The organism is Micromonospora sp. NPDC093277 (assembly GCF_044765245.1).
In the GTDB taxonomy this organism is placed as follows: Bacteria; Actinomycetota; Actinomycetes; order Mycobacteriales; family Micromonosporaceae; genus Micromonospora.
Map to the genome: position 1 here is coordinate 168,568 of NZ_JBIWJO010000006.1, position 57,316 is coordinate 225,883.

Below are 57,316 nucleotides of genomic sequence, written 5' to 3' on the forward strand. Positions count from 1 at the left end.
CGGCGGCGGCCCGCATCACCCGAACCGCCTGCTTGCGCTGGTAGCCACCGTTCGCGTCGACGTACAACTCGGCGTCGTCGCCGATGACGCGCCGGGCGGCGGCCATCCGGGCCAGGTCGCGCGGCACCTCGGTCCCCCAGGACTCCCCTATCTTGATCTTCACCCGGGGAATGCCCTGGTCGTGCACCCAGCCGGCGAGCTGGCGGTGCTGCTGCTCGTCGTCGTACGTGGTGAAGCCGCCGCTGCCGTAGACCGGCACCTCCCGGCGGGCGGTGCCCAGCAGCCGGGCCAGCGGCAGGTCGTGCCGGCGGGCCTTGAGGTCCCAGACCGCGCAGTCGGCGGCCGACAGCGCCAGCCCGGCCACCCCGGGTCGCCCGGCGTTGCGCAGCTCGCGCTGCATGACCGTCCAGACGGCCGGCACGTCGTCCGGGTCCAGCTCGGTGACCACCGGAGCGAGCAGCTCCGTCACCACCGGCGCCACGGCCGCCGGTCCGTAGGTCCAGCCGAGGCCGGCGTGCCCGTCGGCCTCGGCCCGGACCAGCGTCAGGGTGGTGCCGGACCAGGCGAGGGTGCCGTCGCCCTCCGGGGCGTCGGTGGGCACCCGGTACGCCGCCGCGGTCAGCCGCACCCGGTCACCGTCCCCGCCGGGCGGCCCGGACGGCGAGCGCGGCCACCGGGGCCAGCGCGGCCAGGCCCGCCAACCCGGTGGCGGCCCACCGGGTGGCCCGCGCCGGCGGCGCGGGCCGGCGGGTCCAGCTGTGCTCGGGCCGCGGCGGCACCGACCCGCCGTGCAGCCCGGCACGGAGCAGCTCGGCCAGGTGGATCGCCGTCCGGCCGTCCGCCGCGCTCTGCTCGACCTGGGTACGGCAGCTGAAGCCGTCGGCGAGGATGACGTCGGTGTCGGCGGCGTCCCGCACGGCCGGCAGCAGCACCCGCTCGGCGCACGCCTCGGAGACCTCGTAGTGCCCCTGCTCGAAGCCGAAGTTGCCGGCCAGGCCGCAGCAGCCGGAGTCGAGGAAGTCGGCGCGTACCCCGGCGTCGGCCAGCACCGCCTGGTCGGCGACGGTGCCCAGGATCGCGTGCTGGTGGCAGTGGGTCTGGATCAGCGCGTGCGCGGGCAGTCGGGGCGCTCGCCAGCCCGGGCTGTGGTCGTGCAGCAGCTCGGCCAGGGTGACCGTCTGCTCGTGCAGCTTGGCGATGTCCTGGTCGTCGGGGAACAGCTCGTGGGCGTCGCTACGGAACACGGCCGTGCAGCTCGGCTCCAGGCCGACCACCCGGGTGCCGGCCCGCAGGTGCGGGCGCAGCACGTCCACCGTCCGCCGGAGCACCCGCTTGGCGATGCCGAGCTGGCCGGTGGAGATCCAGGTCAGGCCGCAGCAGACCGGCCGGTCCGGCACCCGTACCCGCCAGCCGGCCGCCTCCAGCACCTCGACCGTGGCCTGCCCGATGGCGGGGTGGAAGTGGTTGGTGAAGGTGTCCGGCCAGAGCAGCACCTCACCGCGAGAGCCGTCCCCGAGCGGAGCGCGGCGGGCGAACCAGCGTTGGAACGACTCCGGGGCGAAGAGCGGGATGTCGCGGCGCTGGTCGATCCCGCCGACCGCCTTGGCGAGCCGGTTCAGCCCGGGGGCCTGTGCCAGCGCGTTGACCATCCGAGGCGCGGTCGCGGCCAGCGCGGCCGCCGCCGGCAGCCAGCCCATCGAGTAGTGCGACCGGGGACGCAGTCGGCCGGCGTAGTGGTGTGACAGGAACTCCGCCTTGTAGGTGGCCATGTCGACGTTGACCGGGCAGTCCCTCTTGCAGCCCTTGCAGGCCAGGCAGAGGTCCAGAGCATCCCGGACGGCGTCGGAGCGCCAGCCGTCGCCGATGACGCCAGCCCGGTCGGTGTCGTCGAGCATCTCGAACAGCAGCCGGGCCCGACCCCGCGTCGAGTGCTCCTCCTCGCGGGTGACCATGTACGACGGGCACATCACCCCGCCGTGCTGCCGGCGGCATTTGCCGACGCCGACGCAGCGCCGCACGGCGCGGCCGAAGCTGCCGGAGTCGTCGGGGTAGTGGAAGTGGGTCGACACGTCGCCGTGGTTGTAGTCGACTCCGATGCGCAGGTGACTGTCGAGCGGGTAGGGGGCGACGACCTTGCCCGGGTTCATCCGGTCGTCCGGGTCGAAGACGGCCTTGAACTGGCCGAAGGCGCGGATCAGCCGGTCGCCGAACAGCTTCGGCAGCAGCTCGCCCCGGGACTGCCCGTCGCCGTGCTCGCCGGAGAACGAGCCGCCGTAGGACACCACCAGGTCGGCGGCACGCTCGATGAACGACCGGAACTGCCGTACGCCCTCGGCGGTGGTCAGCTTGAACGGGATCCGGGTATGCACGCACCCCTGCCCGAAGTGCCCGTACAGCGACGCCTGCTCGTAGCCGTACTCCCGGTACAGCGCGTCGAGATCGCGCAGGTAGTCGCCGAGCCGGTCCGGCGGGACCGCCGAGTCCTCCCAGCCCTCCCAGGTGTCCGCCTCGCCCGGCACCCGCGCGGTCGCGCCGAGGCCGGACTCGCGGACCTGCCACATCTGCTCCTCGTGAGCCTCGTCGTCGAAGCGGTGCACGGTGGGCCCGCCGTCGCGCCGCAGCGCGTGCAGCATCCGGGCGAGGGCGTCCTCCGCCTGTTCCGGTGTGTGGCCACCCATCTGGACCATCAGCCACCCGCCCCCTTGCGGCAACAGGTGCAGGGCGGCGGGGTGCAGGTGCTTGCGCTTCTCGAAGTTGATCAGCTTGTCGTCGAGCCCCTCCAGGGCTATCGGATTGTGCGGCAGGATGTGCTTCACGTCGTCGCCCGCGGCGGCGATGTCCGGGTAGCCGAGGAAGACCATCGCCTTGGCCGGGATCACGGGGACCAGCTTCAGCCGGGCCCGCAGCACGGTGACCAACGTGCTCTCGGAGCCGGCCAGTGCCTGCGCCACGTGGAAGTTCTTCTCCGGCAGCAGGCTGTCCAGGTTGTAGCCGGAGACCCGGCGCGGGATGTCCGGGTAGCGGGTGCGGATGTCGCTCAGGTACTCGTCCCGCAGTGCCCGCAACTGGCGGTAGATCTCGGCCTGGCGGCCGCCCCGGCGCTGGATGTCGGCGTACTCCTCGTCGCTGGTCTCGCCGACCCACATCCGGGTGCCGTCGTAGAGCAGCACCTCCATCTCGACGAGGTTGTCGACGGTTTTGCCGGTACGCTGCGCGGTCGACCCGCAGGAGTTGTTGCCGATCATCCCGCCGATGGTGCAGTGGGTGTGCGTGGACGGCTTCGGGCCGAACTCCAGCTGGTACGGGGCCAGCAACTCGTTGAGCGTGTCGAGCACGATGCCCGGCTCCACCAGGCAGGTCTTCGCCTCGGCGTCCACCTCGAGCAGCCGGTTGCAGTACTTCGACCAGTCGATCACGACGGCGACGTTCGTGCACTCGCCGGCCAGGCTCGTGCCGCCGCCCCGGGAGAGCACCGGGACGTCCATCTGGCGGCACACCGCGAGCGCGGCGACGGCGGCCTCGACGGTGTGTGGCACGACCACGCCGAGCGGCACCTGCCGGTAGTTGGAGCCGTCCGTCGAGTACGCGCTGCGGGAGCCGGCGTCGAACCGCACCTCGCCGTCGACCAGCGGGCGCAACTGTGCGGCCAGGGCGTCGAGGTCCACGTCAGTGGCGGGCGCGGGCGCCCGGGTCACCGGGTCGGGCAGGGCGACGGGCAGAGCCGCGATCCGGGTCATGAGCGAAGCTCGTTGATCTTGTCGCGGGCGACGGTCGCCACGGTGGCCACCTTGTGCGGCTGGCCGCGCAGGAACGCCTCGGTGAAGTGCTTCGCCTGGTCGTACTTGACCTTCCCGGGCATCGGCGGCTCGTTCGGGTTGACGTCGCAGTCGACCAGCGCCGGACCCGGATGGGCGAGGGCCTCCCGGACCGCCTCGGGCAACGCCTTCGGGTCGGTCACCTTCACGCCGTAGCCGCCGCAGGCCCGGGCCCAGGCCCCGAAGTCCGCCTCCGGCCGCCCGTGCCGCACCGCGTACTCGGGGTAGCCGAGGATGATCTGCTCCCAGAGGATCTGCCCGTACGCGTTGTTGTTGTTGATGATCACCTTGATCGGCAGTTCATGCCGCACCGCCGTGAGGAACTCGGCCATCAGCATCGCGAACCCGCCGTCGCCGACGAAGGCGATCACCTGCCGCCCCGGGTACGCGTGCTGCATGGCGACCGCGTACGGCAGGCCCGGCGCCATTGTGGCCAGGTTGCCGGAGAGATAGAACTCCCGGTCACCGCGGATGGTCCAGTGCCGGGCCGCCCAGGTGGCGATGGTGCCGGAGTCGCAGGTCAGGATCGCGTCGGAGGTGGCCGCCTCGTCGACGCAGCTGATCAGGTACTGCGGGGCGATCGGGTCGCGGGACGGGTCCTGCAGGGCGACCATCTCCGAGCGCCAGGTGTCCCGCTCCCGCTGGTACTTCGCCAGGAAGGACCGGTCGGAGCGGGGCTGGAGCATCGGCAGCAGTTGCTGCAGCGCCAGCCTGGCGTCGGCGGTGACCGGCGCGTGCACCGGCAGCCGCATGCCGATCAGGCTGGCGTCGATGTCGATCTGCACCACGCGGGCCTGTCCCGGCTTCGGCAGGTACTTCGCGTACGGGAAGGAGGTGCCAACCATGAGCAGGGTGTCGCACTCCTCCATCAGCTCCTCGCTCGGCTTGGTGCCGAGCAGGCCGAGGCCGCCGGTGGTGAGCGGGTGGTCGTCGGGCACCACCATCTTGCCCGACAGCGTCTTGACGATCGGGCTGGCCAGGGCCTCCGCCACCGCGATGATCTCGTCGCGGGCGTGCCGGGCACCCACGCCGACCAGCATGGCCACCTTCCCGCCGGCGTTGAGCACCTCCGCCGCCCGGGCCAGGTCGGCCTGGGCCGCCGGCACCGCCGGCTGCGACGCCATGGGGCTGCTCGTCGGCGGCTTCCCCGGGCTGACACTCCGGTACGGGTCCTCACCGGCCGCGGCGACCTGCACGTCGTTCGGGAAGGTCAGGTGGACCACCGTCCGCATGGCCAGGGCATGGCGGATGGCGATGTCCACCACCCCGGGCACCTGCTGCGGGTTGGTGACCATCAGGTTGTAGGCCGCCACATCCTGGTAGAGCAGCTGCGTGTGCACCTCCTGCTGGTAATGGGCGCCGAGCACCGAGGTCTCCTGCATGCCGGTGATGGCCAGCACCGGCATGTGGTCGAGCTTGGCGTCGTACAACCCGTTGAGCAGGTGGATGGCGCCGGGGCCGGAGGTGGCGGCGCAGACGCCGAGACGACCGGTGGCCTTGGCGTAGCCGGTGGCCATGAAGGCCGCCGCCTCCTCGTGGTGCACCAGGACGAATCTCAGCTTCTCCCGCTGCCGGCGGAAGCCTTCCATCAGCCCGTTGATGCCGTCGCCGGGCAGGCCGAAGACGGTGTCGACGCCCCAGTCCACCAGCCGTCGGGCCAGGCTGTCGCCTACTATCTCCTCCACCTCACGCCTCCTGATCTGGACTTGCGCGCTTGCCCGCCGGCAGCGGGCGCCGGGGCAGTGGGCGAAGCCGGGCATCGGACGTCCCGATGCCCCGCCAGCTACCCGCACCCCCTGCCGGCAAACCTCCGATCCGGTGGCATGCCCGGCAGCGGTGGCGCCGGTCGCGGTGTCGTGGCGGGCCGGTCTGGCCTTACTCGGTGGGGTCGCGCGGCCGTGGGCGCTCCGCGTCTCGCTCCCCGCGCCGCCGCCGGCGGTCGACGAGGAGGCCGACCAGCAATGATCCGGCGGCGGCGGCGCGGCCCCAGCGCCGCAGGGCGGTACGCACCCGGCCCGGCGGCGGGGGCGGCGGCGGGCCGGGCACCGCCACCCGGTCGACCCCGGGGTACGCGAGCCGGGACGACTCGACCGCCTCCTCCTCCGAACGCACCGCGCGGTTTCCGGCGAGCGCGACCCGTCCGGCCTCGTCGCGGTAGCGCCACCGCCACAGCTCGCCCTCCGGCCACAGCTCGATCTGCTCCCCCGGCCGGTCCCGGGCGGGGGTCTCGAGTCCGGCCTCGTCCGCGCGCGGCGCCGGGGCGGGGCCGGCGGCCCGCCGCAGGTCCGCCCGGGTCAGCTCGCCGAGACTGGCGGCGTCGCCGCGGCGCAGCGCCCGCGCGATCAGGTAGGCGGCCAGTCCGGTCAGGACGGGCAGCACGAGCGTGAGCACGCGGAACACCCCGAGCAGGTCGTAGACGGGCACCCGCAGCAGCCGGGCCAGGATGTCGTCCCCGCCGGCGACCACGAGCACCACGTAGAACGTCAACGCGCCGACGCCCACGCCCAGCCGGACCGGATGGTCGCGGGGCCGGTCGAGGAGATGGTGGAGCCGGCGGTCCCGGGTGCGCCACCGTTCGACGAACGGCCAGGCGTAGAGGGCGAGGAAGCTGACCGCGCCGAGCACCACACCCGGCCAGAACGGCGCCGGCACGAGATACCCGCCGATCCGGAACTCCCACGGTGGGAAGAGCCGCAGCGCACCCTCACCCCAGGCGATGTACCAGTCGGGCTGGGCCGGCGAGCTGGACTGGGCCGGTTCGAACGGGCCGTAGAGCCAGACCGGGTTGATCTGTACCAGGCCGCCGAGGGCGAACAGCACCGCCAGCACCCAGGCGAACAGGGCGAGGGTGCGCAGCGTGTAGCTCGGCCAGAGCCGGGACCCCACCACGTTGTGCTCGGTCCGCCCGGGGCCCGGGAACTGGCTGTGCTTCTGACGGACCAGGATGCCCAGGTGCAGCGACACGAGGGCGACCAGGATGGCGGGCACCAGCAGCACGTGGGTGATGAACAGCCGCGGGATCAGGACGTCGGAGGGAAACTCGCCGCCGAGGCCCAGCGCCACCAGCCACGTCCCGACCAGGGGGATCGACTCGACCACCGAGACGAGGATCCGCAGGCCCAGACCGGAGAGCAGGTCGTCCGGCATGGAGTAGCCGGTGAAGCCGTTGGCCAGGGCAAGGGTGAACATGGTGACACCGATCAGCCAGTTCAGCTCGCGCGGCTTTCGGAACGCCCCGGTGAAGAAGATCCGGCTCAGGTGCAGCACGATCGCGGCAACGAAGAGCAGCGCCGCCCAGTGGTGGGTCTGCCGGATCAGCAGCCCGGCCCGAACGTCCCAACTCAGCCGGACCGTCGAAGCGTACGCGGCGGAGGTGGTGGCGCCGTCCAGCGGCGCGTACCCGCCGTGGTAGACCCGGTCGGCGGAGCTGGCTTCGAAGAAGAAGGTCAGGTAGACGCCGGTCAGGATCAGCGCGACGAACGAATAGAGCGCGAGCTCGCCCAGCATGAACGCCCAGTGGTCGGGAAAGACCTTCGCCAGCGAACGCCGGGCGAGCGGGGAGAGCCGGAGCCGGTCGTCGAACGCCCGGGCCAGCCGGTCGGTGATCACGGCCGCCTCCAGAAGCCGGCGCCGGGCGGGCCGGTGAAGTCACCGGTGGCCCGCAGGAACCCGTCCGGGCCGACCTCGATCGGCAGCCCCGGCAGCGGCCGGGCGGCCGGGCCGGCCACCGGGCGCGCGTCGGCCAGCAGGTCGAACGAGGACTGGTGGCAGGGGCACAGCAGCCGTCCGGCGCCCTTGAGATAGAGCCCGACCGGGCAGCCGGCATGGGTGCACAGCAGCGACCAGACCACCAGGCCGTCGAGGTGACCGCCGGAGGGCGGTCGGGTGAAGCGTTCCGGTGCCAGCCGGACCGCGAAGGCGGGGCCGTCCCCGGAGTCCACGGCGCCCTCCGGGAACACCCCGACCATCGTGTCGGCCGGCACGTCCTCGGGCCGCAGCGGCCGGCCCTGCTGGTCGACCAGCCGGACCCCCGGGCCCCACGGGGTGTTCGACAGCGCCTCGTTCGGCTGGCGGCGGTTCCAGGGCAGCAGCGAGCGCAGCGGGAACAGTGCGGCGACGCCGAGCGCGGTCACCGCCAGCCCGAGGGCCGCCAGCAGGCCGCGCCGCCGGATCGGGCTGTCCGGCGCGGTGAGCTCCGCGGCCGTCATCGCCTGCTCGTCCGGCGGCGAGGTGAAGCCCTCGTGCTCCTCGACGTACCCGCCGACCGGGACGAGGTGCCGCCCCCACTGGGCGAGCCCCACGGCCAGCCCGGCGAAGGCGACCGCCAGGCAGACGCCCTCCCACCGGGGGCCGGCGTTGAGGCCGTACGCCACCGCGAAGCCGACCGCTGCGGCGGCGCTGGCCAGGAAGGCGGTGACGATGCGGCGGCCGGCCGCACGTTCGGCCGGCGGGGGACGCCGGGCGCTCACTGTCCCGCCCTCCGGCCCAGCCACCGGACGGCGCCGAGCAGGAACACCAGCGCCACCAGCCAGGCCACGAGCCCCTCGGCGAGCGGACCGAGCCGCCCGAGCGGGTTTCCGCCCCGGTCCAGCCGCTCGCTGCGCAGCCGCCCCACGTACGTGGTCAGGTCGTTCACCTGCGCGTCGCTGAGCACCTGGCTGGGGAAGACCGGCATCAGTCCGGGGCCGACGCGGACCGCCTCGGCGACCTGGGTGGGGGTGGCCCGGTCCAGCGGTGGGGCGATCCACCCGTCGGTCAGCACCGCGCCGGCGCCGGTCGTCCCGTGGCAGGGCGCGCAGTTCGCCGCGAACAGCTCCCGGCCGGAGCCGAGGTTTCCCGGGGCGACCCGCGGGATCTGCGGCCCGCCGCCGAAGCTCGACAAGTGGTCGACCAGGGCCGCGACGTCGTCGGCCGAGAAGGCCGACTTGCCGCGCCGGGGCTGCTGTTCCTCGTGCGTCAGCGGCATCCGTCCGGTGGAGACCTGGAAGTCCGCCGAGGCCGCGCCGACGTCGATCAGGGACGGTCCCAGCTGGGTGCCCTGCCCCTGCGGGCCGTGGCAGCTCGCGCAGCTCTCCAGGTAGAGCCGGCTGCCCCGGTCGCCCGGTCCCGGCGGGCCGGTGGTCGCGGTGGGCGCCGGGCCGGCGGCCCCGGAGGGGGTCGGCGCCGGGGCGAGCGCCGCCGGGCCGGCGGCGAGCAGCAGCACCGCCCCCGCCGCGAGGGCCCGGTGCGGGTGCGCGGTGGGCAGGCGCGTCGCCGGTCGGGTACGCCGCATCGGTCAGCCCGCGTCGTACAGGTAGGCGGCGATGTCCTGCGCGTCGATCGCGCTGACGCCCAGGTTCGGCATGGCGGTGCCTGGATCCACGGCCTGCGGATCCATGATCCAGTGGCGCAGGTTGTCCGCGTTGTTCGGCAGCTTGCCGGCGACATAGGAACGGGCGCCGAACTGGGTCAGCGGCGGACCCACCAGTCCGTTGGCGCGGTTGACACCCGGGATGGTGTGACACGATCCGCAGCCGTACTCGGCGATGAGCTGCGCGCCCCGGTCGGGCCGCCCGTTGCGCGACTCGGGCGGCGGCGGTGGCGGTGCCGTCGAGGCGCAGCCGGTGACCACAACCATCGGCAGGCTGACGAGGGCCGCGCCGAGCAGCCGGAGAGCACGGGTCAGCGTCATCGGGCCGTCCCTTCCGATCCGGCCTCGACCGTCACCGGCCGGGCCGCCGCTGCCGGCGGTTGGTTGTCGGGGCGGTCCATCCGCAGCAGCCAGCGCAGGAACACGCCCAGCGCCACGACGAGTACGACCACGTCCATCGGCGCCCACATCAGCAGCCCGGCGAGCTGCTGGTCGGTCAGCGGGTCGGAGCCGAGCACGCGCACCGGGTAGACCGGTGCCGGAGCGAAGGTGAGCACGGCGCCGAGCGCGGAGGCGGGCAGCATGGTGCCCACCAGCAGCAGCACGGTCAGCGGGGCCGGCGGCCGGTGCCGGGCCGGGCCGAGCAGCGGCGCCCAGAACAGCCAGGCCGAGCCCAGCAGGCAGAGGTGCTCGACGGCGTGCACGACCGGCCGGTCCACCGCCGCGACGTACGGCCCCGGCAGGTGCCAGAACCAGAGCATGGCCACCTGCACCGCCCCGGCCAGCAGGGCGTACGTGGTGGGCCGGCGCAGCCGACGTACCGGCGGCGCCGCCCGGCAGTGGGCGAGCAGCCGGCGCAGCGCCGGCGGCGTGGCCAGGCTCAGCGGCAGTCCGACGGCGCCGGCCGCGAGCAGCGGCCCGGCCACCAGCAGGAGCAGCATGTGCTGGGCCATGTGGCCGGCGAACGAGGACTCGGCCAGCGTGTGCACCGGGCCCTGGTCCGCGGCGAGCACCACCAGCACCCCCGCGCCGAACGCGCCCACCCGCCAGGCCGGCAGGACCGCACCCGCACCGCGCCGGTACCACAGCTCGTGGACACCCCGGCCGTAGCCGGCGGCGAGTATGCAGATCGCGACCACCACGAGCATGGTCAGCAGGTTCTCCGCCGTGGCGTCCGGGCCGTGGGCCCGCGGCACGGTCACCGCTGGCATGGCGGGAACACCAGCACGGCGATCCCGCCGAGCACGATGATGGCGAGAAACAGCAGGTTGGCCCAGACGCCCAGCACGGCGAGCAGCCGGGACCGGTCGAAGCCGCGGCCCGTCGTCCCGGTCGCCTGGGCCGCCGCGGTACGCCGCCAGGCCAGCGCGGCCACCAGCAGGGCTCCGAGGGCGACCAGGCCGGGGATCACCACGGCCAGCCCGAGCGCCTGCCAGAGCGGCAGGGCGGAGATGGACTCCGAGCCGCGGGCACAGGCGAGTTCGTCCAGGGACCAGGCGACGAGCAGGTGCACCGCCCAGGCGACGGCGCCGCCGAGTACGCCGTACCAGAGCAGCAGCCCGCCGGCCAGGCGGGCCCGGGAGTCGGGCCGGGTGGTCATCACAGCCGCGGGGAAAGGTAGATGGTGAACAGGATGGCGACCCACACCGTGTCGACGAAGTGCCAGTAGATGGCGGCGTTGCGGACCCGTTCGTGGCGGTGGGAGCCGAAGCTGCCGCCGCGCAGCGAGGCAGCGAGCAGCCACCCGATCATCGTCAGCCCGACCAGGACGTGCAGCCCGTGGAAGCCGGTGATCAGGTAGAACAGGGAGCCGTAGACGTTGGTGGTCAGGGTGTACAGCTTGGTGTCGTCGAAGTACTCCTTCACCAGCAGGCCCATGAAGCAGAGCCCGAGCAGCATGGTGGTGGCGAGCCCGGCCTGCAGCCGCCTGCGGTGGCCCTGCCGGATGCCGCGTTCGGCCCAGACCACCGGAAGGCTGCTGGGCACCAGCACCAGGGTCATCAGCAGCGGGATGAGCAGCTTGGGTTTGTCGATGCCGTCCGGCGGCCAGTGCGGGCCGAACTGGAAGCGGAGGTAGAAGTAGCTGCCGAGCAGGCAGGCGAAGAGGGTGGCCTCGGTGGCCACGAACATCACCATGCCCCACCAGCCGGTCGGCCGGCCGACCGGCAGCTCCGTGCTCAGCGCCTCCGCGCCGGTGGCCGCGGCCACCACCCCGCCCCGCTCGGTCATGTCACGACTCCGAGTTCGGAGTCGGGGCGGCGCGGCGGCCAGAGCCAGGCCGCGATCGTCCCCACCACCACCAGCACCGCGGCCACCGCCACCGGATACCAGGCGAACAGCATGGTGACGAAGAAGACCAGCAGCGCCCCGGCGAGCAGCAGCGGTTTGAGGCTGGACTCCGGCATGTCGACCGCCCGTTCGTAGTGGGCGTCCAGTTCGCTGGTGAACACCGTGCGGCGTCCCTCGCTGAGGATGCGGTCCGCGGTCGCCCCGGATCCGGTGGATTCGGCGGTCCGTTCGTCCCAGGCGGGGTGCAGGCTGTGTACCCGGGGGATGACCGGGAAGTTGTACGGCTCGGGCGGCGAGGCCGCCGTCCACTCCAGGGTGTCGGCCTCCCAGGGGTCGGGCGGGGCCGGGCGGCCCCGCCGCAGGGCGTGCACGACACCGGCGAGCACCAGCAGCAGCCCGAGCGCCAGCAGGTACGACCCGGCGGTGCTGACCAGGTTCCAGCCGTCCCAGCCGGGTTCGCTGCGGTAGGTGTAGATACGGCGGGGCATGCCGAACAGGCCGGTGATGTGCATCGGGAAGAACGTGACGTGCATGCCGGCGAAGACCAGCCAGAAGGCCCAGCGGCCGAGCCCCTCGTGGTACATCCGGCCAGTGATCTTGGGGAGCCAGTAGTAGACGCCGGCGAGCATCGGGAAGACCGCCCCGCCGATCAGCACGTAGTGGAAGTGCGCCACCACGAAGTACGAGTCGGTGGTCTGCTGGTCGAACGCGGTCAGCGCGAACATCGCGCCGGTGAAGCCGCCGAGCACGAACGTCACGATGAACCCGATGACGAACAGCAGCGGCACCCGCAGCACCACCCGACCGAGCAGCATGGTGGCCAGCCAGGCGAAGATCTGGAGCCCGGACGGGATGGTGATGATCGTGCTCGCCGCGCTGAAGAAGCTGTAGGACAGCTGCGGCAGCCCGGTGGCGAACATGTGGTGCACCCAGACCCCGAACGAGATGATCGAGATCGCGACGATCGCCAGCACGATCAACGGATAGCCGACCACGCCGCGGCGGGTGAACGCCGGGAGCACGGCGGAGACGATGCCGAGACCCGGCATCACGATGATGTACACGTCGGGGTGTCCGAAGATCCAGAACAGGTGCTGCCAGAGCAGCACGTTCCCGCCGCCGGCCGGGTCGAAGAAGTGGGTGCCGAAGCGGCGGTCGAGGAAGAGCATGGCGTTGTCCGCGTTCAACGCCGGTAACGCGAAGACCACCATGAAGGAGGTGGCCACGATCGCCCAGACGAAGAGTGGCACCCGGTTGAGCGACATCCCCGGGGCGCGCAGCTTCAGCGCGGTGACGATGAAGTTGATCGACGCCGAGGTGGTGGAGATGCCGAGGAAGAGCAGGCCGAGCGAGTAGATGTCCATGTGCAGGCCGGGGTTGTGCTGCAGTTGGTTGAGCGGCGCGTAGGCGAACCAGCCGTTGTTCGGCGCCGCCCCGAAGGGCACGCTGGCCCACATGAACAGGCCGGCGAACAGGAACACCCAGTAGCCGAAGGCGTTCAGCCGGGGGAACGCCATGTCCCGGGCGCCGATCATCAGCGGGACGAGGAAGTTGCCGAAGCCGAAGAGCATCGGGGTGGCGAAGAGGAAGATCATCGCCGTGCCGTGCATGGTGAAGAGCTGGTTGTACTCGTCCGGGGAGAGCACACCGGACTCGGGCCGGGCGAGCTGGGTCCGCATCACCAGCGCGCTGAGCCCGGCGAGCACGAAGAAGAACCCGGCGGTGACCAGATAGCGCCGACCGATCCGCTTGTGGTCGGTGGTGCCGAACCAGACCCGCAGCGAGGGACGCTCGCCCCAGTGTTCGGCCAGCCGGGCCAGGTCGTCGCCGTGGAGGCCGGCGGGTGCGCTGGTGGTCGTCGACATGTCCGCACCTACTCCAGCGACCGTAGATAGGCGATGAGGTCGGGCAGTCGGGCCGCCTCGACCGGCTGCGGCGGCATGGCGTTGCCCGGCTTGACCGTCTGCGAGTTGGCGATCCAGCCGCCCAGGTGACCGGCGTCGTTGGGCACCGCCCCCGCGCCGATGCTCCACCGGGAGCCGACGTTCGACAGGTCCGGGCCGACCGTCCCCTGCGCGCCGGTGCCGCGGATGCTGTGGCAGGCGGCGCAGGTGCCCTGGACGAAGGCCTGCTCGCCGCGGCGCTCGGCGTCGGTCTGCGGCTGCCGGGCCGGGGCGTTCAGGCGGGTCAGCCAGGCGTCGAACTCGGCGCGGGGCTGCGCGACGACGAGGAATGCCATGTGGGCGTGCTGGGTGCCGCAGTATTCGGCGCACTGGCCGCGATAGCTGCCGGCCCGCTCCGCCTGCAGCCAGGTCTCCCGTGTCTCGCCGGCGATCAGGTCGGTCTTCGGCATCAGCTGCGGCACCCAGAAGCTGTGCAGCACGTCGTCGGTGCGCAGCCGCACCCGTACCCGCTCCCCCACCGGGATGTGGATCTCGTTGGCGGTGACGCCGGACGCGCCCGCGTAGCGGACCTCCCACCACCAGGTGTGGCCGGTCACCTCGACGGTGGGCGCATCCCGGTCGGGTGCCGCACCGAGCGCGGCGAGGTCGTGCAGGCCCGCACCGTAGACGGCGACGAGGATGACGAACGGGATCGCGGCCCCGGCGATCGTGACGAAGCGCAGCGGTTGCCCGTGGCGTACCCGCACGTTGCCCCGCCGGAACACCAGAGCCCAGGCCAGCAGCGCCATGACCTCGACGAACACGGCCATGGAGATCCAGAACAACAGCCACCACAGGCCCGCGACCCGGCTCGCCCCGGCGCCGCCGGGGTTCAGCGCCGACGGCGAGTCGCCGGCGCAGCCGGTGAGCAGGCACAGGCCGAACAACGCGCTGACGACCGGGCGTGGACGCCACCGGACCGCACGCGAGGTCGTCTGCACTGTCGTCTCCATCGGAACGGACAGTAGACCGGCATGCCCACTTACATACCGTTTACGACGATTTGGGATTAAGGAGCGCTTCGCGCCTTATGGTGGACTCCGCAGTCCTGCCCCTCCGGCAAGCGCCCCCGGGCGCGGACAGGGAGATCATGCGATCCTCCACGGTGGACCTGGTCGCGGACACCGCCCGAGCGGCCGCCGCACGTCGCACGGCGGCCTGGCTCGCCGGCGGGCTGAGCGCCGCCGCGGTAGTGGCCGGCGGCTGGCTGGCGCCCCCGGACGCGGTGCAGGGCCAGGCACAACGGCTCATGTACCTGCACGTCCCCGCCGCCTGGGTGGCGTACGCCGCGTTCGCCGTCGTGCTGGCCGCCGGCGGCGCGTACCTGATCGGGAGGGACCTGCGCTGGGACCGGATCGCCCGGGCCGCCGCGGAGGTCGGCGTGGTGCTCACGGCCGTCGCCATCGGCACCGGGTCGATCTGGGGGCACCTGGTCTGGGGCACCTGGTGGGCGTGGGACCCCCGGCTGGTCAGCACGGCCCTGCTGCTGCTCGCGTACGCCGGTTATCTGGCCCTGCGCCGGGCGGTGAGCGAGCGGACCGGGGCGCCCGACGGCGGTGACCACCGGGTCGCGCGCCCGGCGGCGGTGGTGGGCGTCGGCGGCTTCCTGCTGGTCCCGGTGGTGCACTTCTCCGTGATCTGGTGGCGCTCGCTGCACCAGCAGGCGACCGTGCTCGCCCCGCAGCGTCCGCCGATCGACGCGCGGATGGGTGTCGCCCTGCTGCTCGCCGTGGCCGCCGCCACCCTCGTCGCGTTCTGCGTCGTGCTGCACCGGGTGGTCCGGCTGGAGCGGCGGCTGACCGCCGACGTCTCGCCCGTCGCCGAACGCCCGCTGGCCCGGATCGGATGATCCGTCGCCGGTCGGGCCGGGTCGCCCTCGTCGCCGTGCTGCTCGTCGCCGGCGGGCTGCTGGTCGCCGGCGCGCTGCGGGACACCCTGACCTACTACCGCACCCCCGCGGAGGTGCTCGACGACCCGGCCGCCGCCGGAGAGCGGATCCGCCTCGGCGGTGACGTGGTGCCCGGGTCGCTGCGCCGCGACGGCGACCTGGTGGTGTTCCGGCTCGCCGAGGGCGGCCACGAGATCACCGTGCGGCAGCGCGGCGTGCCACCCGAGACGTTCCGCGAGGGCGAGGAAGCGGTCGTCGAGGGCACCCTGGCGACCGACGGCGTGTTCCACTCCGACCACGTGGTGGTCCGGCACGGCAACGAGTACCGCGCGTCCACCGCCCCGACGGGACCGGTCGATGCTCGGTGACCTCGGCACCGCCAGCCTCGCCGCCGGCCTGGCCTGCGCCACCCTGACCGCCCTGCTCTGGCTGCGGGTGGCGCTGTTCAACGCCCCCGCCCGGCCGGCCCGCCTCGGCGCCGCGGCGACCCTGGGGGCGGCCGCGACCGCCTGCGCGGTGCTGGAGACGGCACTGCTCCGGCACGACTTCAGCGTCCGGTTCGTGGCCGAGAACGGCGGCCTCGACGTGCCGCCGTACTACGCGGTGACCAGCCTGTGGTCGGCACTGGACGGCTCCCTGCTGCTCTGGCTGCTGGTCCTCGGCGGCTACGCGGCACTGCTGGCCCGGCGGCGGTACCCGCCCCGGCTGCACGCGTACGCGATGGTGACGGTCAGCGCGGTGACCATGTTCTTCTTCGCGCTGTCCCGGTTCGCGGCGAACCCGTTCCGGGCGGTCGACCCGGTGCCCGCCGACGGCCCCGGGCCGAACCCGCTGCTCCAGCAACATCCCGCGATGGGGGTGCACCCACCCCTGCTCTACGCCGGATACCTCGGCCTGGTCGTGCCGTTCGCCCTCGCGCTCGCCGCCCCGCTGGCCGGGTCGGAGGGCCGCGGCTGGCTCCGGCTGGCCCGCCCCTGGGCGCTGGCGGCCTGGGCCGCGCTGACCGCCGGGATCGGGCTGGGCGCCTGGTGGTCGTACGCGGTGCTGGGCTGGGGCGGCTACTGGGCCTGGGACCCGGTGGAGAACGCCTCCCTGCTGCCGTGGCTGACCGCCACCGCGTTCCTGCACACCGCCCTCGGACGGGCCGCCGGCCGCGCCGCGTGGAACACCACGCTGGCCACCGCGAGCTTCATCCTGGTGCTGCTCGGCACCTTCCTCACCCGCTCCGGCGCGGTGGCCAGCGTGCACGCCTTCACCGACTCGCCGCTGGGCCCGATGCTGCTCGGCTTCGTGCTGCTGGCCGTCGTGGTGTCCACCGTGGCGACCGGACGGCGGGCCGCCCGGCCAGCCCGCCGCGGCGCCCCGGTGCTGTCCCGGCCGACGGCCGTGCTGGTCAACGGGGTGCTGCTGGTGACCATCGCGGCGGTGGTGCTGATCGGCACCGTCTTCCCGCTGCTCTCCGTGCCGCTCGGCGGGGTACGCGCCGCCGTCGGCCCCGCCTACTACCAGCGCACGGCGGTACCGCTGGCGATCGTGCTGCTGCTGCTCGCCGGGGTGGCTCCCGCGCTGCGCGATCGGACGCGGGGACTGCGCTGGCTCGCCGTACCGGCCAGCGCCGCGCTGGCCACGGTGGCGGTGGTGGGCCTGCTCAGCCGACCCGGGCTGCCGGCGCTCACCGCGTTCGGCGCGGCGGCCTTCGTGCTCGCCGGACAGGCCGGACAACTGGTCGACCGGCTGCGGGCCGGCAACCGGGTGATCGGCCTCGCCGGGCTCGTCGCCCACGCGGGGATCGCCCTGGTCGCGGTGGGCGTCGCCGGCTCCTCGGCGTACGGCAGGGACATCGAGGGAACCGTCCGCACCGGGGAGAGCCTGCGGGTGGCCGGCGTGAGCGTACGGCTGGACGGGGTGGACCGGGCCGCAGCCGGCGGTGGCATGAGCGTACGCGCCCGGCTCCGGCTCACCGAGGCGGACGGCACGCAGCGGACCGTCACCCCGGCCCTGCGATACCACCCCGCCCGGGACGCCACGGTGACCGTCCCGGCGATCGACACCGGGCCGCTGCGGGACACCTACGTCACCCTGATCGCGGTCGCCGCGGACAGCGGCAACGCGACCGTACGGCTGGCGGTGAACCCGCTCGTCGGACTGCTCTGGGCCGGTGGGGCGCTGACCACCGCCGGCGGGCTCGTCGCGGCGGTCGGCTCCGCCCGCGCCCGGCGGCGGCCACCCGGACCGGTCGGCGGCGGGCGGCCGGCACCCGTGGCGGCCGGGACGGGAGCCGACGGATGAGTCGCCGGCTGCTGCGGCTACCGGCCGGGCTGCGTCCCGGACCGGCGATGGTACTCGCGGTCACCGTCGCCGTCGGCACGCTGGCCGCCCTCGGCCTGCGCGCCCCGGACACCCCGGCAGGCACGGACAGCGGCGCGTCGACACCGGCACCCGCCCCCGCGCTGTCCGGCGCCACCCTGGACGGTGGGCGGTTCGACCTGGCCACCGCCCGGGGGCAGGTGGTGCTGGTCAACGTCTTCGCCTCCTGGTGCGGCCCCTGCCGCGACGAACTGCCGCTGCTGGTCGACGCCGAACGCCGGTGGTCACCGCACGGGCTGCGCCTGGTCGGGCTGAACGTCCGGGACGGCGACGCGGCGGTCCGGTCCCTGCTCGAGGAGACCGGCGCGACCGGGCTGACCGTGCTGCCCGACCCGGACGGCACCCGTTCGGTCGACTGGGGCGTACGGGGTGTGCCGGAGACGTTCCTGGTGGACCGGGACGGCCGGATCGTCGAGCGGCAGCGGGGCGTGGTGACGCAGGCGTGGCTGGAGCAGCGGGTGGCGCCGCTGCTGTCCGGATGAGGTGGCGGGCGGCGCTGGGCGCACTGGTGCTCACCGCACTGGTCACCGGCGCCGCGGTGGGACTGCTGCGGTCGGCCGGCGGCACCGGCGGCGCGGACCGGGTACGCGAGGTTGCCGCCGGGCTGCGCTGCCCGGCCTGCCAGGGCGAGTCGGTGGCCGACTCCCGGTCGCCGATCGCGGCGGCGATGCGAGAGGTGGTGGCCGACCAGCTCGCCCAGGGCCGGAACCCCACCGAGGTCCGCCGATGGTTCGTCCAGCGGTACGGGCCGGAGGTGCTGACCGAACCACCCGCCCACGGCGCGACGGTGCTGCTGTGGGCCGTGCCCGCGCTGACCCTCGTGGGGGCCGGCTACGCCGCCCTGCGTACGCTGCGCCCTCGCCGGGCCCCGGCCCGCGCCGTCTCGGTACGGCGGTCGCCGGGTGGCCGGGCCGCTCACCGGGTGTGGTGGGCGGGGGCGGCCGGGCTGGTGTCCCTCGTGGTCGCGGTCGCGGTCACCGCCGACCGCCTGGACCGGCCGCCGGAGCAGCCCCCGGCCGACCCGGTCGCGGTGACCGTGCAACTGGCCCGCGACCTGGAGAGCCAGGACCGGTACGCGGCCGCGGCCCAGCTCTACCGGGAGGCGCTGCGGGACCGGGCGGACGACACGATCCGGCTCCGGCTGGCCTTCGCCCTGCTGCGGGCCGGCGACGCCGGCGCGGCCGAGCAGACGGCGCGGGAGGTCCTCGCCCGGACCCCGGACTCGCCGGACGGCCTGCTCGTGCTGGGGCTGGCACAGCGCGGCGCGAAATCGGCGCAGGCGACCGGGACGCTGCGCCGGTTCCTGGCCGTCGCTCCGGAGCACCCGGCCGCACCGGAGATCAGCCGGCTGTTGTCGGCCGGCTCCTGAACGCGCGCCGCCTTCGCCGCCGGACGGTCACCCGCGCCCGCGACCAAGCCACGGCCACCGTCGCTCACCCATCACGATCACCCGCGCCGGCCGGCCCGGGCCAGCAGGAAACCGACGACCAGACCCGCCGCGACGGTGATGACCGTACGGACGCTGACCGCCGACCGGAGCTTGCTGAACCCCTGCCGGGGGTCGACGACCGCCCCGGCGACGTTGCCGGCCGCGCCGACCACCAGGTCACTGAGCCGATCCGTCCTCATCGCCCGCCGCCTTCCTCGTCCGTTCGCCCCCGGTACCCGGCAGGCCCGGGGCGCAAACAGCCCCCGCTCCTCCTGGCCTCGACTGCCTGGTGACGCCCGGCGGCCCACCCACCTGGCGTCGTCCGGTGGCCGTCACCGCTTCCGCGCCCGAGCGGTGGCCCGGGCGTTGGCCTTCTCGATCGCCCGGACCAGCTCGTCCCGGCCCAGCTCCTGCGGGTTGTCGATACCGACCCGGCGGGCCACCTGGTCGAGGTGCCCCTTGCTGGCGTTGGCGTCCACACCCTGCGCGGTGGGTCGCGGCTGCCGCTGGGACGCCGGGGCACCCTGGGCCGCCTGCGGATCGGACGGCCCCCGATGCTCCTTGGGTTCCCAGTGGTCCCCCACCTTCTCGTGGGTGTGCTTGAGCGACGCGTACGCGGTGCGGTGCGCCCGCTCGCCGTCGCCGTACGTCTCCTCCGCGGCTTCCAGCGTCTTCTTGTAGGTGCGGACCGCCTTGTCGTCCGACCGCGCGACGGTCGACGGCACCTCGTCCCGCATCTCCTCGGCCTGCCTGTGCTTGTCCGTCATTTCGTGGCGCCCTCTCCGGCGGCGGCAACGATGGTCGTCATGGGCGGCGGCGTCCGCCGGTCGGCGGGACCGGATCGGACTCGCCGCTCAGCGTCCGAGCGCGTCCCGGACGGCGGTGGAACCGGCCGGCACCACCCGTCCGGCGGTGGCGGAGACGGTGTCGTGGACCTCGTCGGCCAGCCGGGCGGAACTGCCGCCCGCCGCCCGCAACCGGTTCAGCCCCAGCCGGCCCAGCACCACCGCGACCGCCAGGTAGCCGCCGGTGAGCCCGGCCGCGGCCAGCCGGCGCGGCAGGAACGTCTCCAACATCCGCAGCACGGTCGTCGAGGCGGCCCCCGCGCCGAGCACCAGACAGCCGCCGGCGGCGGCGAGCAGGACGAAGCCCAACCCGGCGGGTCGGGCGGCATCGGCCAGTTGGCCGCGGACCGCGCGCACCTCAGCCCGGACCACGTCGGCCACGTCCTCGGCCAGCCGGTCGGCCGGGCTGGCCGGTCGCCCGGGCCCGGCGGGCTGATTCGCGACGGCGTCACCCATCGGTGCCTCCACCTCCCTGTCCCGTTCCGGGGTGGCTACCCCGAAGCGGCCGGGGCATGCCTGCCGGTCGGGGCCCGGCGGTCATCCGCGCCACCGACCGTCCCCGTTCGGCCGGCTCAGACGGTGGGCCGGACGTGCACCTCGGTCGGTCCGCCGGCCGGGACCGGCTCGTCCGCCGGCCGGGCCCACCCCCGCTGCCGGGACCGACGCCTGGCCGCCACGCTGGCCACCAGCACCGCCGACGACCCCAGCACCGCACCGAGCGCCGCGGGCAGGCCGGGCTGGACGCCACCGGGCAGCACCAGGAGGACGAGGACGACCGAGCCGATGGCCACCACCCGACGTGTCCCGGCACCCCGGGCGGCCGCGGCGAGGGGTACGACCGCCCAGAGCAGATACCACGGGTGCACCACCGGTCCGGCGAGCACCACCACGGCCAGCCCCAGCCCGAGCGCGGCCACCGGCCCGATCCGATCGACGCGCCGCCACAGGAACAGGTTGGCCCCGGCCGCGAGGGCGAGTCCGGCCAGCCAGAAGGCATTGATGGTGTGCTCGATCGCGAGGCCGTTGAGCCGGTGCAGCAGGCTTCCGGCCGCCCAACCGAGGTCCGTGGTGATCGACATCCAGGTGTGCGCGTGGGTGGGCGTGCCCAGGGCGCGTACCCAGCCGAATCCGCTTCTCGTCGCGGCCGTGACGATCAGGCTGGTGACAGCGGCGACGAGGACGATGCGCTGGGCCGCTCTGAGCCGCCCGTACCGGCCGGCGAGGTGCCGCGCCCAGACGGGGACGACGAACGCGAGCGCCACCACCGCTGGCGCCTTGACCAGAGCGGCGAGTGTGATCAGCACGATGCCGACCACGGGCCGGCGTCGAAGCGCCAGGAGCAGGCCGAGGCACATCAGGCCCAACATGACCGCCTCGTTGTGGGCGTCGCCGACCAGGTGCAGCAGCACGAGGGGGTTGAGCACGCCCAGCCACAGCGCGGCCGCCGGGCGTACCCCGCACAGGTGGGCGAGCCGGGGCACCGACCAGGCCAGCAGCCCGACGCCCAGCAACGCCAGCACCCGCATCCCGATGATGCCGGCCCAGACGCCGCCGCCGGTCAGGGCGGTCACGGCGGCGGCGAGTTGGAGGAAGACCGGGCCGTACGGCGCCGGGGTGTGCTGCCAGATCTCGGGCACGTTGACGGTGAGCGGGCCGCCCAGGGCGGAGGGCCCGTCCCGGTAGGCGTCCAGGCCGGCCATCGTCATCGCCCCCTGGGCGAGATAGCTGTGCACGTCGCCGCTGAAGATCGGGGTGATGACGGCGAACGGCGCCGCCCACCACGCCGCCGTCGTCGCCAGTTCCCGACCGGACGGGCCGCCGTCGGCGCCGACCGACACGCCGACCCGCCACCAGGCCAGCAGGAGCATCGCGAGGCCGGCGTAGAGCACGGACACCGACAGCGTCGGCAACGCGCGCAGGTCGCGCAGGAGGGGCAGATCGATTGCGACCTCGCCGAGCGGCGTCACGCCGGCCAGCAGCCCACCGCCCGCGATGACGGTCGAACCGACCGCACCGAGCACCCGGTCGCGGTGGATCGGCGCGCGGGCGGGAGCTTTCGTACGCCCCGGTGCGGCAGCATCACACAGCACCATCAGCAACCATTCATCCGTCAGTTCACCTCGGGGAGGTCGTCGTTCGCGGCCTTCGGCGAGCGTGCGGTTCGGCGGCCCTCGGGATGCTGCCGTCCAGGCGTGACCGGCGGAGGACTTCAGCGGCCGGCCGACGCGGCCCGGGCGGGTGCCGCGCGGGCGTGCCGCCGGGTTCCCCGCGTACGGCCGGCCTAACCTGGCCGCGCCGCCCGCTCCCGCAGGGCGGTCCGGGACCCGCCACCTTGACATGTGACCTTTTGGTCACCTATCTTGACCGGGGTGAACGACGACGATCTGGTGTTCAAGGCGCTCGCCGATCCGACCCGCCGCGCCCTGCTCGACCGCCTCTTCGTCCGGGACGGCCAGACGTTGACGGAGCTGGAGTCCGGGCTGGCGATGACCCGGTTCGGCGTGATGAAGCACCTGCGCCTGCTGGCGGACGCCGGGCTGGTGGTGACCCGCCGACAGGGCCGGGAGAAGCTGCACTTCCTCAACCCGGTGCCGATCCGGTCGATCCACGACCGATGGATCGACAAGTACACCGAGCGCCGTACCGCGGCGCTGCTGGACCTCAAGTCGGAACTCGAACGCGACGAGACGAAGGAGAAGCCGTGACCACCACGACGAGCGCCGGGACCACCAAGGTCTACCGGGTGTACATCAAGGCGACGCCGCAGGCGATCTGGGACGCGATCACCAAGCCCGAGTGGACCCAGCGCTACGGCTACCAGGGCATCGCCGAGTTCGACCTGCGTCCGGGCGGCGGCTACCGCGCCCGCGCGACTCCCGAGCACCAGCAGGCCGGCATGCCGGCGGTCCTGGTCGAGGGCGAGGTGATCGAGGTCGAGCCGCCGGTCCGGCTGGTGCAGACCTGGCGGGCGACCTGGCTCGACGAGCCCGCCACCCGCCTGACGTACGAGATCCAGGAACGGGGCGACGGCATCAGCTCGCTCACCGTGACCCACGAGTTGGCCGACGCGCCGCAGACCCTGACCCAGGTCGACGGCCAGCTCGAGAGCGCCGGCGGCGGTTGGCCCGAGGTCCTCAGCGACCTGAAGACGCTGCTGGAGACCGGGCGGCCGTTGCACCCCTGAGTCGAGCGGCTCGCCGGTCGCCGGCTGGTGCCCGGATCGCCGTCGGCGCTGACCGCGGGGCCACCCCTGCGGCGTACCGGTGCAGCCGACCCGCCCCGATCCGGCCGGGCCCCTCGGACCCGGCCGGATCAGCGCCTCAGCGGCTCAGCCGCTGGTAGCGGCGGACCGCCAGGGGCGCGACGAACGCGATGAGCAGCACCGGCCAGCCGACGGCCAACAGCAGCGGGTGCTGCGCCGCCCACGACTCGCCACCGATGCCCGGGTTGCCGAACAACTCCCGCGCCGCCGCCACGGTGGCGGACAGCGGATTCCACGCGGAGATCGCGCCGAGCCAGTCCGGCATCAGGTCCGGCGCGACGAAGACGTTGGAGAGCGCGGTGAGCGGGAAGGCGAGCGGGAACACGATCACGCCGACCGTGTCCGGGTTCGGCACGGCAAGCCCGAGGAGGATGCCGGCCCAGGTCAGGGCCAGCCGCAGCAGGAGGATCAGGCCCACCGCCGCCAGCGCGTCGACCACGCCGTGGCGCCATCGCCAGCCGACGAGCAGGCCGCAGACGATCAGGGTGGCCATCTCCAGCAGCGCGCGGACGACGTCGGCGCCCGCCCGTCCGGTCAGCAGGGCGGACCGGGCCATCGGCATCGACCGGAACCGGTCGACCACGCCGCGGCTGGCGTCCAGGGCGACGCCCGACGCGGTGGCGCCGAGGCCGTAGAGCATCGTCATCACGAATACCCCGGGCAGCAGGAACTCGCGGTAGTTACCGTCGCCGGGCACCGCCATCCCGCTGCCGAACACGTAGCCGAAGACGAGCACGAACATGATCGGCAGGCTGAAATAGAGGACGATCTGCTCGGGCGACCGGATCACGTGCCACATGTTCCGGCCGACCATCACCCAGCCGTCCCGTACCGCCCAGCCCAGCCGGGCCAGCGGACCGCCGGACGCCGGTGGCGCGGGATCGACCGGCGCCGGGCGCAGCACCGCGGCGCTCACGCGGCCACCTCCGTCCGGTCGGCCGGGCGAACGGACCCACCCTGGGTGAGCCACAGGAACGCCTCGTCGAGGGTCGGCCGGCGCAGGGTGACGTCCTCGACCGCCACGGCGGCGTCCCGCAGCGCCCGCATGACGTCGGCGAGGACGGCGACCCGGTCGACGACGGGGGCACTGAGCTGCCGGATCTCCGCGTCGATCGTCACCGGCCCACCCGTGGCCCGTTCGACGATGTCGGCCGCGGCCGGCACCTGCGCGGCGTGCCGGAGCACCAGTTCGATCCGGTCCGCACCGATGCGGGCCTTCAGCTCGGCCGGGGTGCCCTCGGCGATCACCCGGCCGGTGTCCATCACCGAGATCCGGTCGGCGAGCTGGTCCGCCTCGTCCAGGTACTGGGTGGTGAGCAGCACGGTGGTGCCGTCGGCGACGAGCGACCGGACGGCCGCCCAGAGGCCGTTGCGGCTACGCGGGTCCAGCCCGGCGGTCGGCTCGTCGAGGAACAGCACCCGCGGCGTCGTCATCAGGCTCGCGGCGAGGTCGAGCCGGCGACGCATCCCACCGGAGTACCCGCCCGCGGACCGGTCCGCCGCGCCGGCCAGCCCGAACTGCTCCAGCAACTCGTCGGCCCGCCGCCGGGCCACCCGCCCCGACAGGTGGCGAAGCCGACCGAACAGGACCAGGTTCTGCCGGCCGCTGAGGATTTCGTCGACGGCCGCGTACTGCCCGGTCAGCCCGATCGCGTGGCGGACCCGCTCCGGCTGGCGCGCCACGTCGTACCCGGCGACCCGGGCGTGGCCAGCGTCGAAGCGCAGCAGGGTTGCCAGGATCCGCACGGCCGTGGTCTTGCCTGCGCCGTTCGGCCCCAGCAGACCGCAGACGGTGCCGGCGGGCACCGCCAGGTCGAACCCGTCGAGGGCGGGGTTGCGGCCGTACCGCTTGCGCAGTCCCTCGGCCACGATGGCTGGTGTCTCGTTGGTCATGTCGGCAGCGTCGCCGCGGGCGCTGACCGGTCGCGCACCGGGCGCTGACGGCGCTGCCGCGACGCCGTCAGCAGTCGTCCAGCAACGCCGTCGCCTCGGGCCGGCCCATGGCGGCGCCCCGGGCGAAGGCGTGCTCGTAGGCGGTGTCGCCGAGCCGGTCCCGGGCCACCGCCGCCACCGACGTGGCGTGCGCGGCGGCCACGGCGCCGGGCAGCAGGGCCGTCAGGGCGCCGAGCAGCACCGCGGCCCGCTCGTCGGCACCACGCCGCAGCACCGGCCCGGCCAGGCCCTCCAGGGCCGCGGTGAGCACCGGCGGGTCCCAGGCCCCGGCGGTCGCGCCGAGCACCTGCCGGAAGCGCAGGCGGGCGGTCGCCGGGTCGCCCGCCGCCTCGGCCGTACGCCCGAGCGTGACCAGTGCCCCCATCCGGACCACCTCGGCACCGAACCAGCCGGCGGGGCACTCGGTCAGGGCCTGCTCGCAGAGCTGCCGGGCCCGGGCCAGGTCGCCGCGCCGCAGGGCGATCTCGCCGAGCCCGAGGTGGGCCGCGGCCAGCAACTCCGGCGCCCCGGCCGGTTGGGCGAACCGTACGGCTTGGCGGTAGTCGGCGGCCGCCCCGGCCAGGTCGTCGGCGCCGAGCCGCCCGTCGGCCCGGGTACGCAGCAGCTCGGCCATGTCGAGGGTGGAGCCGAGCTCGTCGGCCAACCGCAGCGCCTCGTCGAGCGGAGCGGTGTCCGCCGCGGCATCACCCGCGCGGTAGGACACCTCGGTCAGCGAGGTGAGCACCAGGATGGTCCCCCACCGCTCGCCGACGGCGCGGAAGCCGTCGAGGGCGACCATCAGTTCGGCACGGGCGCGGTCGAACCGGCCGTCGAACAGCCACATCAGCCCGATGCCGAGGGAGCCCAGCGCCCGGGTCCACTGGTCGTGGCCGAACAGCCCGCCCCAGCTGTCTGGCGCGCCCAGCAGCAGTCGCCGCTCCGGCGACGGCGGACCGGCGGCCATCCCGGACAGGTAGAGCAGGAACGGATACTCGGGCGGCCGGCCCAGCTGCCACGCTGTCGCCGTGGCCGGTTCGACGTCGCGGCGGGTGGCACCGCCCAGCGAGGCGACCAGCAGGCAGAGCGCGTACTCCTCGGCCAGCCCGGGTGGGGGTCCGTCGAGCCGGTCGACGAGCTGACCGGCGATCGTCGCGGCGTCGCCCCGCAGGCCCCGCAGCCACCAGTAGAACGACAGGGCGGCGACCAGCCGCAGTGCGGTGCCCGTGTCGGCGGCGGCGACCGACTGGCGCAGCGCCGCGTGCAGGTCGTCCCGGTCGGCGTCCAGCCGGCGCAGCCAGTCCAGCTGCTGCGGGCCGCGCAGCCACGCGTCGCCGGTGCGGGCCAGGTCGAGGAAGTACGCCCCGTGCGCGCGGCGCAGCCGCTCGGTCTCCCCCGCCTCGGCGAGCTGTTCGGCCGCGAACGCGCGTACGGTCTCCAGCATCCGGAACCGCCCGCCGGCTGCCTCCACCAGGGATTTGTCCACCAGGCCGGACAGCACGTCGACGACGTCGCCGTCGAGCGGCGCGCAGACCCGCTCGACGGCCGCCAGGTCGGCGCTGCCGGCGAACACGCTGAGCCGGCGGGCCAGCCGCCGCTCGGCCTCGTCCAGCAGGTCCCAGCTCCACCGCACCACGGCGCGCAGCGTCTGATGCCGGGGCGGGGCGATCCGGCTGCCCCGGGTCAGCAGCCGGAACCGGTCGTCGAGGCGGGCGGCGACCTCCGCGACGGGCAGCGCCCGCAGCCGTGCCGCGGCCAGTTCGATGGCCAGCGGCAGGCCGTCGAGCGTGCGGCAGATCCGCAGGATCGGCCCGACGGTGTCGGTGTCGACGGTGAAACCCGGGGTCACGTCGGCGGCGCGATCCGCGAAGAGCCGTACGGCCGGATAGTCGCGGGCGAGTTCGGGCGCGGTGGCGGCGGACGGCACCGGCAGGCCGGCCACCGGGCACAGTGCCTCGCCGGGCACGCCGAGCGGTTCCCGGCTGGTGGCCAGTACGCGCAGCAGCGGTGCGGCGCCGAGCAGCCGGGCGGCGAGCCGGGCCGTGTCGGCCACCACGTGCTCGCAGTTGTCCAGCACCAGCAGCAGACTCCGGCCGGCGAGCGCCGCGACGAGGCGGGCGGTGGCGTCCCCGGGAACGCCCCGACCGCGCAGTACGGTGTCCCGCAGGTCGAGCGCGGCCAGCACCGCCGCGGCCACGTCCACTCCCGGGGTCACCGCCGCCAGCTCGACCAGGCTGACCTCGCCGCCGTGCCGGGTCGCGGCCTCGATCGCCAGTCGGGTCTTGCCGGCGCCGCCCGGGCCGTGCAGGGTGACCAGCCGGGCCGCGTCGAGCAGTTCGCCGACCCGGCTCAGCTCCGACTCCCGGCCGACGAAGCTGGTGAGCTGGCTCGGCAGGGCGTCCCCGGCCGGCCCGGCAGGCGCCGCCGGGGGTGCGGCCTGGTCCCGCAGCAGCGCCGTGTGCAGCGCGACCAGCTCGGCGGACGGGTCGGCGCCGAGTTCGTCGGCGAGGACGCGGCGGAGGTCCGCGTAGGCGACCAGCGCCTCGGCCCGCCGGCCACCGAGGTGCAGCAGCCGCATCAGCTGGCCGCGCAGCCGTTCCCGCAGCGGGTACGCGCCGACCAGCTCCCGCAGCTCCGTCAGCAGCGGCTCGACGGCACGCGGCCCGGCCCCCGCCCCGACCGACCCGAGTTCCGCCTCGATCCGATCCTCGAGGGCCGCCAGCCGGCGTTCCCGCAGCCGCGCCGCCCAGGCGGGAGCGAACGGCGCCTCGGTCACGTCCGCCAGCGCTTCGCCCCGCCACAACCCGAGCGCCTCGCGCAGCAACTCGGCGGCACGGCGCGGATCGCCGGCGGCCAGCGCGGCGTGCCCGGCACCGGCCAGGCGGGTGAAGCGGTGCACGTCGACGTCCTCCGGGTCCACCGCGAGCCGGTAACCCGCTGGGTGGAACTCCACCGGAGCCGCCCGCCCGGCCGGGAGCGCCTGGCGCAGCCGCGACACCTGCGACTGGAGCGCGTTCGCGGCCCGCTCGGGTGGTTCGTCGCCGTACAGGCCCTCGATCAGCCGGTCGGCCGGGACCACCCGCCCCGCGTCGAGCAGGAGCAGCACCAGCAGGGCGCGCAGCCGCGGCCCGCCGACGGCGACCCGCTGCCCGTCGGCCTGGTACACCTCGGTCGCGCCGAGGATGCCGAACCGCATGGCGTCGATTGTGACCCAACCCGTCCGGGCGCCCGTGCCCCACGACCGGGACCGCGCGTCGCCGAGGTGCCGGCGCGGGGTCAGGGCAGTGCCGGCAGGGCATCAACCTGCCGGGCTGGTGTGCCGGTCGGCGGGGTCACCGATCATCGCGCCGGCGGCGGCCGGCGGTCGGTCGGCCGGCGGGGTGCCAGGGGCGTGCTGGGGAAGTCCCGGTCGCCGCTCCACAGCGCCGGCACCGCGTCGGTGCTGTGGGCCAGCGCGTGGCCGATGTCCTCGTAGTTGACCCGCCAGCCACGAAATTGCGGCCACGACTCCTCCACCGACCGTTCCAGGGCGAAGCCGGCCCGCTGCACGTGGGCCACCGCCTCGGCGTACTCCTCGAAGGTGAGCCGCAGCGGGCCGTCCGGCCGGGGATCGGGATCGAACGGGATGCCCACGACCCGGGCGATGTCGCGCAACGCGGTGAAGCCCGAACGCAGCATCAGCCGCGCGGCGGGTACGGTCGCCGCCGTCGGGGACAGCGAGATGTGCATCGCGGCGGCGTCCATCACCGCGATCAGGGCGACGACCCAGCTCCGGTACGGGCGCGGCGAGCGGAACGCGAGCAGCACCGGATAGTTGGTGTGGGTCTCGCCGACGTCCGCGGCCAGCCGCTCCCAGTCCTCGTACAGCCCCTGCAGTTCGTCGACGGTGCCGACGAGGGCCTGCCGGGCCAGCAGTTCGGGTCCCCAGGCGGGCTGCGAGACGCGGGACTCCAGCAGCGTCACCTCCAGTTCGCGTCGGTTGTAGGCACCGTAGAGCGTCGGCAGGTAGGCGATCTGCAGCGCGATGACCACCGGTCCGCTCGCGGCGGCGACGAAGTCCAGCGCGTTGAGCTGGCTGCGGGCGTTGGACGCGAAGCCGAGGGTGAACAGGCTGGAGCCGGCCTCGCGGAAGGAGTCCGGCCAGGACAGCCCGGAGAAGGCGTGCATGAGCAGCCCGTACCCGGCCAGCAGCCCGATCAGCCAGGACCACAGCATCGCGATCAGCACGATCGGCGCCAACCAGGCGAGGAACCGGTCGCGTGCCTCGTAGCCACGCAGCGGCGCCGCGGCGTGGCGCAGCAGCCAGCGGGTCAGTCGCCAGAGCGACCGTACCAGCGCCGAACCCAGCCCGCGCGGCACCACCAGGTTGCGCAGGACGCTACCCAGGGTGATCACCAGGACGGCCAAGCCGGCCAGCCCCGAGATCCACCGCATCAGACGATCCGCGGCACCGGTCGCCGGCCCCGCCGGGACGGATGCTGCCGGCGCGCGGCTGTCGTCACGACCGCCTCCGTGCCATCGGGCTCCCTCTCGGACCTGGCCGGCCGCCGGCCGGTGCGTCCGGGCCCGAATTGACCCGGGGCGGTGGGGGTTCCGTCACTTTAGCGCCGAGAGGTGTGGGCGCGGGCGCGGATGGCGAGCCAGGGTGCGCGGGCCGGGCGGGGCCGAGGCTGCCGGCGTCCCGCCAGGGTGGACCGGCCCCGGGCACGGACGCGGCCGGGGGCGGCGATCAGACGATCACCGCCCCCGGGCCGGTTGTCCGGGTCGAACGTCGGGCCGCCGGGGCGATGCCCGGCGGTCCGACCGGTGACTCAGTGGATGCCGACGGGGGTCGCCGGCTGTTCCGGCTGCTGGCCGTCGAGCTGCGGCTGGCGCCGGCGGGGCAGGAGCGCGGCCGGGATGAAGGTGAGCAGCACCAGCACGAACGCCACCCAGAACACCGAGGCGAAGGAGCTGGCCGCGAAGTCGAGGCCACGCTCGATGAGCTCTGGCGGCACCGGGAACTGCTTGAGCAGCTCCGGTTCCTGCTGCGCGGCGATGGCCAGCCCCGCCTGGGTGACCTCCTTGCCGCTCGGATCCGTCAGGCCGGGGATCGGCCGGGAGCCGTTCAGCTCGCTGGTGAGGAGCACCGACATCACCGCGGCGCCGACCGAACCGCCGATCTGCTGGAGGATGTTGACCAGCGTGGAGCCGCGGGCCACCTCCTGGGCGTTCAGGGTCTTGAGCGCCGACGTCATGATCGGCATCATCGTGGCGCCCATGCCCAGACCCATCACGAACAGCGAGCCGCAGAGCAGCCAGTACGAGGTGTCCGCGTCGAGCTGGGTGAAGGTGAAGAAGCCGGCGGCGATGAACAGCAGCGCGAACGGCACCGTGCGGCCGACCGGGACCCGGTCGGCGAGCATCCCGGCGATCGGCATGGTGAGCATCGCGCCGATGCCCTGCGGGGCCATCAGCAGGCCCGCGGTCAGCGTCGACTCGCCCCGGACCTGCAGGAAGTAGCTCGGGAACAGCAGGCCGGCGCCCATGAACGCGACGATGAACACGACCAGGGTGACCGTCGCGATGGTCAGGTTGCGGTTGGCGAACAGCCGCAGGTCGACCAGGGGGTGCCGGGGCCGGAACGAGTAGAGGACGAAGGCCACCACGAGCACGGCGCCGACCAGCCCGGGCAGCCACACCTTGGTCTCGGCGATCGTGCCGGCCTCGGGCAGCGACGAGACGCCGTAGAGGAACAGGGCGAGTCCGGGCGAGAGCATCAGCATGCCGAGGAAGTCGAACGACTCCGACGGCTCGGGGTTGTCCTTCGGCAGCGCCAGCTGCGCGTACACGAGCGCGATGGCGCCGATCGGCAGGTTGATCAGGAAGATCCAGTGCCAGCTCGCGGTGTCGATCAGCCAGCCGCCGAGGATCGGGCCGCCGATCGGGCCGAGCAGCATCGGGATGCCGAGGACCGCCATGAGCCGGCCGATCCGGTGCGGGCCGGCCGCCCGGGTCATGATCGTCATGCCCAAGGGCATGAGCATGCCGCCGCCGAGACCCTGCAGGACGCGGTAGGAGATCAGCTCGCCGATCGTGTCGGCGGTGGCGCACAGCCCGGAGCCGATGGTGAACAGTGCCAGGGCGGTCATGTAGAGGCGCTTGGTGCCGAACCGGTCCGCGGCCCACCCGCTGAGCGGGATCACCGTGGCCAGGGCGAGCGTGTAGCCGGTCATGGTCCATGCGACGCGGGCGTAGGACGCGTCGAACTCCCGCATGAACGTCGGTATCGCGACGCTGACGACCGTCACGTCGAGGATCGACATGATCGCGCCGAGCACGACGACGCCCGCCACCTTGAGCACCGCGGCGTCGAGTTTGTTCGAAGTCGCGACAGGTTGCTGGGTCACAAAAGGTCTCCTGAATCCGGTTGATTGCGGGGCGGCGGGGGCACCACGCGGGTCCGCGTGGGATGTCGCGTGCGGCAGGGGGCGACTCCGCAGGGCAGCCTACCGACCGCCACCGACACCCTGCCCGCGTATTAGCGCCGGCCGGCCGCACCGCGCGATGTGATCTCCGTCGCGGTCGGTGCTCCGGCAGCGAGGCGGTGCGCCCGCGGGCTGACCCCGCGGACCCGCTTGAAGGCGGCGCTGAGCGCGAACGGGGTGCCGTAGCCGACCCGGCGGGCCACGGCCGTGACGGTCAGCTCGGTGTCGCGCAGCAGGTCGGCGGCGAGCGCGAGCCGCCATCCGGTCACGAACGCCATCGGCGGCTCACCGACCAGCGCGGTGAAGCGACGGGCGAAGGCGGCCCGGGAGGCGCCGGTCTCGGCGGCCAGGGCCGCCACCGTCCAGGGGTACGCGGGATCGTGCTGGACCAGCCGGACCGCCCGGCCCACCATCGGATCGGCGTACGCGCGGTACCAGCCGGGAGCCCGCGCGTCGGGTCGGGCGAACCAGGTCCGCAGCACGGCGATGACGAGCAGGTCGAGCAGCCGGTCCAGCACCGCCTCCTGCCCGGGCTCGTCCCGGTCCAGTTCCCGGGCGAGCAGCGCGACGACCGGCAGGTCCCCGTCGTCGGCGCGGAGCACCAGCAGCGGCGGCAGGGCCGCGAGCAGTCCGGCCCCCACCGCCCCGCTGCCGGCGTACGTGCCGGTGAGCAGGGCCGTCGCGGCGTCCGGTCGGGTGCCCCAGGTACGCAGGCCGAGCGCCATCACCGTGCTCAGGTCCTGCCCGTCCAGGGTGGTGCAGCGCTGGCCCGGATGGATCACCACCTGCGGTGGGGTGCCCGGCGCGTCGGCCACGGTGTAGGGGTCGGGCCCGCGCAGCACGGCCACGTCCCCGGGGCCCAACGGCACCGGCTCGCCGGAGTCCGGCACCACGAACGCGCCGCCCCGGACCACGGTCGTGACGCTGAGCGGGGCGGCGTCGCGGACCCGGATCGACCACGGCGGGTCCAGCACGGTCCGCAGCAGGAAGGCGTCCCGGGCCCGCAGCCCGCGGAGCACGTCGGCGAGCACGTCCACCCGGTGAGCGTAGACGTCCACGTATGGTTCCGGCAGTTTCGGCCATGGATCGTCCCGGCCGCCGCGGGTTCGATGGTGCCATGATCGAACTCGATGTCCGGGGCGGTGTCCGATGAGCGGGCTGCGGACCGTCGCCCTGCTGCTGGCGGCGCTGACCACCGGCCTCATGGCGGGACTGTTCGCCGGTTTCGCGTACGCGGTGATGCCGGGCCTGTCCCGGGTGGATGACCGGGCGTTCGTCGCGGCCATGCGGTCGATCAACGCGGCCATCCTGAACGGCTGGTTCGCGCTCTGCTTCGGCGGCGCGCTGGTCTGCACACTCGCGGCCGTGCTGCTGCATCTGCCCGCCGGCCGACGCGCGCCGCTGCCCTGGCTGCTGGCCGCCCTGCTGCTGTACGGGCTGGTGCTGGTGGTGACGTTCGCGGTGAACGTGCCGCTCAACGACCGGCTCGCCGCGGGTGTGGACGCCGCCGGGCCGGCGAACCCGGCGGCCCTGCGGACGATGTTCGAGGGAGCCTGGGTGCGCTGGAACGTGGTCCGGGCCGTGCTGAACAGCGCCGCGTTCGGCTGCCTGGGCTGGGCGCTGCTGGTCGCCCGGTCCGGGGGCGGCTGATCGGGACGGTGCGGCGGCGTCCGGTCCGGTCGCCGCCACCATCCCGTCACGGCCCTGACGGCGGCGCGCTGAGCCGCGCCATCAGCGTGACCTCCGCGGTCCGCGACTGTTCGATGCGCCGGGCCAGCTCCCGCACCCGGGTGCTGGTGCCGGCCTCCAGCTGCGCGGCGGCGAGCTTCGCCGCCGTCCGCTGGTGTGCGCCGAGCACGTCGAGCAGCACCCGGTCCAGCTCGCCGACCCGGGCCGCACGCAGCCGGGCCAGGCCGGCGACGGCGTCGCTGTGCCCGGAGTGGTCATGCCGGGCGGCGGCGGCCACGGCCGAGGGTCCGGCGTCGCGCAGCCAGCCCCGCATGGTGGACAGTTCGTCCGCCTCGGTGACCTCGACGGCGGCGATCAGCGTCCGGATCTCCGGGTCGGCGGTGCGGTCGAGCCCGAGCCGGACGATCTGCAGGGTCTGCTCGGTGTGCGCCACCATCATCGACAGGAACAGCACGTCGATCCCGCTGGTCGAGGCGTCGGCGGCCGCACCGGACGGGGTCGCCGGGGGTGCGGTGGACGCGGGCGGGCCCGCACAACCGGCCAGCAGGAGCACCAGCACGGCGGCGGCCAGCCGGTGACGGGTGCGGCCACTCCGGTCGCCGGGCGGGTGGACGGTGGCGGGTGCGGCGCACGCCGGGCGTGGCCGCACCCGCCCGGTCAGACCTGCAGCCACAGCGCCGGCACGTTCGGCGGTTCCCAACCGGGAAGCGCGGTGTGCGCCTGGCGGCAGCGGTAGGTCAGACCGTTGTAGGTGACCTGGTCCCCCACCTGGTAGGCCCGCCCGGCGGTCCAGGTGCCGCCCGGTGCGGGTGAGCTGGTCGGGCTCGCGGTCGGGCTCGGTGACGGGGTGGTCGGGGTCGGGCTGGGCGTCGGGTTGCCGCCGCCCCCGCCGATCTGCAGGTCGACGCAGGAGTAGAAGGCGTTCGCGGTGTCGGCGATGTTCCACACCGCGAGGAGCTTCTGCCGGCCGGAGAAGCCGCCGAGGTTGACGGTGTGCGACACGGTGGCGTCGGGCTGGCGGCCACCGCCGTCGACGACGGCGACCCGGGTGTTCCCGATCCAGTACTCCCAGTTGCTGGTGGCGTGGCGGGCGGTGTTGATCCAGGTGAAGGTGACAGTGCTGCCCACCGAGGTGGCGGGCCAGTTGCGGCTGTCGTCGTTCAGGACGGCGAACTGGGCGAGCCCGGCGTGGCAGCTGCGCAGGCCCTTCGGGCCCTCGACGCTCTGCGGCTCGTACTTGATCTGCCCGCAGTCCGGGACCTTGTTCTGCGCGCAGAGCGCCTGGCGACTGGGTGGCGAGGAGACGTAACCGTGGGCCTGGGCGGGTGCGGCGACGGCCAGGGTGGCGGCGACGACGCCGGTGCTGAGGAGCGGGACGGTGATTCTTCGACGCATGACGGCAACTCCCTTGGGACGACTCGCGGAGCTGCCACGAACATAAATTAAACCTTGTTAACAGTAAAGACCCTTGTCTATGAATCCTGGCTCGGCCAGGCCGCTTCGGGCGGGATGCCGGCGCCCGTCACCACCGCCCGTCCGCCCGCAGCACCTGCCCGCCGGAGACGTACAGGTCGTCGGGGGCGAGCTGGAGCAGCCGTACGACCTCGACGGCGACCTGCTCCGGCCCGGCGTACGTCTCGTCGAGGAACTCGTCGCCCACCCGCTCCTGCAGGCGGGTGGGCATCGGTCCCGGGTGCAACTGCATGACCTTGATCCGGTTGCTGTGCTGCGCCTCCGCCAACGACTCCACCAGGCTGCTGCCGTAGCTCTTGGTGGCCCGGTAGACCGGGATGCCCGGGCGGGCCCTCGTCACCGCCATCGCGCCGACGTACACCACGTTCCCGAAGCCCTGCCGGTGCAGGTGGTGCAACGCCTCCTTGAGCACGTAGGTGGTGCCGAGCGCGTTGACCTCGACGGCCCGGCGGATGTGCTGCGGGGAGAGGTCCGCCAGGTCACCGCCCGCCCACATCGACGCGCACGCGGCGACACCGTCGATGGCGCCGTACCGGTCGACCACCTCGACGAACGCCTCCCGAACCTGGTCGTAGCGGGCGACGTCGCAGACGATCCCGGCGCACTCCAGGTCGTCGGCCACCGCGGCGACCTCGTCGCGCACGTCGCCCAGCACGGCTACCCGATGCTCCTCGACCAGCAGGCGGGCGACCGCCAGGCCGAGGCCGCTGGTCCCGCCGACCACCATGAAGGTTCTCGCGCCCATGCCTCTCCCGACGTCAGGCGTTCACCGTCCGGCGCTCGTGCCTGCCCTCGGCGAACGCCTCGACCATCCGGTCGCAGAACGCCGGCAGGTCGCCGGGGTTGCGGCTGGTGACCAGGCCGCCGTCGACCTGGACCTGCTGGTCCACCCAGTTCCCGCCGGCGTTGACGATGTCGGTCCGCAGGCTCGGGTACGAGGTGACCGTCCGCCCCTTGACGAGACCGGTCTCGACCAGCGACCACGGGCCGTGGCAGATCGCGGCCACCGGCTTGGCCTGCTGGAAGAACGCCCTGACGAAGTTCATCGCCGCCGGGTTCATCCGGAGCCGGTCGGGGTTCACCGTACCGCCGGGCAGCACCAGGGCGTCGTAGTCGGCGGGATTCGCCTGGTCCACCGTACGGTCCACGGGATAGCGGTTGGCCGGGTTGATGTCGTGGTCCATCGACTGGACCTCGCCGGACCTGATGGAGATCAGGTGTGCCTCGGCACCCGCCTGCTCCGCGGCGGCCCGGGACCGCGTGTACTCGACGTCCTCCACCCCGTCCGTGGCGAGGAAGGCGACTCGTTTGCCGCGCAGTGGCTGCTGGGCGTTGGCCATGACGCAGACCCCCTTCACGGCGCCACCCGTCGGCGGCGCGCTCGTCCCCCGCCACGTTCCCGGGGCCGACGCGGGCAAACCGGCCCCGGACGGCCCCGACCGGGAGGACAATCCGGACGGTCCGCTCGCGGAGCGGCCCGATCCGGTACGGCCGCGCCATTCCCGCCCGGACGCGGCGTGGGGGGGGGGCCCCCCCCGCCGCCCGGCCCCCCCCCGGGGGGGGGGGGGGGGGGGGGGGGGGGGGGGGGGGGGGTGCCCCCCCCACCCAAACCAGAGGGGGCGGGGGGGGGGCCCCCCCCGGCCCCCCCCCCCCCCCCCACGGCCGGGTTACTGCGTCAGCGGCGGGAGGGTGCCTCGGTGTCCACCGCGTCCACGTTCACCTGGTCGAAGGCGGGTGCCCCGTCGACCGCGTCCGCCGCGACGGCGGTCGACCGCGCGGCGTCCGGCAGGTCGAGGCTCGACCGCAGGGTGACCGGTTTGAGCAGCAACGCGGCGATGACACCGACGACGGCGATGGCCGCCGAGATGAAGAAGATGTGCCCGGTGGCGTCGCCGTACGCGGCACGGACGATGTGCTGCACCGGCGCCGGCAGCGCCCCGAGGTTGAGCGTGCTGCCACCGCCGCCGGAGGTCGGGATGCCGGCGGCGGCGAGGTCGTGGGTGATCCGCTCGGTGACCCGACGGGCGAGGATGGCGCCGAGCACCGACACGCCGATGGTGCCGCCGAGGGAGCGGAAGAACGCGACGCTGGAACTGGCCGCGCCGATGTCCTTCAGCTGGACGGTGTTCTGCACGGCGAGCACGAGGTTCTGCATCGTCATGCCGACGCCGACGCCGACGATGAACATGGCGGTGCCGAGCAGCAGCAGCGGGGTCTCGTGGTCGATGGTGCCGAGCAGGGCGAAGCCGGCGACGAGGATGATCGAGCCGGCGACGATGTAGGGCTTGATCCGCCCGCTGGCGGTGATCAGCCGCCCGGCGACGATCGACGACAGCAGGACGCCGGCCATCATCGGGATGGTGAGCAGGCCGGCCTCGGTGGGGGTGTAGCCGCGGCCGATCTGGAAGTACTGGCCGAGGAAGACGGAGCCGCCGAACATGGCCATGCCGACCGCCAGGCTGCCGAGGATCGCCAGCGCGGTGGTGCGCTCACGGACGATCTTCAGGGGGACGACCGGCTCGGCGGCGCGCGACTCGACCCAGGTCGCGAGGGCGAGCAGCAGCAGCGCGCCGCCGACCATCACCGCGCTCTGCCAGGAGAGCCAGGCGAAGGAGGCGTCGACGAACGAGATCCAGATCAGCAGCACGCTGACGCCGGCGGCGATCAGGCTGGCACCGAGGTAGTCGATCTTGACGTTGTCCCGGCGCATGGTGGGCAGGTTCAGGGTGGCCTGGAGCAGGATCAGCGCGACGACGGCGACCGGCACGCCCACGAAGAAGCACCAGCGCCAGCCGAGCCAGGACGTGTCGACGATGAGGCCGCCGAGCAGCGGGCCACCGACCGTCGCGAGGGCCATGACGCCGCCCAGGTAGCCGTTGTAGCGGCCCCGCTCACGGGGCGGGATCATCGCCGCGATGGCGACCTGGACCAGCGCCTGGAGCCCACCGACACCGATTCCCTGGAACGCCCGGGCGGCGATGAGCTGCCCGGCGGTCTGCGCGAAGCCGGCCACGACCGAACCGAGCAGGAAGACGACGATGGCGATCTGGATCAGCAGCTTCTTGTTGAACAGGTCGGCCAGCTTGCCCCAGATCGGGGTGCTGGCGGTGGCGGTGAGCAGGGTCGCGGTCACCACCCAGGTGTACTGGGTCTGGGAGCCGTTCAGCGCGCCGATGATCTTCGGCAGCGCGATCGAGACGACCGTGCTGCTGAGCATCGCGACGAAGAGCACCAGCAGCAGGCCGCTGAGTGCTTCGAGCGTCTGCCGTCGGCTCATCGGTGCGGCGTCGGCCGTTGCGGTGGGTGCGCTCATCGCGCGTCCTCCTGGTTGTTGTGGTGTGCGAGGGCGACCCCGAGGTCGCGGGTGAAGCGGTCGAGCGCGGTGGACAGCGCCGCCACCTCGTCGGGGGTCCAGTCGGCGAGCGCCCGGGTGAGCAGCTGCCCGTACCAGTCGTTCGTCTCGGCCAGGGCGGCCCGGCCGGCCGGGGTGATGATCAGTTGACTGGCCCGCCGGTCGGTCGGATCGGGTCGCCGTTCGACCAGGCCGTGCGCGACGAGGGCCCCGACGGCACGACTGACGGTCGACGGGTCGAGCCGGCCACGTTCGGCCAGTTCCCGGGCATGGCAGCCGCTGGCGCTGCGCTCGATGAGCATGAGCGGGCCCAGCAGGCCCGGGGGCACGGCCGACCGCTCGTCGACACGTCGCTGTTTGAGCAGCCGCACGCCGGTCAACAGGTCGTGCAGCCGCGTGCCGAGTTCACGGGCGGCGGTGTCCACTCTTGTCCTCCAGACCGACGTTGGTTGCCTCAAGCAAGCATCAAGGAATCTTGCGCATCAGGCAAGTTTGCTCATTGAGAAATGAATCACGCCTCGCGTACCCTGACCCCATGGATGAGGCGGCGGGGCTGCGGGAACGCAAGAAGGCGGCCACCCGCCTGGCCCTGCACGAGGCGGCCCTACGCCTCGCCGCCGAGCAGGGGCCGGACCGGATCACCGTCGAGGCGATCGCCGACGCCGCGAACGTCTCCCGGCGGACGTTCTCCAACTACTTCTCCAGCAAGGAGGAGGCCCTCTTCCACGGCGACACCAGATGGCTGCGCCGACTGCTGGACCTGCTGCGCGCGCAGCCCGCCGACGACCCGCCGTGGGCCGCGTTGAGCCGGGCGGCCCTGCACCTGGCGGCCGAGGTCTACAGCGACGACGGCACCGGCATGTCCTGGCTGAACCGCCGCCGCCAGTTGCACGGGCACCCGGGCCTGATCGCGCACCAGGCCGCCGCGTACGCCGCGAGCGAACGCGAACTGGCCGGCGAACTCGCCCCGCGGCTCACCGGCCCCGACCGGGCGCTACGCGCCCGGATCATGGCGGCGACCTTCCTGGCCACCCTGCGGGTCGCCACCCAGCACGGGATCGAGCACCCCGACGCGCCGATGGTCGACGCGCTCCGGGTCGCGCTCGCCCACGCGGCTCCGGCCACGGAGGGCGGTAGCGGCGCGGCCCGGTGACACGAATGTCACCCGGCGGCGATACGGTCGGGCCGTGGTCACCGTCGACGACGTCCGGGCCCTGGCCCGGACGCTCCCCCGCACCAGCGAGCACCTGATCCGCGACCGGGTCAAGTTCCGGGTGGGCGCCATCGTCTATGTCGCGTTCAGCCAGGACGAACTGACAATGGGCTTCGGCTACCCGAAGCTGGAACGGGACGCTCTGATCGCCGCCGAGCCGGACCTGTTCTTCCTCCCCCGCCCGTCCGACCTGCGGTTCAACTGGGTGTGCTGCCATCTGCACCGGCTCGACCACGAGCGGATGACCGAGCTGGTGACCGAGTCATGGCGGATGGTGGTGCCGAAGTTCCTCGCCCGACAGCGACTCGGCGAGTGAGACGGGCGGCCCGGGCTGTGGTGAGAACGATTCCACACCGTACGGTCCGGACCTGACCAGCACGGCCACCCCGCACCTGCCCGCGACGGCCGTCCGGTTGGCGGGACAGGTCCGGCCCGGGTCGGGCGTGCGCGGATTCCGGCCCGCGACCGCCCCGGCGCTGCGAGACTCGTCCGGTGGGTGGCGACTGGAGACGCGGGGGGCTGGGGCCGGCCATCCCGATCGCCCCGGCCGCCCGGGTGGACAAGTTCGAGGTCTTCTTCGACCTCGTCTTCGTCGTGTCGTTCTTCATCATCACCCGGGCCACCGCCGCGAACGTGGGCGGTCGACAACTGCTGCACGCCATGCTGGTGCTCGCCGTGCTCTGGTGGTGCTGGGTGGTGCACAGCATGGTCGCCGCCCGGCTCCGGCTCGGCGAGGGCTTCGTCCCGGTGCTGATGGTGGTCGGCATGATCGCGCTGTTCACCTTCGCGCTGGCCCTGCCGCAGACCTTCGGCGACCACCAACTGGGCATCGGCGGACCGATCGTGGTCACGATCAGTTACCTGGTGTTCCGCGCCATGCACCTGGTGCTGTACGCGCACGCCACCCGGGGCCGGCCGCACGCCCGCCGCCAGCTGCTCCACCTTCTCCCCGAGGTGGCGATCACGGCCTTCCTGCTGCTGATAGCGGCGGTTCTTCCGATGCGTATCGCCGATCCGGACCTCGCGATGTGGTTCCGGGACGGGGTGTGGATCGTCGTTGTCATCGTCCAGTACGCCGGCGGGTTCCTGGGCGGCACCAGGGGCTGGGAGGTCACCTCCGCCGAGCACTGGACGGAACGCTACGACCTGATCCTGATCATCGCGCTGGGCGAGTCGGTCATCTCCGTCGGCGTCGGCGGCAACCTGCTCGGCAAGCCGGTGACGTGGCCGGCCATCGTGGCGGCGATGTTGGGCATCCTCTTCACGGCGGCGCTGTGGTGGGCGCACTTCGACATGATCGGCCCGGCCGCCCGGATCGCGCTGCACTCCGCCGAGGGCCCGCCCCGGTTGGCGATGGCCCGCGACGCGTACGCCTACCTCTACCTGCCGATGATCGCCGGCGTGATCCTGTTCGCGATCGGCGCGGAGGAGCTGGTCTCCACGATCACCGACCCGGTGGGCGGGGTGACCGAGCGGGGACGGGGATCATCCGTGACGCTGCTGTTCGCCGGGGTGATGGTCTACCTGGCCACCGACCTGCTGTTCCAACTGCGCATGCTGAGGACCGTGGCCTGGACGCGGGTCGGCGTGCTTCTCGCGTTCGGGGCCGGGCTTCCCCTCGGACGGCTGCTGCCGGCCCTCGCGGCGCTCAGCCTGCTGACCGCCATCTGCGTCGGGCTCGTCGTGGTCGAGGTGCTGGTCTTCGCGGATTCCCGCAACGCCCTGCGCCGGGCGGTGTACGAGGAGAAGACCATGCACGAGACACGCGAGGCCGCCTGGCGTGCCCGGTGGCACGAGGGCGGTTCGGAACAGCCGACGTGACAGCGCGACGGCGGGGATCCCCATCCGGAAAGGCGGCACAGGCCGACCCGTAGAGTCTCCGCGTGATCGAGATCGGCATCGAAGTCGACCTGTTCCACCCGTCCGAGACGGTGTGGCGGGCGTTGACGGAGCCCCCGCTGCTGGCCAAGTGGTTCGCTGAGAACGCCCCGCCGGAGGACCGGCCGGAGCGGTTGCTGCTGCGTACGGCGGGGTTGCCCGGGTTCGACGCCGACCTCGAGGCGACGGTGGTCGAGCAGGAGGCGCCGCAGCGGTACGTGCTGGACTGCCGGGAGGGCGACCGACGCACCCGGCTGACCTGCCAGATCGTCCCCTCCGGACACGGCTGCCGGCTGTCGGTGCACGAGGTGCTGGTGGAGGGCGAGTGGGACGCCGAACCGTACGCCCGCCGGTCGGAGCATCACCAGCAGGCGGTGACCGTGCGGTTGCCGGCGATCCTCGACTGGCTGGCGTTCCAGCGCGTCGACCTGCGGCGCGCCGAGGGCGGGTTGACCGCCGAGCTGCCCGTGGTCCGGTTGCTCGGCGACGTCCGTACCCGGGCCGGGCGCCGCCGCCGGGCCGGGGTGATCGGTGGCGGGCTGGCCTGCCTCGCCCTGGCCGGCGGGGCGGCGGTGTGGTTGAGCCGACCGGCACCGGGGGTCCTGGAGGCCGCGCCGCAGTCGACGCTGCAGGTGCCGACCGTCACGAACCCCACCCCCCGGAGCACCTCGTCGCGGACCGCGCCGACCGCCGCCCGGAGCAGCACCACCCCGTCCCCGTCCCAATCCCCGTCCCCGTCTCCGTCCCCGAGCACCGCCACGCCGACCCGGACGCCCAGCACGCCCCCCACGCAGGGCTCCCCGCTGACCGCCCGCTACCAGACCATCTCCGACCGGCTGTTCGGCTACCGGGGTGAGGTGGTGGTGACCAACCCGGGCAAGGCGGAGAAGCAGGGCTGGACGGTGGTCGTGACGCTGGCCTCGGGGGCCACGGTCAACAACACGACCGGCGTCGAGTGGCGACAGGACGGGCAGGTCGTCACCTTCACCGGGAAGACCGTGCCGGCCCAGGGGTCGACGACGTTCCGGTTCGACGTACGGGACACGCGCGCCCGGGCGCCCGAGGGGTGCACCGTCGACGGTGCCCCCTGCTCGATGCAGTGACGGGAGCAGGGACGCCGCCGGGAGGACCTTGTCCCCCCGGCGGCGCCGGCCGATCCCGGGCGGGTCAGCTCCGGTTGATGGTGAACGTGCTGGTCGTGTTCCGGATGTCCTGGTAGTTGTCGGACAGCCGGAGGTTGACGAAGGTGGCGGAGCCGACGGCCGGGCCCTGCCCGGCCTCCGGCATCTCGTTGGCCCAGATCCCGAAGCCGGACTTGGCGTCGAAGGCGTCACCGCTGCGCTTCGCCCCGGAGATCGACACGTTGGTGAACACCGTGTCGGTGATCGGGTTCTCCGGCTGGCTGCCGGTGTACTTCGTCTGGAACATGATCCCCGAGTAGGTGGGATCGACGATGTCGACGTCGGACACCCGGATGCCGCGGAACTCCTTCGAGGCGGAGAAGACCCAGATCGCCGGGAAGGTCTGCGCGCCCCAGAAGTGGCCGCCCGCCCGCACCAACGAGACGTTCTGGAACTGGGTCGGCGGGCTGGCCCCGAACCCGATGAACGGGTAGCCGAAGTCCAGCGAGCTGATGGTGATGCCGGAGTACGTCAGCATGTCGGCGATGTGGAGGTTACGGAAGATGTTGTCGTAGCCGCCGTACACCGCGAGGCCGGCCGCCCGCCAGGTCAGCGTGGCGGTCAGGTTCTCGAACACGTTGCCGTGGTTGCCGGTCGACGCGCCCTGGTCGGTCGCCGAGAACAACGCGAACGCGTCGTCCCCGTTGGACCGCCCCTCGGTGTTGGTGACGAGGTTGCCGGTGCTGCCGTTGGTCATGTTCACCCCGTCGGCGAAGGTGTCACGGAACCGGCTGTCCCGGATGGTCAGGCCGCTGACGTGGACCCCCCAGTACGCGCAGACGGTGTGCTCGACCCAGACGCTGTCCAGGGTCAGGTTGTTGACGTCCTTCAGCTCGCCCCACACCTTGCCCGGCCCGTCGATGCGGTTGGTGTAGTTGCCGAAGAAGGACAGGTGGGCGAAGGTGGAACCGCTGGCCGTGGGCTCGACCCGGAAACCGGCGTCGGTGTTCTGCTGCGACGGCGGCGTCTGGAAGCGGGTGTACCACATACCGGCGCCGACCACCTGGACCGCCTTGCCGTACACCTGGAACTTCTGGGCGGTGTCGTAGGTGCCGGGCGGCAGGTAGACCCCGACCAGGGTGCCGGTGGTGTCCATCCGGACGGCGTCCAGGGCGTTCTGCACGTCGGCCTGGCTGAAGCCGTTCGGCACCCGGTAGCGGGCCGGGTCCGGGTTGGGCCGCGGCGACACCAGCTCGGTGTTGACGAAGTCGATCGCGTACGTGGTGCTGTTGGCCGGGTCCTTCTGCAGCCGGATGACGCTGCCGGCTGGGACGGTCGAGTTCAGCATCACGTTGGCCTCGTCGTACAGGTGCCGTGGGGCGCCCGCGCCCGGTGAGTCGCTCGGGCTCGCCTCGGCGCCGTAGAGCCAGATGTGCTTCGAGGTCAGGTTGATCGGCTTGTGCAGGACGCCGTTGACGTAGATGTTCAACGTCGAGTCGACCCCGCCGCCACCGGCGGAGTCCGGAATGGAGAAGCGGGTGACCAGGGTGTTGGTCGCCGCCCGGGTGGTCCACTCCACGTACGCGCCGGTGCTGTTCAGGGTCACCGCGCGCCGCCCGGACGCCTCACCAGCCAGGTCGCCGATGGTGCGGTTCGGCCCGATCACCTGCGCCCCGCCGCCGATCCGGCCGTCCTCGGCCTCGTACATGTCGTAGGGCACGTTCGCCCCGCGACCGACGAAGAACGGCCGGTCGCTGGTGTTGTTCTGCTGCTTGACCGGCAGCTCGTTGGCGTCGACGGCGAGGACCACCCGCACGGTGTACTTCCCGTTGGCCGCCGTCCAGCTGCCCAGGTCGACCGATGGGCTGGTCGCCCCGGCCGCGAGGACGCCACTGTAGGAGCCGGTGAGGGTGCGCACCGCCGCACCGGTGTCGGAGAGCAGGGTGAGGGTGATGCCGTGCGCACCGCCGGCCGAGGCGATCGTGCCCTGGTTGCGGATCGACACCGCGAAACTGACCGCGGTGCCGGCGCTCGGCGTACCCGGCGACCAGGTGACCGCCCCGGCGACCAGGTCGGAGCTGGCCACCGGGCTGACGGTCAGCGAGCCGGTCCGGCTGTTGTTCGACTCGTCCTGCTCGATGACCGTGTTCGCCTCGTCGACCGTGGCGGTGACCTCGTAGCTGCCGGCGTCGCGTACGCCGATGTCGGCCGAGACGGTCGCCGACGCCCCGGCGGCCAGGGCGCCGACGGCGGCGGTGCCGACCCTGGTCGTACCCAGGTAGAAGGTGACCGCGGTGGCGGTGGACGCGGCGGTGCCGATGTTGCGGACGGTGGCGGACAGGGTGATCGGGTCGGTCTCCACCGGCGCGGCCGGCGCGGACGACAGGCCGGTGACGGTCAGGTCCGGGTTCGGCGCGGGCGTGCCGATCACCTGGAACTCGGCCACCTGTCCGTTGGACGAGCCGGAGTTGGCGGTGAACTGCAGCCGCACGTCGGCGGCGGTGGCGGTCACCGGGATGGTGACGGTGTTGCTGCTGGTCGGGTTGAACGAGTACGTCGCCGAGCCGACCAGCGTGCTGAACGTCGACGCGGACTGCTCCCGGCCGAGCACCTGGAAGGTCTGCGTACGCGGTCCCCAGACCGGGTCGGGGTTCAGCTTGACCACGATGGCGGTGATGCTGGCGTTGGCGCCGAGCGCGACGGTGAGCGTGCTCGGGTATGCCCCGGGCGCACCCTCCCAGTAGGTCGTCACGTCGTCGTCGTTGGCGTTGACGGCGTTGAAGACGTGCACCACGGAGGAGGCGGTGATCGGCTTGCCTACGGCCAGGTTACGGCCGGTCGGCGTGCTGCCGGTCCGGGTGACGGTGTTGGAGGTCGCCGAGACGTTCCCGGCGGCGTCCCGGGCCCGGACGTGGTAGGAGACGGTGGCACTGTCCGGCTGGGTGTCGGTGTACGTCAGGGTGGTGCCGTTGACGGTGGCGCGCAGCGCGTTGTTGGCGTAGACGTCGTAGCCGGTGACGCCCACGTTGTCGGTCGACGCCGTCCAGGTCAGCCGGATCTGCCCCGGCCCGGGCTGGGTGTACGCCAGGTTGCCGGGTGCGGTGGGCGGGATGGTGTCCCCGGTGTTGCCGGTGCGGGTGACGGTGTTGCTGTTCGCGGACTGGTTTCCGGCGGCGTCGTGCGCCCGGACGTAGTAGGCCACGGTGGTGCCGGCCGGCTGGCTGTCGGTCCAGGTCAGGGTCGAGGCGTCGACGCTGGTGCGCAGCGTGCCGTTGGCGTAGACGTCGTAGCCGGTGACGCCCACGTTGTCGGTCGACGCGGTCCAGGTCAGCCGGATCTGGTCGGGGGCCGGTTCGGTGAAGGACAGGTTGCCGGGGGCGGTGGGCGGCTGGGTGTCCCCGGCGGTCGGGCCGTAGATCTCCAACTCGGCGAGCTGCCCGGCCGGCCAGCCGGTGTTCGCGGTGAAGAGCAGCCGGACGTAGCGGGTGCTCGCGGTGGCGAAGCTGATGGTGACGGTGTTGCCGCCGGCCGGGTCGAACGCATACCCGGTGGAGGCGACGAGGGTGTTGAAGGTGGTGCCGTCGGTGCCGCCCTGCACGGTGAGGGTCTGGGTGCGCGCCGGCCAGCTGGCGGGGAGCTTGAGCACCAGCTTGTTGACTCCCACGGTGCCGCCGAGGTCGGCGCGGATCCACTGCGGGAAGGCGTTGTTGGCGCTCTCCCAGTAGCTGGCCGGGTTGCCGTCGTTGGCGTTGCCCGCGCCGTACACGTCGGCGTGGCTGCTCTCGGTCATCGGCCGGCCGAGGGCGAGGTTGGTGGTGGAGCTGGTGACGCCGTACACCTCCAGCTCGGCGAGTTGCGCGGCGGGCCAGCCGGCGTTGGCGGTGATCGCGACGCGGACGTACCGGGTGGTGGTGGCCGGGAGGGTCAGGGTGACGGTGTTGCCGTTGGCGGGACTGAACGTGCGGCCGGCCGAGCTCACGACGGTGGTGAAGCCGCTGCCGTCGGTGCTGGCCTGCACGGAGAGGGTCTGGGTACGGGACTCCCAGCTCGCGGGCAGTTTCAGGACGACCTGGTCGACGGTCTGGGCGGTGCCCAGGTCGGCCTGCGCCCACTGCGGGAAGGCGTTGTTGCTGCTCTCCCAGTAGCTGCCGGCGTTGCCGTCGGTCAGGTTGCCCGCCGTGTAGGGGCCGTTGGCGCTGCTGGCCGAGGCGGCCCGGCCGAGGGCGAGGTTGGGGCCGCCGGCCGCGGCGGCCGGAGACGGGGGTGGGGCCGTGACGGCCAGTCCGATCGCGGCGAGCACCGCGACCAGTCGGATGCGGAATCTGGACATGGCGGAGGGACACCTTCTTCCGGGGGTGGTGGAGAGGTGGGTGGTGGGGGTGGGTGGGGTCCCCGCCGCGCCGCGGGGACCCCCGGGGACGGTCAGCTGGCGTACGCCTCGAACTCGCTGAGCTGGCCGGCCGGCCAGCCGGTGTTGCCGGTGAAGGTCAGCCGCAGGTGCCGCTGGCTGGTGGCGGGGAAGGTGATCGTGGCGGTGTTGCCGGTGGCCGGGTCGAAGGTGTAGCCGGTCGACGCTTTCACGGTGCTCCACGTCGACCCGTCGGTGGAGCCGAGCACGGACAGGGTCTGGGTACGGGTCTGCCAGGCCGGTGACGGTGGCAGCCTCAGCACGATCCGGGACACCGGGTACGCCGCGCCGAGGTCGACGGTGAGCGACTGCGGGAACGCGTTGTTGGCGCTCTCCCAGTAGCTGCCGGCGTTGCCGTCGACGGCGTTGGTCGCCACGTACACGTCGGCGTGGCTGGTCTCGGTCACCGGCCGCCCGGCGGCCAGGTTGCCGCTGGGCGGCGGGGTGGTGGTCGGTGGCGGCGTGGTGGTCGGTGGCGGGGCGGTGGTCGGCGGCGGCGCGGTGGTCGGTGGCGGGGTGGTGCCCGTCCCGCCGTACACCTCGAACTCGGCGACCTGCCCGGCCGGCCAGCCGGTGTTGGCGGTGAAGCTGAGCCGGACGTACCGCCGGTCGCCCGCCGGCAGCGGGATCGACACCGTGTTGCCGCCGGCCGGGTCGAAGGTGTAGCCGGCCGACGCGTTCACCGTGCTCCACGTCGACCCGTCGGTGGAGCCGAGCACGGCCAGGGTCTGGGTGCGCCGCTCCCAGCCGGGCGGAAGTTTCAACACCACCCGGTCGACGGCACGCGCCGCGCCGAGGTCCACGGTCAGGGTCTGCGGGAAGGAGTTGTTGGCGCTCTCCCAGTAGCTGCCGGCGTTGCCGTCCACCGCGTTGGCCGCCACGTACGTCTGGGTGGTGCTCGACGCGGTGACCGGCCGGCCGAGGGCGAGGTTGCCGCCTGCCGGCGGCGGACCGGTCGGCGTGGGGCTCGGCGTCGCGGTGGTCGGTGTCGGGCTGGGCGGGGTGGACGGGCCGTTGCCCCACTGCGGTTCCGGCCACGGGCCGCAGTACGGGTTGGCCGAGTACCAGCCGGAGTTGCCGGCGCCCTGGGTGATCTGGAACCCGCCGCCGACGCAGTTGTACATCGGATTGGCCTGGGCGATGCCGGTGGCCCGGACGTTCGTGAAGCTGACCTGGCTGGGCGCCTGCACCTGGACGGCGAACGTCCCGGCCCCGTCGATGCGGACGTTGTTCAGGTTGATCCCGCTGGTCTGCCCCTCGATCCAGTGCAGGGCCGCGTACGAGCTGTCCAGGATGTCGGTGTCGGTGACGTTGACGGCGGCGCCCTGGATCGGCTCGTTGAGCGCGGAGAACCAGATCGCGCCGACGCCGAAGCGCCAGTTGTAGTCGGAGTTGCCGTTGCGGATCAGGGTGTTGCGGGCCACGGTGATCGTGCCGGCGACCGCGGTCGGGCCGTTCACGCCCGGATATCGGTTGGCGACGTGGATGCCGCCGCCGTTGGTGACCGAGTCGGCGGTCACGTTGTCGGTGATCCGGATGTCCCGGCCGCCGTAGGTGACCAGGTTGTTGGCCAGGACGGTGACGCCGACGGTGTTGAAGGTGAAGGCGTTGTTGACGTTGGGCACGTTCTGCGCCCACATGGCCAGGCCGTCGTCACCCGTGTTGCGGACGAAGGTGTTGGTGACCGTGGAGTTGGTGACCCCCCAGTGGAAGTTCACCCCGTCCGCGGTCTGGTCGAGGATCCGGCTGTTGCGGATGGTCAGGTTGTCCATCGGCCCGTCCATCCAGGCGCCGACCTTGGTGTGCTGCAGCCAGAGGTTGTCGACCACCGAGTTGGACAGCGCCCCGCCGAGGGCGTTGACCTGGTCCTCGTCGACCCGCTCCCGGATGTCGCCGATGATCGCGAAGTCCCGCAGGGTGACGTTGCGGCTGGGCCCGCCGGCCTCGTGCGGCCGGATCTGCCCGCCGTAGCCGCCGCCGGCGACGTACTTGCCGTAGACACCGGCCGCCCGCTTGCGGTCGGTGGGGTGCCGCCCGCCGAGCACCGAGTACCAGGGCCCGGCGCCGCGCAGGGTCACCCCGTCGACCACCACGTGGTCCCAGAGGGTGAAGGTGCCGGCGGGAATCCACACCGTCTTCCCCTGCGCCTTGCCGGCGTCGACGGCGGCCTGGAACTTCGCGGTGGAGTCGGTGGCGCCGGTCGGGTCGGCGCCGAAGTCGGTCACCACGTCCAGCACCCCGGCCGGCTTCGCGATCTGCGCGCCGACCAGCTCGAAGTCGGCCAGGTCGACGGTGAAGGTGGGTGACTGCGCGGTCGAGGAGACCTGCAGGCGGATCTTCGTGCCGGCCGGGTAGGTGGCACCGAACATCGTCCGGGTCTCGTCGTAGAAATGATGCGGGTCGGTGTCGCCGGGGTTGTTGTTGAACGGGTATCCGCCGTAGAACCAGCCGTACCGCGAGGTGACCGGGACGGACTTGACCAGGGTGCCGTTGGCCCGCAGGTCGATGGTGGCGTCCCGGCCGGTGCCGGCGGCGTTGTCCGGCAGGCTGTACCGGAAGGTCATCGCATCGGCCGGGGCGGTCAGGGTGAACTCGACGTACTCGCCGACGGCGTCGAGGGTGACCGCCTCCCGGCCGGACGCCTCCGACGGCAGGGTGCCGTAGTGCCGGTCGGGGCCGATCCGGGTGCCGGTGTGGACGGCCCGCTCCGCCTCCTGCTCCACGAACGGGACGGTGGCGCCGCGGCCGGCGATGTCGAACGGGGACAGCCCGGCGGCCCGGGCCGGGGTGGCGGTGGAGGTGAGCGCCACGACGGTGACGGAGGTGGCGGCCAGCGCGGCGCCGGCGAGGGCGGCCAGGCCCGCGCGGAGCCGGTTTCTCGGACGGTGCGGGGTGCTGTGGTCGGCCATGAGGGGTGTGCTCCCTTTTCGTCGGATGGCCCGGTCCCCCGTGCGTTTGTCGCTCCTACCTCCCTCCTCGCTCCGGTGGTGGCGGCGGGGGGGGGGGGCCGGGGGGGGCCCCCCCCCCCCCCCCGGGGCCGCCGGGGGCCCCCCCCCCCCCGGGGGGGGCGGGGGCCCCGGGGGGGGGGGGGGCCCCGCCCCCCCCAAAACCCGGGGGGGGGGGGGCGGCGTGGGGGGGCGGCGCCTTTTGGGGGGGGCGGCCGGGCCCGGGGGGGGGGGGGCCCCCCCCCCCCCCCCCCCGGGGGGGGGGGGGGGGGGGGGGCGGGGGGCCGGGGGGGGGCCCCCCCCCCCGCGACGGATCAGCGGGTACGCAGCCAGACGGCGGTGTCCGGCGGAAGCAGGTCGTCGACGGGCGCACTGGCCAGCAACAACCGGTCGTGGTCGGGCAGCGGCACCGCAGCCTCGGAGAGGTTGACCAGGCAGGCGAAGCCCGGCTCGCGGCCGAAGGCGAGCACCCGGTCGGGGGTGGGCAGCCAGGCCAGCGTGCCGTCGCCGAGCGCCGGCTCGGCGCGGCGCAGCGCGATGGCGGCCCGGTACAGCTCCAGCATCGAGTGCGGGCAGCCGGTCTGCGCCCGGACCGTACGGTCCTTCCAGTCGGCCGGCTGGGGCAGCCAGGGCGGGGCCGCCGCGCCGTCCGGGCTGAACCCGAACGGAGGGGCGTCGCCGGACCACGGCAGCGGCACCCGGCAACCGTCCCGGCCGGGGTCGACCCGGCCGGAGCGTTCCCACATCGGGTCCTGGCGCAGCTCGTACGGGATGTCCTCGACCTCCCAGAGGCCCAGTTCCTCGCCCTGGTAGACGTACGCCGCGCCGGGCAGCGCGAGGGAGAGCAGCGCGGCGGCCCGGGCCCGGCGGGTGCCCAGCTCCAGGTCGGTGGGGATCCCCTCGCGCTTGGCGGCGAAGCTGAACGTGGTGTCGGTCCGGCCGTAGCGGGTGACGTGCCGGGTGACGTCGTGGTTGGAGAGCACCCAGGTGGCCGGCGCACCGACCGGCGCGTGCGCCCTCAACGTCGCGTCGATGCTCTCGCGCAGCGCGGCGGCGTCCCAGGCGCAGCCGAGGAAGTCGAAGTTGAACGCCGCGTGCAGCTCGTCCGGGCGCAGGTAGTTGGCGAACCGCTGCCGATCCGGCAGCCACACCTCGCCGATCAGTGCCCGGTCGCCGGGGTACTCGTCGGCGACCCGCCGCCAGGCGCGGTAGATCTCGTGCACCCCGTCGAGGTCTCGGAACGGGTGCGGCCGGTCCGGCAGCGTCTCGGGCAGCGTCCCGTCCTTGACCAGGAGCCCGGCGGAGTCGATCCGGATGCCGTCCACCCCCCGGTCGAACCAGAACCGCAGGATGTCCTCGAACTCGGCCCGCACCCGTGGGTGGTCCCAGTTGAAGTCGGGCTGCTCGGGGGCGAACAGGTGCAGGTACCAGTCGCCGGGGGTGCCGTCCGGGTTGACGGTCCGGGTCCAGGTCTCGCCGCCGAACTCGCCGACCCAGTCGGTGGGCCGCTGGTCGCCGTTCGGGCCCCGGCCGGGGCGGAACCAGAACAGCTCCCGCTCGGGCGCGTCCGGGCCGCCGGCGAGCGCCGCCTGGAACCAGGGGTGCGCGGCGGAGCAGTGGTTCGGCACCACGTCGACGATGGTCCGGATGCCGAGCGCGTGTGCCTCCGCGACGAGCGCCTCCGCCTCGGCCAGGGTGCCGAAGACCGGGTCGATGTCGCGGTAGTCGGCCACGTCGTAGCCGGCGTCGGCCATCGGGGACGGGTACCAGGGGCTGAACCAGATCGCGTCGATACCGAGCGCGGCCAGGTGAGTGAGCCGGGACCGGATGCCGGCGATGTCGCCGATGCCGTCGCCGTCGCCGTCGGCGAAGCTGCGCGGGTACACCTGATAGATCACCGCTCCACGCCACCACGGACCGCTGTCTGCTGTGGACACGAGCACCTGCTTTCTAGTTGGTACGTCGGCGGGTTCGCCGGACCGGGAGGTGTTGTCGGGCGAACGGTCGTTGTTCGCGCGTCGGCGTCTTCGGAGCTATCCCTTGAGGCTGCCCGTGGTCAGACCGGACATGATGTTCCGCTGGAAGATCAGGAAGATGACGACGGTCGGGATCGCGGCGATCACCGACGCGGCGATCACCACGTTCATCGGCGTGCCGCCGGCGAAGGCGTAGATGCCGACGCTGACCGTCCGGGTCTCCGGCGACGGCATGACCAGCTTCGGCCAGAGGAAGTCCTTCCAGACGGCCGTCACGGCGAAGATCGAGACCACGCCGAGGATGGGACGCGACATCGGCAGGATGATCGACCACAGGGTGCGCAGCGGCGTCGCCCCGTCCATGACCGCCGCGGACATCAGGTCCTCCGGGATCGAGTCGAAGAACCGTTTCAGCAGGAAGATGTTGAACGCGTTCGCGACCAGGGGCAGCCAGATCGCGAACGGCGAGTCCAGCAGGTTGAGGTGCAGGATCGGCAGGTCGATCACGGTCACGTACTGCGGGACGATGAGGACCATCGCCGGGATCATCAGCGTCGCCAGCATCATGCCGAGGATCACGTTGCCGAACACCGGTCGCAGCTTCGACAGGGCGTACGCCGCGGCGGTGTCGAGGACGAGCTGGAACAGCAGCGCGCCGGCCGCATAGTAGAACGTGTTGAACAGCAGCTTGGCGAGGTCCAGGTTGGTCCACGCGTCGGCGTAGTTCCGCAGCTGCGGGTCCTTGGGATACAAAGACGGCGGGGTCTGCGCGATCTCCTGGCCGGACTTGAGCGCCCCGGTGACCATCCAGTAGAGCGGCCCGAGGAAGACGAGCGTGAACACCAGCACGACGACGGTGAGCAGCGTCCAGTAGATGATCCTGCCGCGCCCCCGGCTGAGCTGGGCATGTGAGATGAGGGTCCGGGTGCCGGAGTCCTGCGCCATTTCTCGCCCGTCCTAGTCCTGTTTCGAGGTCAGCCGTACGTAGACGGCGGAGAAGCCGGCCAGCACCACGAGCATGATCACGCCAAGCGCCGCGGCGCCGTTGAGGTCGTTCTGGAAGAAGCCGTGCTGATAGATGAGGTACGCGACCGAGGTCGCGGAATCCTCCGCGCCCGCGCCGTTGGCGAGGATCAGCGGTTCGATGAACAGCTGCATCGTGGCCACGATCTGCAGCATCGCCAGGAGCGCGAGGATCAGCCGGGTCTGCGGGATCGTCACGTGGCGGATCCGCCGCCAGATTCCGGCGCCGTCGAGCTCGGCGGCCTCGTAGAGTTCGCCGGGGATGTTCTGCAGCGCCGCCAGATAGATCAGCACCGCGCTGCCCATGTTCATCCAGGTCGACGCGAGCACCATCGCCGGCATGGTCATCCCGGGCGACTGCATCCACTCCGACGTCGGCAGGTGCAGCGCCGTGAGGATCGCGTTGAACAGGCCCGCGTCGCTGGGGTCGTAGGCGTAGAACTTGAAGAGGAAGAGCGCCGACGCCGGCGGCAGCATCACCGGCAGGTAGACCAGGATCCGCAGGTACCCCCTGGCGTGGCGGAACTCGTTGAGCAGGATCGCCACGAAGAACGGCACCGCGTACCCGAGGACGAGCGCGAGAATCGTGAAGTAGAAGGTGTTCTTCCAGGCGGTCCAGAAGCTGGGCTCGTGGAGGATGCGCACGTAGTTGTCCCAGCCGACCCAGGTGGTCTCGCCGCGCCGGGTGCGCTGGAAGCTCATGACGACGCCGCGGATCATCGGGTACCAGGAGAAGACGGCGAAGCAGGCAACCGCTCCGAACAGGAACGCGTGCCCGGTGAGGTTGTCGCGTACCTTGCGGCCGAGGCTCGTGCCTGCGGGCCCGGCGGGGTACGGCGGCGCGGGGCGACCCGGTCTTCCGGTGGTACCCGGGACGGTGGTGATCGCCAAGACAACTCCTGCGGAAGTCGGTGACCGGACGGTGGTGGCGCGGAGGGTGGGGGCCGGCGCGCCGGCCCCCACCCGTCGGATCAGCTCCCGCTGGCCAGGAGCTGGTTCACCTTGTCCTCAGCCGTCTTGAGCAATGCGTCGATGTTCGCGTTCGGGTTCGTCAGCACCCCGGACATCGCGGCGTCGAGCACCGCGTAGATCGCCTGCGCGTTACGCGGCTCACCTCTGATCGGGACCGGGTTCGCCTCGAAGATTGCGAAGTTCGCGGTGTCGACGTTCGCGTTCGCCTTGCGCAGGTCGAGTTCCTGCTTCTGCGCGTTGCTGCCGTTGGCGAAGAGCAGCGGCTGGGGCAGGCCCACCGGGTAGTTCTGCGGCTTGGCCCGGGCATAGTCGAACTGCCCCTTGCCCGGCGTCAGCTTCTCGTACGCGATCCACTTCAGGCCGGCCTTGACCTGCTCCGGAGAGAGCCCCTTCTTGAAGAAGTAGCCCTCGCCACCGCCGAGCGTCGCCTTCGCCGGGCCGTCCTGGCCGGGCAGCGGGCCCATCGCCCAGTCCTGGAACTTGCCCTGGAACTGGCTGACGATCGCCTGGGTGGCGTCCGGCGCGCCGATGAACATGCCAACCTTGCCCGCGCCGGCGTTGGTGAGCAGGTCGCCCCACTGGAGCAGCTGGCGGGCGCCCATGCTGTTGTCGCCGTACCGCATGTCCTTGAGGTTCTGTAGGACCTGCTTGCCCATCGCGTTGTTGAAGTCGGCCTTCTTGCCGTCCGGGGTGAGCACCTGGCCGCCCTGCGAGTAGAGCAGGGAGGTGAAGTGCCAGCCTCCGGTGTTGCCGGCGCTGTACTCGGCGTAGCCGGCGATGCCGTTGCCGAGCGCGGAGATCTTCTTGGCGGCGGCCCGGACCTCGGCCCAGGTCTTGGGCGGGTTGTTCACGTCGAGCCCGGCCTGCTGGAACAGGACCTTGTTGTAGACCAGGCCCATCGAGTAGTTCTTCACCGGTACGGCGTAGAGCTTGCCCTGGTCGGTGAAGACCTCCTTCAGCGCCGGATCGACGCTGTCCCAGGTGGGGATCGTGTCCTTGGTGGCGTACTGGGTGATGTCCATCGCCTGACCGGAGTCGAGCACCTGCTGGAGATCGGTCATGTATCCGTAGAACACGTCGGTCACGGTGCCGCCGGCGAGGCGGGCGGTGAAGTCCGGCGGGTTGTTGCACTGCTCGCCGACGCTGACGCTCTTGATGACGACGTCGGAGTTCTGCCGCTGGAACTCGGCCACGTCCTCGTTCCAGTTCTGCAACAACTCTTTCTGGGCGCCGACCGGCTGGCAGTCGACGGTGATGGTGACCTTGCCGCTGGCATCCTTCGTCGCGTTATCGCTCTTCGTGGAGCAAGCCGCAAGGGTGAGCCCCAGGCCGGCCACGAGCGCTAGCGCCGCAGCCTTCCGGTACTGCGGTACGGACATCTGTCCATCCCTTCGGGAACGGGTGTCTCCATGGCCTTCCAGGCACCCGCCCCGAGTAGCAACGCCGGGGCCGGTGTGAGTGGGGACACTGTAACGAGGTGAACTCATGACAGCAAGATGTCGACTGGATTATGAAAGGACTCGACTAAAGGAACGAACCCAGACGGGGCGCTTACTCCTCGATCAACTCCGGCTGCGGCAACAGGCGGTCTCACAACCGACGGTGACCACAAGATGCCGCACACGGAGTTGATCAAGCCGGCACGAAAAGGCCACCGACCGCGATCAGCGGTCGGCGGCCGGGGCCCGCTCAGCGGGGCAGGAAGACGATCAGCGGCCGGGAGCCGGGGCGGTCGAGCCGCGTACCACCAGTTCGGGTTCGAACAGCAACTCGTCGTGCAGCACGCCGGCCCCCTCGATCTGGGTGACCAGCAGGTCCACCGCGGCCTGCCCCATCGTCTCGATCGGCTGCCGCACGGTGGTCAGCGGCGGATCGGTGCAGGTCATGAACGCGGAGTCGTCGAATCCCACCACCGACACGTCGGCCGGCACCGCACGACCCAGCCGCCGGGCGGCCCGGATGGTGCCCAGGGCCAGCACGTCGCTGGCGCAGATGATGCCCGTCACGCCACGCTCGACCAGCTTGGTCGCGGCGACCCGCGCCCCTTCCATGGAGAAGCTGGAGCGTTCGACGCACTCGGTGTCCCCGGCCCAGCCGGCGACCCGGATCATCGCGGCCAGCTTGCGACGGGACGGCACGTGCCCCTCCGGGCCGAGCACCATCCCGATCCGGTCGTGCCCGAGCGAGCGCAGGTGCCCGTACGCCTGCTCGACGGCGACCGCGTCGTCGGTGGACACCCGGGGGAAGCCGAGCTCGTCGACACCGGCGTTGACCAGAACGACGGGCAGCCCTCGATCGGTCAGCCGCCGGTAGTGCTCGTGCGCGGCGTCGGCGAGCGCGTACGAGCCGCCGGCGAAGATGACCCCGGAGACCTGGTGGTCGAGGAGCATCTCGACGTAGTCGGACTCGGGCACGCCGCCGATCGTGCGGGCGCAGAGCGCGGGGGTGAACCCGCGCTGGGCCAGCGAACCGGTCACCACCTCGGCCAACGCCGGGAAGATCGGGTTCTGCAGCTCGGGCAGGACCAGGCCGACGAGCCGGGCCCGTTCGCCCCGCAGCTTGGTCGGACGCTCGTAGCCGAGCACGTCCAGGGCGGTCAGCACGGCGGTCCGGGTCGCCTCGGACACGCCGCCACGCCCGTTGAGCACCCGGCTCACGGTCGCCTCACTGACACCCGCCTTGCGGGCCACCTCCGTCAACCGTTTCGTCACGGCCGCAATCGTACGTCGCCTTCTTGCAAGAAATGAACCGGCAGCTGCTCGGCCACGGCAAGGTCCGACAGCTGCGCGAGTCGCCGCCACCGCCCCGGCGCGGGTGCGGGCGGCCGATTTGCCACTGCAAAATTCGGACGGAGGATCGCTTGAAAGCAGACAAGTGACGGGAATAACATGAGGCACCCCCGGAAGCCGGGTGCGGCGTACGGGGGTCTGCGGCGGGCGCGTCCGGCCACGCCGGCATCACCACCGTCTCCCCGTCCCCAGAGAGTGGGTAGCCCGATGCAGCGGAGCGTGGACAACGGCGCGACAGACCCCCGCCCGCACGTGCCGGTCGCCAGGATCATCGCGGCGGTCGCCGCCGTCGCCCTCGCCGTACCCGGCGGAAGCGCCGCCGTGGCGGCGGGTCGCACCGCCCCCGCCGGCCCGGCCCCGGTGGTCACCCGGGCCGGTCTCGACCCGGTGCTGGTCGCCGGGCGCGGCGCGCGGGTCGACTTCGTCGAGCAGGAGGCGGAGAACGCCCGCACCACCGGCACGGTCATCGGCCCGGACCGGGCCGCCTACACCCTCGCCGGCGAGGCCTCCGGTCGCCGGGCGGTCCGACTCACCCCCGGCCAGTACGTCGAGTTCACCCTCCCGGCGGCGACCAACGCCATCACCGTCCGCTACAGCATTCCGGACTCCCCCACCGGCGGTGGCACCACCGCGCCCCTGGCCGTCACCGTCGGCCACGGCCCGGCCCGCACCATGACCCTCACCTCCCGCTACGCCTGGCTCTACAACCAGTACCCGTTCTCCAACGACCCGGCCGCCGGCCTGCTGCACCCCGACTGGTGGATCACCGAGTGTTCCTGCGTGCCGGCCGACACCACCCCGCCGCCGACCGTCGCCAAGCCCTTCCGGCCACACCACTTCTATGACGAGCAGCGCCTGCTGCTGGGCCACACGTACCGGGCCGGCGAGGTGAT

The 57,316-nt window shown here is 73.0% G+C and carries 48 protein-coding genes (2 of these 48 running past the window's edge); 13 read left to right on the forward strand and 35 right to left on the reverse strand.

The window, feature by feature from the left end; genetic code table 11:
- The 12 genes from ACIRG9_RS15295 to coxB form a co-directional block, all read right to left on the reverse strand.
- A protein-coding gene (locus tag ACIRG9_RS15295) for an enolase C-terminal domain-like protein (protein WP_402855368.1) crosses the window boundary here: on the reverse strand, window positions 1-628 show its 5' portion. It extends 452 nt beyond the left edge of the window; 628 of the gene's 1,080 nt are visible here — the first part of the coding sequence; it begins with the start codon at window positions 626-628; its stop codon lies beyond the left edge, outside the window.
- 4 nt (window positions 629-632) lie between these two features.
- Window positions 633-3,737: an FAD-binding and (Fe-S)-binding domain-containing protein gene (locus ACIRG9_RS15300; protein WP_402855370.1), complete on the reverse strand. Its 3,105-nt coding sequence runs from the start codon at window positions 3,735-3,737 to the stop codon at window positions 633-635.
- Complete coding sequence (locus tag ACIRG9_RS15305; RefSeq protein ID WP_402855373.1) at window positions 3,734-5,500, reverse strand: thiamine pyrophosphate-dependent enzyme; 1,767 nt, start codon at window positions 5,498-5,500, stop codon at window positions 3,734-3,736. The genes ACIRG9_RS15300 and ACIRG9_RS15305 overlap by 4 nt, the downstream gene beginning before the upstream one ends.
- Window positions 5,501-5,690: 190 nt before the next feature.
- Window positions 5,691-7,424 (reverse strand): cytochrome bc complex cytochrome b subunit, encoded by a 1,734-nt coding sequence (locus ACIRG9_RS15310; protein WP_402855376.1) that lies wholly within the window; start codon window positions 7,422-7,424, stop codon window positions 5,691-5,693.
- Window positions 7,421-8,284 (reverse strand): ubiquinol-cytochrome c reductase iron-sulfur subunit, encoded by an 864-nt coding sequence (locus ACIRG9_RS15315; protein ID WP_402855378.1) that lies wholly within the window; start codon window positions 8,282-8,284, stop codon window positions 7,421-7,423. The genes ACIRG9_RS15310 and ACIRG9_RS15315 overlap by 4 nt, the downstream gene beginning before the upstream one ends.
- Window positions 8,281-9,087 (reverse strand): c-type cytochrome, encoded by an 807-nt coding sequence (locus ACIRG9_RS15320; protein WP_402855381.1) that lies wholly within the window; start codon window positions 9,085-9,087, stop codon window positions 8,281-8,283. Before ACIRG9_RS15320 ends, ACIRG9_RS15315 begins: the two co-directional genes overlap by 4 nt.
- A gap of 3 nt (window positions 9,088-9,090) precedes the next feature.
- On the reverse strand, window positions 9,091-9,486 hold the full coding sequence (locus ACIRG9_RS15325) for a c-type cytochrome (RefSeq protein WP_402855383.1): 396 nt from the start codon (window positions 9,484-9,486) through the stop codon (window positions 9,091-9,093).
- Window positions 9,483-10,376, reverse strand: a complete 894-nt coding sequence (locus tag ACIRG9_RS15330) for a cytochrome c oxidase assembly protein (protein WP_402855385.1) — start codon at window positions 10,374-10,376, stop codon at window positions 9,483-9,485. Before ACIRG9_RS15330 ends, ACIRG9_RS15325 begins: the two co-directional genes overlap by 4 nt.
- Window positions 10,364-10,765, reverse strand: a complete 402-nt coding sequence (locus ACIRG9_RS15335) for a hypothetical protein (protein WP_402855388.1) — start codon at window positions 10,763-10,765, stop codon at window positions 10,364-10,366. Before ACIRG9_RS15335 ends, ACIRG9_RS15330 begins: the two co-directional genes overlap by 13 nt.
- Window positions 10,765-11,394, reverse strand: coding sequence for a heme-copper oxidase subunit III (locus tag ACIRG9_RS15340; protein ID WP_402855391.1), 630 nt, complete (start codon window positions 11,392-11,394; stop codon window positions 10,765-10,767). Before ACIRG9_RS15340 ends, ACIRG9_RS15335 begins: the two co-directional genes overlap by 1 nt.
- Window positions 11,391-13,319 carry a cytochrome c oxidase subunit I gene (ctaD, locus tag ACIRG9_RS15345; RefSeq protein ID WP_402855394.1) on the reverse strand — a complete coding sequence of 643 codons (1,929 nt, stop codon included), beginning with the start codon at window positions 13,317-13,319 and terminating at the stop codon, window positions 11,391-11,393. Before ctaD ends, ACIRG9_RS15340 begins: the two co-directional genes overlap by 4 nt.
- A gap of 8 nt (window positions 13,320-13,327) precedes the next feature.
- Window positions 13,328-14,350, reverse strand: a complete 1,023-nt coding sequence (gene coxB, locus ACIRG9_RS15350; RefSeq protein WP_402855397.1) for a cytochrome c oxidase subunit II — start codon at window positions 14,348-14,350, stop codon at window positions 13,328-13,330.
- A gap of 137 nt (window positions 14,351-14,487) precedes the next feature.
- Here coxB and ccsA point away from each other — a divergent pair, with 137 nt between their 5' ends.
- The 5 genes from ccsA to ACIRG9_RS15375 are packed head-to-tail and all read left to right on the forward strand — an operon-like array spanning window position 14,488 to window position 19,021.
- Complete coding sequence (gene ccsA, locus ACIRG9_RS15355; RefSeq protein ID WP_402855400.1) at window positions 14,488-15,246, forward strand: cytochrome c biogenesis protein CcsA; 759 nt, start codon at window positions 14,488-14,490, stop codon at window positions 15,244-15,246.
- Window positions 15,243-15,653: a cytochrome c maturation protein CcmE gene (locus ACIRG9_RS15360; RefSeq protein WP_402855403.1), complete on the forward strand. Its 411-nt coding sequence runs from the start codon at window positions 15,243-15,245 to the stop codon at window positions 15,651-15,653. Before ccsA ends, ACIRG9_RS15360 begins: the two co-directional genes overlap by 4 nt.
- The gene (locus ACIRG9_RS15365; RefSeq protein ID WP_402855405.1) at window positions 15,643-17,574 is read left to right on the forward strand and encodes a heme lyase CcmF/NrfE family subunit; all 1,932 of its coding nucleotides are present in this window, start codon (window positions 15,643-15,645) and stop codon (window positions 17,572-17,574) included. The genes ACIRG9_RS15360 and ACIRG9_RS15365 overlap by 11 nt, the downstream gene beginning before the upstream one ends.
- The gene (locus tag ACIRG9_RS15370; RefSeq protein ID WP_402855408.1) at window positions 17,571-18,134 is read left to right on the forward strand and encodes a TlpA family protein disulfide reductase; all 564 of its coding nucleotides are present in this window, start codon (window positions 17,571-17,573) and stop codon (window positions 18,132-18,134) included. Before ACIRG9_RS15365 ends, ACIRG9_RS15370 begins: the two co-directional genes overlap by 4 nt.
- Complete coding sequence (locus tag ACIRG9_RS15375; protein ID WP_402855410.1) at window positions 18,095-19,021, forward strand: cytochrome c-type biogenesis protein CcmH; 927 nt, start codon at window positions 18,095-18,097, stop codon at window positions 19,019-19,021. The genes ACIRG9_RS15370 and ACIRG9_RS15375 overlap by 40 nt, the downstream gene beginning before the upstream one ends.
- Before the next feature lie 77 nt (window positions 19,022-19,098).
- On the opposite strand, the gene ACIRG9_RS15380 is transcribed toward ACIRG9_RS15375, so the two are convergent.
- From ACIRG9_RS15380 to mptB, 4 genes are all read right to left on the reverse strand, one after another.
- Window positions 19,099-19,281: a hypothetical protein gene (locus ACIRG9_RS15380; RefSeq protein WP_402855413.1), complete on the reverse strand. Its 183-nt coding sequence runs from the start codon at window positions 19,279-19,281 to the stop codon at window positions 19,099-19,101.
- Between the two features lie 132 nt (window positions 19,282-19,413).
- Entirely contained in the window at window positions 19,414-19,848 is a 435-nt protein-coding gene (locus ACIRG9_RS15385; protein WP_402855415.1) for a ChaB family protein, read from the reverse strand.
- Between the two features lie 87 nt (window positions 19,849-19,935).
- Window positions 19,936-20,382: a phage holin family protein gene (locus ACIRG9_RS15390; protein WP_402855418.1), complete on the reverse strand. Its 447-nt coding sequence runs from the start codon at window positions 20,380-20,382 to the stop codon at window positions 19,936-19,938.
- A gap of 116 nt (window positions 20,383-20,498) precedes the next feature.
- Entirely contained in the window at window positions 20,499-22,019 is a 1,521-nt protein-coding gene (gene mptB / locus ACIRG9_RS15395; protein WP_402856066.1) for a polyprenol phosphomannose-dependent alpha 1,6 mannosyltransferase MptB, read from the reverse strand.
- Window positions 22,020-22,295: 276 nt separating this feature from the next.
- Between mptB and ACIRG9_RS15400 the strand changes: the two genes are divergently transcribed.
- Window positions 22,296-22,631 carry an ArsR/SmtB family transcription factor gene (locus ACIRG9_RS15400; RefSeq protein ID WP_402855421.1) on the forward strand — a complete coding sequence of 112 codons (336 nt, stop codon included), beginning with the start codon at window positions 22,296-22,298 and terminating at the stop codon, window positions 22,629-22,631.
- Window positions 22,628-23,110 carry an SRPBCC domain-containing protein gene (locus ACIRG9_RS15405; protein WP_402855424.1) on the forward strand — a complete coding sequence of 161 codons (483 nt, stop codon included), beginning with the start codon at window positions 22,628-22,630 and terminating at the stop codon, window positions 23,108-23,110. The genes ACIRG9_RS15400 and ACIRG9_RS15405 overlap by 4 nt, the downstream gene beginning before the upstream one ends.
- A 136-nt stretch (window positions 23,111-23,246) precedes the next feature.
- Here the strand turns inward: ACIRG9_RS15405 and ACIRG9_RS15410 are convergent, their stop codons facing one another.
- The 6 genes from ACIRG9_RS15410 to ACIRG9_RS15435 form a co-directional block, all read right to left on the reverse strand.
- Entirely contained in the window at window positions 23,247-24,002 is a 756-nt protein-coding gene (locus ACIRG9_RS15410) for an ABC transporter permease (protein ID WP_402856069.1), read from the reverse strand.
- 98 nt (window positions 24,003-24,100) lie between these two features.
- The gene (locus ACIRG9_RS15415; protein ID WP_402855426.1) at window positions 24,101-25,081 is read right to left on the reverse strand and encodes an ATP-binding cassette domain-containing protein; all 981 of its coding nucleotides are present in this window, start codon (window positions 25,079-25,081) and stop codon (window positions 24,101-24,103) included.
- A gap of 67 nt (window positions 25,082-25,148) precedes the next feature.
- The gene (locus ACIRG9_RS15420; RefSeq protein WP_402855429.1) at window positions 25,149-28,313 is read right to left on the reverse strand and encodes a BTAD domain-containing putative transcriptional regulator; all 3,165 of its coding nucleotides are present in this window, start codon (window positions 28,311-28,313) and stop codon (window positions 25,149-25,151) included.
- 143 nt (window positions 28,314-28,456) lie between these two features.
- Window positions 28,457-29,551, reverse strand: coding sequence for a hypothetical protein (locus tag ACIRG9_RS15425; protein WP_402855432.1), 1,095 nt, complete (start codon window positions 29,549-29,551; stop codon window positions 28,457-28,459).
- A gap of 377 nt (window positions 29,552-29,928) precedes the next feature.
- Window positions 29,929-31,506 (reverse strand): DHA2 family efflux MFS transporter permease subunit, encoded by a 1,578-nt coding sequence (locus tag ACIRG9_RS15430; protein ID WP_402855435.1) that lies wholly within the window; start codon window positions 31,504-31,506, stop codon window positions 29,929-29,931.
- Window positions 31,507-31,637: 131 nt separating this feature from the next.
- A complete protein-coding gene (locus tag ACIRG9_RS15435; protein WP_402856072.1) occupies window positions 31,638-32,621 on the reverse strand; it encodes an AraC family transcriptional regulator in 984 nt (327 codons plus the stop codon).
- Window positions 32,622-32,733: 112 nt separating this feature from the next.
- On the opposite strand from ACIRG9_RS15435, the gene ACIRG9_RS15440 reads away from it, so the two are divergent.
- Complete coding sequence (locus ACIRG9_RS15440; protein ID WP_402855438.1) at window positions 32,734-33,234, forward strand: DUF1772 domain-containing protein; 501 nt, start codon at window positions 32,734-32,736, stop codon at window positions 33,232-33,234.
- Window positions 33,235-33,280: 46 nt separating this feature from the next.
- Here the strand turns inward: ACIRG9_RS15440 and ACIRG9_RS15445 are convergent, their stop codons facing one another.
- The 6 genes from ACIRG9_RS15445 to ACIRG9_RS15470 form a co-directional block, all read right to left on the reverse strand.
- Window positions 33,281-33,946 (reverse strand): DUF305 domain-containing protein, encoded by a 666-nt coding sequence (locus ACIRG9_RS15445; RefSeq protein WP_402855441.1) that lies wholly within the window; start codon window positions 33,944-33,946, stop codon window positions 33,281-33,283.
- Complete coding sequence (locus ACIRG9_RS15450; protein ID WP_402855444.1) at window positions 33,931-34,668, reverse strand: lytic polysaccharide monooxygenase; 738 nt, start codon at window positions 34,666-34,668, stop codon at window positions 33,931-33,933. The genes ACIRG9_RS15445 and ACIRG9_RS15450 overlap by 16 nt, the downstream gene beginning before the upstream one ends.
- Window positions 34,669-34,795: 127 nt before the next feature.
- A complete protein-coding gene (locus tag ACIRG9_RS15455) occupies window positions 34,796-35,491 on the reverse strand; it encodes an SDR family NAD(P)-dependent oxidoreductase (protein ID WP_402855447.1) in 696 nt (231 codons plus the stop codon).
- A 13-nt stretch (window positions 35,492-35,504) separates the two neighbouring features.
- Window positions 35,505-36,086, reverse strand: coding sequence for a type 1 glutamine amidotransferase domain-containing protein (locus tag ACIRG9_RS15460; protein WP_402856075.1), 582 nt, complete (start codon window positions 36,084-36,086; stop codon window positions 35,505-35,507).
- Window positions 36,087-36,421: 335 nt separating this feature from the next.
- Window positions 36,422-38,059, reverse strand: a complete 1,638-nt coding sequence (locus ACIRG9_RS15465; protein ID WP_402855450.1) for an MDR family MFS transporter — start codon at window positions 38,057-38,059, stop codon at window positions 36,422-36,424.
- Complete coding sequence (locus tag ACIRG9_RS15470; protein ID WP_402855453.1) at window positions 38,056-38,523, reverse strand: MarR family winged helix-turn-helix transcriptional regulator; 468 nt, start codon at window positions 38,521-38,523, stop codon at window positions 38,056-38,058. Before ACIRG9_RS15470 ends, ACIRG9_RS15465 begins: the two co-directional genes overlap by 4 nt.
- 110 nt (window positions 38,524-38,633) lie before the next feature.
- On the opposite strand from ACIRG9_RS15470, the gene ACIRG9_RS15475 reads away from it, so the two are divergent.
- From ACIRG9_RS15475 to ACIRG9_RS15490, 4 genes are all read left to right on the forward strand, one after another.
- The gene (locus ACIRG9_RS15475; RefSeq protein ID WP_402855456.1) at window positions 38,634-39,251 is read left to right on the forward strand and encodes a TetR/AcrR family transcriptional regulator; all 618 of its coding nucleotides are present in this window, start codon (window positions 38,634-38,636) and stop codon (window positions 39,249-39,251) included.
- Window positions 39,252-39,285: 34 nt separating this feature from the next.
- Entirely contained in the window at window positions 39,286-39,627 is a 342-nt protein-coding gene (locus tag ACIRG9_RS15480) for an MmcQ/YjbR family DNA-binding protein (protein WP_402855459.1), read from the forward strand.
- A 176-nt stretch (window positions 39,628-39,803) separates the two neighbouring features.
- Window positions 39,804-41,132 carry a low temperature requirement protein A gene (locus tag ACIRG9_RS15485; RefSeq protein ID WP_402855462.1) on the forward strand — a complete coding sequence of 443 codons (1,329 nt, stop codon included), beginning with the start codon at window positions 39,804-39,806 and terminating at the stop codon, window positions 41,130-41,132.
- Between the two features lie 62 nt (window positions 41,133-41,194).
- Window positions 41,195-42,292, forward strand: a complete 1,098-nt coding sequence (locus tag ACIRG9_RS15490; RefSeq protein ID WP_402855465.1) for a cellulose binding domain-containing protein — start codon at window positions 41,195-41,197, stop codon at window positions 42,290-42,292.
- Window positions 42,293-42,356: 64 nt separating this feature from the next.
- Here ACIRG9_RS15490 and ACIRG9_RS15495 read toward each other — a convergent pair whose 3' ends face one another.
- From ACIRG9_RS15495 to ACIRG9_RS15525, 7 genes are all read right to left on the reverse strand, one after another.
- Window positions 42,357-46,640 (reverse strand): discoidin domain-containing protein, encoded by a 4,284-nt coding sequence (locus ACIRG9_RS15495; protein ID WP_402855468.1) that lies wholly within the window; start codon window positions 46,638-46,640, stop codon window positions 42,357-42,359.
- A 92-nt stretch (window positions 46,641-46,732) separates the two neighbouring features.
- On the reverse strand, window positions 46,733-49,627 hold the full coding sequence (locus ACIRG9_RS15500) for a discoidin domain-containing protein (RefSeq protein WP_402855471.1): 2,895 nt from the start codon (window positions 49,625-49,627) through the stop codon (window positions 46,733-46,735).
- 350 nt (window positions 49,628-49,977) lie between these two features.
- Complete coding sequence (locus ACIRG9_RS15505) at window positions 49,978-51,600, reverse strand: glycoside hydrolase family 13 protein (RefSeq protein ID WP_402855473.1); 1,623 nt, start codon at window positions 51,598-51,600, stop codon at window positions 49,978-49,980.
- Window positions 51,601-51,696: 96 nt separating this feature from the next.
- Entirely contained in the window at window positions 51,697-52,584 is an 888-nt protein-coding gene (locus ACIRG9_RS15510) for a carbohydrate ABC transporter permease (protein WP_402855476.1), read from the reverse strand.
- Between the two features lie 12 nt (window positions 52,585-52,596).
- The gene (locus ACIRG9_RS15515) at window positions 52,597-53,553 is read right to left on the reverse strand and encodes a carbohydrate ABC transporter permease (RefSeq protein WP_402855479.1); all 957 of its coding nucleotides are present in this window, start codon (window positions 53,551-53,553) and stop codon (window positions 52,597-52,599) included.
- An 80-nt stretch (window positions 53,554-53,633) separates the two neighbouring features.
- Entirely contained in the window at window positions 53,634-55,013 is a 1,380-nt protein-coding gene (locus tag ACIRG9_RS15520; RefSeq protein WP_402855482.1) for an ABC transporter substrate-binding protein, read from the reverse strand.
- Between the two features lie 330 nt (window positions 55,014-55,343).
- Window positions 55,344-56,345: a LacI family DNA-binding transcriptional regulator gene (locus tag ACIRG9_RS15525; RefSeq protein ID WP_402855485.1), complete on the reverse strand. Its 1,002-nt coding sequence runs from the start codon at window positions 56,343-56,345 to the stop codon at window positions 55,344-55,346.
- Window positions 56,346-56,630: 285 nt separating this feature from the next.
- Between ACIRG9_RS15525 and ACIRG9_RS15530 the strand changes: the two genes are divergently transcribed.
- Window positions 56,631-57,316, forward strand: partial view of a glycosyl hydrolase family 28-related protein gene (locus tag ACIRG9_RS15530; protein WP_402855488.1) — the start only. The gene runs 1,360 nt beyond the window's last position; 686 of the gene's 2,046 nt are visible here — the first part of the coding sequence; its start codon is at window positions 56,631-56,633; its stop codon lies off the right edge, out of view.

What these genes read in the sequence shown, in the direction of transcription:
- ACIRG9_RS15300 (WP_402855370.1), bottom strand. Translation starts at nt 3,737, where the DNA reads ATGACCCGGATCGCGGCTCTGCCCGTCGCCCTGCCCGACCCGGTGACC.
- ACIRG9_RS15320 (WP_402855381.1), bottom strand. Translation starts at nt 9,087, where the DNA reads ATGCGGCGTACCCGACCGGCGACGCGCCTGCCCACCGCGCACCCGCAC.
- ACIRG9_RS15325 (WP_402855383.1), bottom strand. Translation starts at nt 9,486, where the DNA reads ATGACGCTGACCCGTGCTCTCCGGCTGCTCGGCGCGGCCCTCGTCAGC.
- ACIRG9_RS15330 (WP_402855385.1), bottom strand. Translation starts at nt 10,376, where the DNA reads ATGCCAGCGGTGACCGTGCCGCGGGCCCACGGCCCGGACGCCACGGCG.
- ACIRG9_RS15335 (WP_402855388.1), bottom strand. Translation starts at nt 10,765, where the DNA reads ATGACCACCCGGCCCGACTCCCGGGCCCGCCTGGCCGGCGGGCTGCTG.
- ACIRG9_RS15340 (WP_402855391.1), bottom strand. Translation starts at nt 11,394, where the DNA reads ATGACCGAGCGGGGCGGGGTGGTGGCCGCGGCCACCGGCGCGGAGGCG.
- ctaD (WP_402855394.1), bottom strand. Translation starts at nt 13,319, where the DNA reads ATGTCGACGACCACCAGCGCACCCGCCGGCCTCCACGGCGACGACCTG.
- coxB (WP_402855397.1), bottom strand. Translation starts at nt 14,350, where the DNA reads ATGGAGACGACAGTGCAGACGACCTCGCGTGCGGTCCGGTGGCGTCCA.
- ccsA (WP_402855400.1), top strand. Translation starts at nt 14,488, where the DNA reads ATGCGATCCTCCACGGTGGACCTGGTCGCGGACACCGCCCGAGCGGCC.
- ACIRG9_RS15360 (WP_402855403.1), top strand. Translation starts at nt 15,243, where the DNA reads ATGATCCGTCGCCGGTCGGGCCGGGTCGCCCTCGTCGCCGTGCTGCTC.
- ACIRG9_RS15365 (WP_402855405.1), top strand. Translation starts at nt 15,643, where the DNA reads ATGCTCGGTGACCTCGGCACCGCCAGCCTCGCCGCCGGCCTGGCCTGC.
- ACIRG9_RS15370 (WP_402855408.1), top strand. Translation starts at nt 17,571, where the DNA reads ATGAGTCGCCGGCTGCTGCGGCTACCGGCCGGGCTGCGTCCCGGACCG.
- ACIRG9_RS15380 (WP_402855413.1), bottom strand. Translation starts at nt 19,281, where the DNA reads ATGAGGACGGATCGGCTCAGTGACCTGGTGGTCGGCGCGGCCGGCAAC.
- ACIRG9_RS15385 (WP_402855415.1), bottom strand. Translation starts at nt 19,848, where the DNA reads ATGACGGACAAGCACAGGCAGGCCGAGGAGATGCGGGACGAGGTGCCG.
- ACIRG9_RS15390 (WP_402855418.1), bottom strand. Translation starts at nt 20,382, where the DNA reads ATGGGTGACGCCGTCGCGAATCAGCCCGCCGGGCCCGGGCGACCGGCC.
- mptB (WP_402856066.1), bottom strand. Translation starts at nt 22,019, where the DNA reads ATGGTGCTGTGTGATGCTGCCGCACCGGGGCGTACGAAAGCTCCCGCC.
- ACIRG9_RS15410 (WP_402856069.1), bottom strand. Translation starts at nt 24,002, where the DNA reads ATGGTCGGCCGGAACATGTGGCACGTGATCCGGTCGCCCGAGCAGATC.
- ACIRG9_RS15415 (WP_402855426.1), bottom strand. Translation starts at nt 25,081, where the DNA reads ATGACCAACGAGACACCAGCCATCGTGGCCGAGGGACTGCGCAAGCGG.
- ACIRG9_RS15420 (WP_402855429.1), bottom strand. Translation starts at nt 28,313, where the DNA reads ATGCGGTTCGGCATCCTCGGCGCGACCGAGGTGTACCAGGCCGACGGG.
- ACIRG9_RS15425 (WP_402855432.1), bottom strand. Translation starts at nt 29,551, where the DNA reads ATGCGGTGGATCTCGGGGCTGGCCGGCTTGGCCGTCCTGGTGATCACC.
- ACIRG9_RS15440 (WP_402855438.1), top strand. Translation starts at nt 32,734, where the DNA reads ATGAGCGGGCTGCGGACCGTCGCCCTGCTGCTGGCGGCGCTGACCACC.
- ACIRG9_RS15450 (WP_402855444.1), bottom strand. Translation starts at nt 34,668, where the DNA reads ATGCGTCGAAGAATCACCGTCCCGCTCCTCAGCACCGGCGTCGTCGCC.
- ACIRG9_RS15455 (WP_402855447.1), bottom strand. Translation starts at nt 35,491, where the DNA reads ATGGGCGCGAGAACCTTCATGGTGGTCGGCGGGACCAGCGGCCTCGGC.
- ACIRG9_RS15460 (WP_402856075.1), bottom strand. Translation starts at nt 36,086, where the DNA reads ATGGCCAACGCCCAGCAGCCACTGCGCGGCAAACGAGTCGCCTTCCTC.
- ACIRG9_RS15465 (WP_402855450.1), bottom strand. Translation starts at nt 38,059, where the DNA reads ATGAGCGCACCCACCGCAACGGCCGACGCCGCACCGATGAGCCGACGG.
- ACIRG9_RS15475 (WP_402855456.1), top strand. Translation starts at nt 38,634, where the DNA reads ATGGATGAGGCGGCGGGGCTGCGGGAACGCAAGAAGGCGGCCACCCGC.
- ACIRG9_RS15495 (WP_402855468.1), bottom strand. Translation starts at nt 46,640, where the DNA reads ATGTCCAGATTCCGCATCCGACTGGTCGCGGTGCTCGCCGCGATCGGA.
- ACIRG9_RS15500 (WP_402855471.1), bottom strand. Translation starts at nt 49,627, where the DNA reads ATGGCCGACCACAGCACCCCGCACCGTCCGAGAAACCGGCTCCGCGCG.
- ACIRG9_RS15510 (WP_402855476.1), bottom strand. Translation starts at nt 52,584, where the DNA reads ATGGCGCAGGACTCCGGCACCCGGACCCTCATCTCACATGCCCAGCTC.
- ACIRG9_RS15520 (WP_402855482.1), bottom strand. Translation starts at nt 55,013, where the DNA reads ATGTCCGTACCGCAGTACCGGAAGGCTGCGGCGCTAGCGCTCGTGGCC.